We start from the raw sequence: 57,671 nt of genomic DNA, 5'->3' as shown, positions 1-57,671 counted from the left end.
GGCCCCTGAGCCTGTCGAAGGGCACCCGACCCGGTCCCTGAGCTTGTCGAAGGGCGCTCGTCCCGGTCCCTGAGCTCGCCGAAGGGCGGTCGTCCCGGTCCCTGAGCTTGTCGAAGGGCGCTCAGGCGCGGATCGCCTCGACGACCGCGGCCACCGCCGCCTCGACCGCACGCGTCCGGGCGGCGGCGTCCTCGCCCTCCGAGTCGTGAACGAAGGTCGTCACGCCGCGGCGAGCGCCGCAGAAGTCGACGATGCCGTGTTCGAGCTGCGTCCGCATCGCCTGCTCGTAGCCGTGGCGGTCGTACACCCCGGCGTCGTCACCAGCGATCGGCACGAGGTGCACGCGCAGGCGGTCGAGCTTCCGGACGATCCCGCCGTCCGCGTCGAGGCCGAACGCCCAGCCGTTGACGAACACGCGGTCGAACCAACCCTTGAGGAGTGCGGGCGCCGACCACCAGTACACCGGGAAGACGAGCACGAGGTCGGTGGCCCGGTCGAGCCGCTCCTGCTCGGCGGCCACGTCCGGGGTGAAGTCACCGCCGACGCGGTAGGTGTGACGGTCGGCGAGCGTGTACCGCGGGTCGAAGCCCTCCGCAGCGAGGTCCGCGCCTTCGACGCTGGTCGAGCCGGCGGTCGATCGCAGCTCCTGCGCGAGCCGCTGGGCGAGGTGATGGGTGAGGGAGTCGGGGTCGGGATGGGTGGTCACGATGAGCGTCGGCACACTCCATCATCGCGGGTATCCACGTTCTACACTCGTCCCATGGGGAGGATCCGAGAGCGCTGGCGACCATCCGGGATCATCACCATCGCCGTGATCTCACTGCTCGGCCTCGGGGTGATCGCCGTCGCCGTCATCGCCATGATCACGGAACTCTGGGGGCAGCCGCTGTTCGACACGACCGGTGTCGCTCGCCCCAAACCGGTGTGGATGGCATGGATCGGCGCCGTCGTCGCCATCCTCGGAGGGGCCTCACTCTTCCTCACCGGCACCGGCTACCTCATCCGGGTCGCACGAGGGCTCGTACCGCGAGTACCTCCGACCCGCGAGGACAGGGACGTCCGGAGGCTCCGTCGCAAACGGGAGTATGACGCGCGCAAGCATGCTCGACGCACGGCACGTGACCGGGTCGCGCAGGCCCCTCCGCAGGATGACCGGGGTCCGTCCGCCGACTGATGCCGACGGCGCGGCGAGCGCCCTACAGTTGTCGGAATGAGCGGATGGACATGGCAGGCGTGGGTCGGACTCGTCGGCGGCACGCTGATCTTCTTCGCCGTCCTCGGCCCGATCCTGCTCGTGCAGCTCCGTCGCTACGGCCAGATGTCGCTCCCCCGGGTGATCGGCGCTGCGGCGGTCAGTGTCTACGCGGTGGCCCTCGTGGCGTACACGCTGCTGCCGCTGCCGGACGAGCGCGCGAACTGCAGCACGGCCCACGGAGCACTCGAGCTGATCCCGGGGCACTCGATCGGGGACATCGCACGGGAGACCGCCGGGCTCTCCGTCCTGAGCACCCTGACGAGCCACGCGTTCCTCCAGGTCGTCCTGAACGTGATCCTGTTCATCCCGTTCGGCGCCATCGCGCGGCGGTACTGGAACCGCGGGCTCGGTGTCTCCATCCTGCTCGGGGCGCTCGTCTCCCTCCTGATCGAGTCGACGCAGTACACGGGCATCTGGGGCTTGTACGAATGCGCCTACCGGGTGGCCGACGTTGACGACGTGATCACGAACACGGCCGGTGCCGCGATCGGAGCACTCATCGCTCCGATCGTCCTCGGGTGGATGCCGAGCGCGCGAGCCCTTCGTGCCACTCGCGACCGGGCGCGACCCATCACCGTCTGGCGACGCTGGTTCGGCATGGTGCTCGACGCGTTCGCCGTGAACCTCTCGATCACGGTGCTGTCGCTCGTGTTCGTCGTCCCACGCGTCCTGCTCACGGGCGCGACCGGGACCGCCAACGACCCGACGCTGCCCGAGGTCCTCAGCATCGGTGCGGGCACGGTCGTCCTCGTGATCGTGCTGCCGGCGCTCATCGGGAGCGGTGCGTCGCTCGGGCAACGCCTCGTCTGGCTCGCTCCGCAGTGGCCGGACGGACGCGGATCGGCGGCGCGGCGCCTCTACCGCGGGTCCGTCGTGGCCCTGCCGTACATCGCCACGACGACCGCCGCGCAGATACCCGACGCCACGAGCGGCCTCACGCAGACGATCGTCGGGATCATCGGGATCCTCAGCTTCATCATCGTCACCACGGCCGTCGTCTCCGTATCGTTCACCCGGCACCGCCGCGGCGTCTCCTACGCCTCCGTCGGCGCGGACCTGCGCGACGCCCGCACGACCACGCCGTAGCGCGACAGCAGGAGATCAGCGCCGGAGCAGGACGCACTCACCCAGAGGCTCCCGCCACCGCGCGGATCTCCTGCTACCGCGCCGGCCGCTCGGCCGCTACAGCTCTGCGCCGAGGAGCCCCGACAGGAAGGCGTGGAGCTCGTCCGCCATGTCGACCGACTCCGGCGCGAGCAGCCACTGCACCTGCAGGCCGTCCATGAGCGCGAGGGTCATGAAGGCCGCGCTGGTGGTGGGGAAGTCAGCCCGCACCCGTCCTGCGGAGACGAGCAGCCCGAAGGTGCGCTCGAGCCGCCCGCGCGTGCCCTCGTAGCGCTCAACGAAGTAGTCGTGCGCCGGGTGGTCGGGCGAGGTCGCCTCCGCCGAGAGCGTGCAGTAGAGCGCGACCACGCCGGGCACGGAAGCGTTGTACCGGGCGAGCGCGACCAGCCCCCGGAGCGTCTCGATCGGGTCGTCGCCGTCCATCGGCACGAGCGTCGCCGAGAGGTCGTCGCGGTGCGAGAGCACGGCGGCGAGCAGCGCGCTCTTGTTCGGGAAGTGGTGCAGGAGCCCGGCCTCGCTCATCCCCACCTGCGCGGCCACCTCCCGCAGTGAACCCGCGCGATATCCCCCGTTGGCGAAGACGGCGAGCGCGGCGTCGAGGATCGCGACGCGCTTCATACCGGTTTTCGCATATGCGCCGCGGGGCTTCCCCTGCGGCTTGTTCCCGGTCTTGACCGATGTCATCGGACGACCTCCCCCTTCGGACGGCTTCACGATAGCGCGTTCCCCGTCGAACGCCGCGGCCTGGTCGTGATCCAACTGTGACATGGCCGAAAACAAAAAGCTAGTGACCACTCGGGTTTCATGCTAGCGTCCTCAATCACCAGCGATCCGATGAGGGATTGCTCACAGCGAATGGACAAAGATGTTCCGATGGAAGACGACCGCAGCCGTCGCGGTCACCGCTGCTGCACTCGTGCTCACCGGATGCTCCGGTAGCACCTCCGGCTCTGACAGCGGCTCCGGTGGCACCCTGATCCTGGGTGCGATCACTCCCCCCACCACGTTCGACCCGGCCGGCTCCGAGTGGGGCAACCGCTCGCCCTTCTACCAGGCCGTCTTCGACACCCTGCTCGTCGCCACCGCCGACGGTGAGATCGTCCCGTCGCTCGCGACCTCCTACGAGTACAACGACGACAACACCGTCCTGACGCTCAAGATCCGCGACGACGTCACCTTCACCGACAAGTCGAAGCTCACCGCCGACGTCGTCAAGCAGAACCTCGAGCGCTTCAAGACCGGCACCTCCCCCGACGCCGGCTACTTCGCGGGCGTCGCCTCCGTCGAGGCACCCGACGACACCACCGTCGTCATCACCCTGAGCGCACCCGACCCGGCCATGCTCAACTACCTCACCCGCGACCCCGGCCTGATCGCCAGCGCCGAGTCGTTCGACAGCCCCGACCTCGCCACCAACCCGGTCGGCTCCGGGCCGTACGTGCTCGACACGGCCGCGACCGTCACCGGCACGAGCTACAGCTACACCGCGAACCCCGACTACTGGAACAAGGACTGGCAGCACTACGACAAGCTGACCATCAACGTCCTGCAGGACGCGACCGCCGGCCTCAACGCCGTCAAGTCGGGCGAGGTCAACGGCATCAAGCTCGCCAACAACGACAACCTCGCCGAGGTCGAGGGCGCCGGCTGGACCGTCAACGCCAACGAGCTCGACTTCCAGGGCATGCTGCTCCTCGACCGCGCCGGCACGATGAACCCGGCGATCGCCGACGTCCGCGTCCGCCAGGCCATCAACTACGCGTTCGACCGCCCGGCCCTGCTCAAGGCACTGCAGAACGACAACGGCACGGTCACGGGTCAGGTCTTCCCGGAGAACTCCCCCGCCTACGACAAGTCGCTCGACGACCGTTACGGCTACGACCCCGAGAAGGCCAAGGAGCTGCTCGCCGAGGCGGGCTACGCCGACGGTCTGACGCTCTCGATGCCGTCCTCCACGGTGCTCGGCGCCACTACCTACACGCTGATCTCGCAGCAGCTGGCCGACGTCGGGATCACCGCCGAGTACACGGACCCGGGCAACAACTTCATCGCCGACCTCCTGGCCCCGAAGTTCCCCGTCTCCTTCATGGCGCTGGAGCAGAACCCGGACTGGCAGCTCATCCAGTTCATGATCGCCCCGAACGCCGTCTTCAACCCCTTCAAGTACGACGACCCGAAGGTCGACGAGTACATCAAACAGATCCAGTACGGCGATGAGGCGACGCAGGGCAAGGTCGCCAAGGAACTCAACGCCTACATCGTCGAGCAGGCCTGGTTCGCCCCCTTCTACCGGGTGCAGGGCAGCTTCGCAACGGACGCCAACACGACCGTCAAGATGATCCCGACGAACGCGTACCCGTCCATCTACGACATCCAGCCGAAGTAGTCCGCTGATCCCGGAGCCTGTCGAGGGGTTCGCCCGTCGACAGGCTCAGGGACCGGGACCGACTGTTCGCACGTGTCGTATCGATTCCGGCCCGCCCGAGTGCCCAGCGCTCGGACGGGCCGGCCCCAACACCCCTCACTCACCCACTTCCTGGAGTGACCCATGCTCGGATTCATCCTCAGACGCCTGGTGTCCGGCGTCGTCCTCATCTTCGTGATCTCCGTGATCGCGTACTCCCTCCTCTACCTCGGCGGCGGCGACATCGCCCGCCGGATCCTCGGCCAGAGCGCCACCACCGAGACCGTCGCGAAGAAGGCCGCCGAACTCGGCCTCGACCGCCCGCTGCCGGTGCAGTACTTCGACTGGATCACCTCCGCCTTCCAGGGCGACCTCGGCCGCTCGTGGTTCACCGGCCAGCTCGTCTCCTCCGGCGTCACCGGCCGCCTCGCCGTCACCCTCTCGATCGTGCTCGGCGCGACCATCATCGCCGCGATCGTGTCCGTCATCCTCGGTGTCCTCGCCGCCCGTCGCGGTGGATGGATCGACAACGTCGTCCAGTTCATCTCCGTCATCGGCTTCGCCATCCCCAGCTTCCTCATCGCGCTCGTGCTCGTCATCACCTTCGCGATCAACCTGCGCCTGTTCAAAGCCACCGGGTACATCCCGATCACCACGTCCTTCTCCGGCTGGGTCGCCTCGGTGACATTGCCGATCATCGCCCTCGCGATCGGCGCCATCGCGACGGTCTCGCAGCAGGTGCGCGGTTCCGTCGTCGACGCGATGTCGAAGGACTACGTCCGGACGCTCCGCAGTCGCGGGCTCGGCACGGGCCGCGTCATCTACAAGCATGTGCTGCGGAACGCCGGCGGCCCCGCCCTCGCCGTCCTCGCCGTGCAGTTCATCGGCCTCCTCGGCGGCGCCGTCATCATCGAGCAGATCTTCGCCCTCCCGGGCATCGGTCAGCTCGCCGTGCAGGCCACGACCCAGGGCGACATCCCCATCGTCATGGGGGTCGTCATCGCGACGGCCATCATCGTCGTCGTCGTCAACCTGCTCATCGACCTCGCGCAGGCTGCGCTCAACCCGAAGGTGCGACTGTCATGACCGCCATCGAAACCCCGCTCACCGTCCCGACGCCGCAGGTCCGCGTCAACCTCCTACGTCGGCTCCTCAAGCGCCCGATCGGCGCCGCGTCGCTCGTGTTCCTCGCGCTCATCGGGGTCGTCGCGATCTTCGGACCGCTCATCGCCCCGCAGGACCCGAACCTCGCGTCCCTGCAGCAGGTCCTGGCGCCTCCGAGCGCCGACCACCTCCTCGGAGCGGACAGCGCCGGGCGCGACGTGTTCTCCCGCCTGCTCGCCGCCACCCAGATCAGCGTCGCCGCGGCGCTCCTCGCCCTCGTCGTCGCCATCGTCATCGGGGTCGTCGCCGGGCTGATCGCCGGGTACTACCAGGGCTGGTTCGACTCCGTGTCGTCCTGGTTCACGGGCCTCATCATGGCGCTGCCCGGGATCGTCGTCCTGCTCGCCGCCCGCGCCGTCCTCGGCCCGTCGGTCTGGATCTCGATGGCGATCTTCGGCATCCTGCTCTCGCCCTCCTACTTCCGCCTCGTCTATGCGGCGGTCACGGCCGTCCGCTCGGAGCTCTACGTGGACGCCGCCCGGGTCTCGGGCCTCAGCGACCCGCGCATCATCGGCAAGCACATCCTCTCCGTCGTCCGCGCACCGATCATCATCCAGTCGGCGATCATCGCGGGCATCGCCATCGCGATCCAGTCCGGCCTCGAGTTCCTCGGTCTCGGCGACCTGTCGGTGCCGACCTGGGGGTCGATGCTCAACGACGGCTTCACGAACATCTACAAGGCACCGATCCTCATGGTCTGGCCGTCGCTCGCGATCGCGCTCACCTGCATCGCGCTCACCCTGCTCGCCAACGCGATGCGCGACGAGCTCGAGCGCACCGTGTCCGTCCGTCGGCGCCGTCGCAAGATCGTGACGACGTCGAAGACGGGCTCCAACACGATCGTCACGCAGTCGATCAGCACCTCCGGGATCAGCGAGGACGAGATCGTCGGCGTCCCACCCATCCGCCACGACGACGACGCCCGCGCCTCCGCTCGCGCCGAGGAGCTCGTCCTCAGCGTCCGCGACCTCCGCGTCGGCTACGACCAGGAGGGCGGCCGGGTCACCGAGGTCGTCCACGGCGTCGACCTCGACATCCGCAAGGGCGAGGTCCACGGCCTCATCGGTGAATCCGGCTCGGGCAAGACCCAGACGGCGTGGGGCGTCCTCGGACTCCTGCCCCGCGGCGGCCGGGTCACCGACGGCACGATCCGCTACGAGGGCACCCGACTCGACACCCTCGGGGAGCGCGAGTACACGGCCATCCGCGGCAAGCGCATCGGCTACATCCCGCAGGAGCCGATGTCGAACCTCGACCCGGCGTTCACGATCGGCAGCCAGCTCGTCGAACCCCTGCGCGTCACCCTCGGCCTGAGCAAGAAGGAGGCGACGGACAAGGCACTCGCCCTGCTCGAGCGGGTCGGCATCCCGAACCCCAAGCGCACCTTCGCCGCGTTCCCGCACGAGGTCTCGGGCGGTATGGCGCAGCGTGTGCTCATCGCCGGCGCCGTCTCCACGGACCCGGACATCATCATCGCCGACGAGCCCACCACCGCCCTCGATGTGACCGTGCAGGCGGAGGTCCTCGACCTGCTGCGCGACCTCCAGGCGGAGCGCCACATGGCGATGCTCCTCGTGACGCACAACTTCGGTGTGGTCGCCGACCTCTGCGACCGGGTCTCGGTCATGCAGAACGGCCTCATCGTGGAGACCGGGCCGGTGCGCTCGATCTTCAACCACGCACAGCACCCGTACACGCAGTCGCTGCTCGGCGCGATCCTCGACGAGGGTCCCGCCCGACCGGCACTCGCGACGAACCTGACAGGAGAGACCCGATGACGTCGTCACTGCTCGAGGTGAAGGACCTCGAAGTCGAGTACCCGGGCAAGGGGTTCCGTGCCCAGTCGTTCAAGGCGCTGAAGGGCGTGTCGATCGACATCAAGCCCGGTGAGACCGTCGGCCTCGTCGGCGAGTCCGGCTCCGGCAAGACCACACTCGGTCGCGCCGTGCTGGGCCTCGCCCCGGTCACCGGCGGCAGCATCCGCTACCGCGACCAGGAGATCGGGCACCTGAAGCGCAAGGAGCGCCGGGCGCTGAGCTCGGAGATCCAGGTCGTGTTCCAGGACCCGTACTCCTCGCTCAACCCCTCGCTCACGATCGAGCAGATCCTCACCGAGCCGCTCACCGTCCGCGGCGTCTCCGGCGCCGACGCCCGCAAGCGCGTCGGATCCCTGCTCGACCAGGTGCAGCTGCCGACCGGCGCGGCCTCACGGCTCCCCCGGGAGTTCTCGGGCGGCCAGCGGCAGCGCATCGCGATCGCCCGGGCGCTCGCCCTCGATCCGAAGCTCATCGTGTGCGACGAGCCCGTGTCGGCCCTCGACCTGTCGACGCAGGCGCGGGTCCTCGACCTCTTCATCGACATCCAGGAACAGACGGGCGTCGCCTACCTGTTCATCTCGCACGACCTCGCGGTCGTCCGGCACATCAGCCACCGCGTGGCGGTCATGTACCACGGCGAGATCGTCGAGTCCGGTGACGGCGACCAGGTGACGGCGCACCCGGCCCACCCCTACACGCAGCGCCTGTTCATGGCGGCACCGATTCCCGACCCGGACCGCCAGGAGGACCGCCGGGTGGAGCGACGCCGCCTCATCGACGAGCAGCGTGCGGCGGATTCCGCCGCCTGACCGTCGCTTCGACCGCCCGGTCGGCCGGGGCCAGGAACCTGGCCGGCCGGGCGCACCACCCACACCATCCGGTCCCTGAGACCCACATCCGGTCCCTGAGACCCCCATCCGGTCCCTGAGCTTGTCGAAGGGCCCACATCCGGTCCCTGAGACCCACCATCCGGTCCCCGAGACCCACCATCCGGTCCCTGAGCTTGTCGAAGGGCCACCCCAGAACGGACTCACATCGCATGACCATCACCACCCCCCGGCACGCCGCCGCCACGAAGCCCGTCGACACCGCGGCGATCGACGCCCTCGTCGCCCGGCTCGACCTCGAGGAGAAGGTCGCGCTCGTCTCCGGCGCCGACTTCTGGACCACGGTCCCGCTCGAGAAGATCGGCCTCCGCGCCATGGTCCTGTCCGACGGCCCGGCCGGCGTCCGCGGTCCGCTGTGGGACGAGCGCTCGCCGTCCATCAACCTCCCGTCAGCGACCGCGCTGGCCTCCTCGTGGGATCCGTCGCTCGCCTACCGATACGGCGCCGTCGCCGCGGCCGAGGCCCGCCGGAAGGGCGTCGACGTCGTCCTCGGCCCGACCATCAACCTCCACCGTTCCCCGCTCGGCGGGCGGCACTTCGAGGCGTTCAGCGAGGATCCGGAACTGACCGGATCGCTCGCGGCCGCCTACGTCAGCGGCCTGCAGGACAACGGCGTCGCCGCGACCCCGAAGCACTACGTCGCCAACGATTCCGAGACCGACCGCTTCACGGTCGACGTGCACGCGAGCGAGCGCGCCCTCCGCGAGCTCTACCTCGCGCCGTTCGAGCGCACGGTGACCGAGGCCGGCACCTGGGCGATCATGAGCGCCTACAACTCCGTCGACGGCGTCACGATGAGCGAGAACGACCTCCTGGAGACGCCGCTCAACTCGGAGTGGGGCTTCGACGGCGTCGTCGTCAGCGACTGGACCGGCGTCCGCAGCCTCGGCTCGGCACCGGCGTCGCAGGACCTCGCCATGCCCGGCCCCGCTCCCGCATGGAGCGCGGCCCTCGTCGAGGCCGTCCGCGACGGCCGCGTCGCCGAAGCCGACGTCGACCGCAAGGTCGCCCGACTCCTCGCCCTCGCGGTCCGTGTCGGTGCCCTCGGCGAGGAAGCGCTGGCGCCGGCCCCGGTCGACGGGGTCGCCTTCTCCCGCGAGGCCGAGACCGAGGGCGTCGTGCTGCTCGACAACGACGGCACGCTCCCCCTCGACGCCGCCGCGCTCACCCGCGTCGCCGTCATCGGGCACAACGCCCGCGACTCGCGCACCCAGGGCGGTGGCAGCGCGACGGTCCTCCCCGAGCACACCGTCAGCCCGCTGGAGGGACTCCGACTCGCGCTCCCCGAGGCGACGATCGACTACGCCGTCGGCGCGATCGTGCAGGAGGGCGTCGCCGAACTCCCGCTTGAGCGCCTCACCAATCCGCGCACGGGTGACCCCGGTCTCGTCGCCACGTTCCTCGACGCCGACGGTGTGGAACTCTTCACCGAGGACCGCCGGTCCACCGCGCTCGTCTGGTTCGGTGGCGACGCCCCGGTCACCACGGCGTCGCAGCTCGTGCTCACCACCACGTACACGCCGGAGGCCACCGAGCAGCTGCGACTCGGCTTCGCCACGGGGCTCCACGGCCGGCTCTTCGTCGACGGCGTCCTCCTCGTCGACGAGCAGCCCGTGGTCGTCGGGAACGACCTCGGCGCCGCGCTGCTCGCCCCGCCGTCGGCGACGGGGGCGTTCGCCGCCCAGGCCGACGTCGCCGTCGAACTCCGCGCGGAGTTCGACCTCTCCCCGAGCGAGAACGGTCTCGGCGCGATCAGCGTCACCGTCGGTCGCGCTCCCGACGACTCCGACCCCGACGCCCTCATCGCCCAGGCGGTCGAGGCGGCCCGCGCGGCCGATGTCGCCGTCGTGGTCGTCGGCACGAACTCGAAGGTCGAATCGGAGGGCTGGGACCGCAGCGATCTCACCCTCCCCGGCCGTCAGGACGAGCTCGTCCGGGCCGTCGCCGCTGTGAACCCGCGCACCGTCGTGATCGTCAACTCCGGTGCCCCGGTCCTGCTCCCCTGGAGCGACGAGGTCGCCGCCGTGCTCCTCGGTTGGTTCGGCGGGCAGGAGATGGGCAACGCCCTGACCGACGTGCTCCTCGGTGTCGCCGAACCCGGTGGTCGCCTCAGCACCACCTGGGCTGCAGCGCTCGACGACGTCCCGGTGCTCGACGTCACCCCGGTGGACGGCGTGCTCCGCTACGAGGAGGGCATCCACATCGGCTACCGCGCGTGGCTCCGCTCGGGTGCCACGCCCGCCTACTGGTTCGGCCACGGGCTCGGGTACACGAGCTGGTCCATCGACGGTGGCGAGGTCTCGGGTGACGTCGCGTCAGGTGACGCCCGCGTCTCCGGGACCGCGACGAACACCGGCGACCGCGCCGGCAAGCACGTCGTGCAGGTGTACGCGGAGCGACCGGACTCCTCGGTCGACCGCCCCGTGCGCTGGCTCGTCGGATCGGCCGTCGTCCGCGCGGGCGCCGGCGAATCGGTCGCCTGGGAGGTCGCGCTGCCGGCCCGGGTCTTCGCCCACTGGGCGGACGGCTGGCAGGTCGAGCCAGGCGACGTCACGCTCCGGATCGGATCGTCCGTCGTCGACCTCGTGGACGAGCACGTCGTGACCATCGCGGCAGGGACCTCCCGATGACCGCGCACGTCGCGCGGATCGGCCGGCTGCGTGCGGGGACCCGGGACGACAGCCCCGCGGTCGCGACGCCGACGCCTCGGTTGAGCTGGACCGTCGAGACCTCGGGTTCCGACTGGGTGCAGGCCTGGGCCGAGCTCCGGGACGGCAGTGGTGCCACGGCGCGTGTCGAGGGCCGCGACTCCGTCCTCGTCTCCTGGCCGTTCCCACCACTCGCGCCGGACGAGGTGCGCACCGTCGAGGTCCGTGCCGCGTCGACCGCGGGTGAGGAGACCCCCTGGAGCGAGCCGACCGTCGTCGAGGCCGCGTTCCTCGCCGACGGAGCCTGGACCGCCCACTTCATCGGTCTCGCGGCGCCCGAGCGTCCGGCGCAGCCGATCCGGGTGCGCCGCACCTTCACGGTCGGCGGGCCCGTCCGTCGCGCCCGGCTGTTCTGGACCGCGCTCGGTGCCGCCGAACCGCAGCTCAACGGGGTTTCTACCTCGGAGGACGTCCTCTCTCCCGGCTGGACCGCTTACGGCGACCGCCTCGTGCACGAGACCGTCGACGTCACCGCGCTCGTCGAGCCGGGCGAGAACGTCCTCGCCGCGACCGTCGCCGGCGCCTGGTACACCGAGCGCTACGGGTTCTTCCAGTTCGCCGAGCGGATCTACGGCGACCAGCCACGCTTCGCCGCCCAGCTGCAGCTCGACTACCTCGACGGGACGACGGAGACGCTCGTCACCGATGCGAGCTGGTCGGCGGCCGACGGTGCCGAGCTCGTCGACAGCGGCATCTACGCCGGCGAAGCGATCGACACCACCCTGGCCGAACCCGGCTGGTCGACGACGGCGTTCGACGCGTCCACCTGGGCCCCTGCCCTCGTCGACGACGCTGCGCACCCGGTGCCGGAGGCCCGCATCGCCGCGCCTGTCCGTCGCATCGAGGAGCGCGCGGTGGCGGAGGTGCTCACCTCGCCGTCGGGCGCGACCATCCTCGACTTCGGCCAGAACCTCGTCGGCCGCCTCCGGCTCACCGTCGCCGGCCCGCGGGGCACGACGCTCACGCTCCGGCACGCCGAGGTCCTCGACGAGGGCGAACTCGCCCTGCGTCCCCTCCGCAACGCCGCGGCCACCGACCACGTCACGCTCTCGGGCGACGGCGAGCAGACGATCGAGCCGCGCTTCACCTTCCACGGCTTCCGCTACGCGCAGATCGACGGCTGGCCGGGCGCATTCGACCCGGCGTCGGTCACCGCCGTCGTCCTCCACAGCGACCTCACGCGCACGGGATGGTTCTCCTCCTCGCACGAGCTGCTCGACCGCCTCCACGAGAACGTCGTCTGGGGCATGCGCGGCAACTTCCTGAGCATCCCGACCGACTGCCCGCAGCGCGACGAACGGCTCGGCTGGACGGGTGACCTGCAGGTCTTCGCCCCGACCGCGAGCTTCCTCTACGACAGCTCCGCCTTCCTCGACTCCTGGCTGCGCGACCTCGCACTCGAGCAGGGACACCAGGACGGTGTCGTCCCCATGGTGGTCCCGGCCGCGCTGTCCGGATTCGCCGGTGGCGGGCCGACCGCAGCCTGGGGCGACGCCGCGACCGTCGTGCCGTGGGTGCTCCACGAGCGCTACGGCGACCTCGGGATCCTGCGCGAGCAGTACCCGTCGATGCGCTCCTGGGTGGAGGCCGTCCTCCGGGTGAGCACCGACGGTCTCTGGTCGAACACCTTCCAGCTCGGCGACTGGCTCGACCCGAGCGCGCCGCCGGACCAGCCAGCGAAGGCCAGGGTCGACTCGGACATCGTCGCGAGCGCCTATCACGCGCGATCCCTCCGGATCCTCACCGACACCGCCCGGCTCCTCGGTGAGACGGCGGACGCCGAGCGGTACGGCGAACTGGCCGAGCGGAGTCGGGCGGCCTTCACCGCCGAGTACGTGACGCCCGCCGGCCGGATGATGTCCGATGCACCGACCGCGTACGCCCTGGCCCTACGGTTCGGCCTTGTCGACGACCCCGCCCTGCGGCAACGCCTCGCGGACCGCCTCGCCGACCTCGTCCGCGCCGACGGCTACCGCATCGGTACCGGTTTCGTGGGGACGCCGCTCATCACCGACGCGCTCGCCGACGGCGGACACCTCCGCGCGGCCGGCCGCCTCATGCTCCAGACCGAGAACCCATCCTGGCTCTCGCCCGTCACCAAGGGCGCGACCACGATCTGGGAGCGCTGGGACAGCCTGCTCGAGGACGGCTCGGTCAACCCGGGTGAGATGACCTCGTTCAACCACTACGCGCTCGGCGCCGTCGCCGACTGGCTGCACCGCACCGTGGCCGGCCTCGCTCCCGCGGCTCCCGGCTACCGCGAACTCCGGATCGCACCGCGGCCGATCGACGGACTCGACCACGCCGAGGCCCGACACCTCACCCCCTACGGCGAGGCATCGGTGGCGTGGCGACGCGAAGGGTCGTCCCTCCGGGTGTCGGCGGTCGTGCCGCCGAACACGACGGCGACGGTCGCGTTGCCGGGTGCCCCCGAGGAGACCGTCGGGTCCGGTCGCCACGACTGGACGATCGAGGTCACGGACGCCGGCTCGAGTGCCGATGACGACATCACGCTCGGCCTCGACTCGCCGCTCTCCGAGATCATCGACCGACCTGCCGCGTACGACGCCCTCCTCAGCTCGGTGGGTGCCCACGATCAGGCCAAAGCCGACGACATCCGCCGCGGCACCCAGTGGAGTCGGGGTCGGACCGTCCGTCAGCTCCTCATGTTCACGCCGCCGTCGATGCTCGACGAGGTGGACGCGGCGCTGGCCGCAGCCACTCCGGCACCAGGAGTTGCGCGATAACCCCCGCTCGACTGTTCCACGTGCAACACTCGCACCGCCTGCACCACTAGCACCCGCCGCCGACCCGCTCGGCTGATCACAGGAGATCCATGTTCGACCGCAGTTCCGCCTTCGGAGACGTCATCGAGAGCCCCGCGGGTCGCACCGTCCTCGAGCAGTTCCTGCCCGGCATCGCCGCGTCGCCGATGGCCAAACAGTTCCGCAGCATCCGGCTCGGGCAGCTGTCGGCGATCGTGCCGGAGCTGCAGGACGACGCGGCGAAGGATCGTCTCTGGGCGGCGCTCGCACAGGTCGACGACGGTCCCGACGCCCGCGCCCCCTACGGCGCCGCGATCGAGCCCGCTCCCGACTACGAGGGCCAGGACGTCCCGCGCGGCTCGGCGACCCTGACGGTCCCCGGCGACGTCCCGCAGTACGGCGTCGTGGAGATCCGGCTGGACGGGCCGTCGCACGGCAACCCGTTCGTCGACGTGGAACTCGGCGCGACGTTCACGAACGGCGCACGCGAGCTCACCGTCGGCGGGTTCTACGACGGCGACGGTCGGTACCTGGTGCGCCTCCTCGCCGAGGAGCAGGGCGAGTGGTCGTTCACCACGAGCTCGACCGCCCGATCACTCGACGGCGTCGCGGGCGCGTTCACCGTGTCGGCCGCGGCGGCGGGCAGTCACGGACCGGTGCGCGTCGACGGCTTCCACTTCGCCCACGCCGACGGCACCCGCCATCGCCCGCTCGGCACGACCGCCTACGCCTGGACGCACCAGCCCGAGGAGCTGCAGGAGGAGACGCTCCGCGCCCTCGAAGCCGCGCCGTTCACGAAGATCCGCATGTGCGTGTTCCCGAAGTCGTACCTCTACAACGCGAACGAGCCGGAGACGTTCCCCTTCGTCGGCTCGCTCGCCGACGGGTTCGACCACGAGCGCTTCGACCCGGCGTACTGGGCGAACCTCGAGCGGCGCATCACCCAGCTCGGCGCGCTCGGCATCGAAGCGGACCTGATCCTCTTCCACGCCTACGACCGCTGGGGCTTCGCTGACCTCGGTCCGGCCGTCGACGAACGGTACCTCCGCTACGCCGTCCGTCGGCTCGCCGCGTTCGCGAACGTGTGGTGGTCGATGGCGAACGAGTACGACCTGCTCTGGGCGAAGACGAACGACGACTGGGAGCGACTCGCGGCGGTCGTCGGCGCGGAGGACCCGCACGGCCACCTCAACTCCATCCACAACTGCCAGGGGTTCTACGACTACGCGAAGCCCTGGATCACGCACTGCAGCGTGCAGCGCGTCGACGTCTACCGGACCGCGGAGAACACCGACGCCTGGCGCGAGCAGTGGGGCAAGCCGATCGTCATCGACGAGTGCGCCTACGAGGGCGACATCGACCAGGGCTGGGGCAACATCACCGGCGAGGAGATGGTGCGACGGTTCTGGGAGGGTGCGATCCGCGGCGGCTACGTCGGCCACGGCGAGACCTACCTCAACGACCGGGAGGAGCTGTTCTGGTCGAAGGGCGGGCCGCTCATCGGTTCGAGTCCCGACCGCATCGCGTTCCTGGAGCGCATCTCGGCGGAGTCCCCGACGGGCGTCCTCGACCCGCTGCCCGGCGACTGGGACGTGCCGTGGGGCGGAGTCTCCGGCCGCTACGTCATCGGCTACTTCGGCTTCAACCGGCCGCGGTTCCGCAACGTCTTCCTCCCCGAGGGCGAGTTCCACGTCGACGTGCTCGACACCTGGAACATGACGGTCGAGACCCTTCCCGGCACCCACACCGGTACGGTCCGGGTCGACCTGCCCGGTCGCCAGTTCATGGCGGTCCGCCTCCGCCTCGTGGAGTAGCCGCCCCCGGCCGCCGGGCCCGGCTTGTCCGGTCACTGAGCCGGACTGGTCCGGTCACCGAGCCGCCTCCCCCGGTCACTGAGCCTGTCGAAGTGCCGAGCAACCCTCCCCGCTCGCTGGCCCACCGGCCACCGGCCACTGGGCCCACCCTCCCCCGGTCACTGAGCCTGTCGAAGTGCCGAGCAACCCTCCCCGCTGACTGGGCCCATCCGCCACCGGTCACTGGGCCCACCGCCACCGGTCACTGGGCCACCCTCCCCGGTCACTGAGCCACCATCCCCGGTCACTGAGCCTGTCGAAGTGCCGAGCAACCCTCTCCGCGACCCCGCCTCCACACCGTTGACACGTTTGTTCGGACCCTTTACAGTTGTCGGGCATTGACGCAACCCCCGTTGCAACATGCGCAATCGCCCGACGACTGGAGAGCGGCCCATGGATCACGGCACCGGCACCATCCTCCCGGGCGGCGTCCTCCGCGGAACCGCCCTCACCGCCCTGCTGCCCACCTGGGTGACGGGCGGCGGTGGCGACGCCGTCATCGACCGCCTCCGTGACGACGCCGTCGTCGACGAACTCGAACGGGCCTTCGCCGAGCCGCCGGTCGACGAGCGCGTCGACTGGTCCGCCGTGCGCATCGCGCAGGTGTCGCACCCCGACCTCCGCGAGCTCGTCGGCCGCAGCATCGCCGAGCTCGCCGCCGAGGCCGGCCAGTCGCCGCTCACCGTCGTCTCGGATACGCTGATCGCCGACCGCCTCACCACCCTCGTCGACCGCCCGTCCTGACCTCCACCATCCGGGACCGTTCTCAGGAGTCCTCCGGCGTGTCACCGGGTTCCCGGCCAGCCGCGCCGCAGATGTCCTGAGAACGGCCCATCAGCACTCGAGGAGAGAACCACCGATGCTTCCACTGCCCGTGTCCATCCAGCAGCACGACGGCGCCTTCACGCTGAGCGAGACGACCGGGCTCGGCGGTGACCGCCGCTTCACGGCCGCGACCCGCTGGTTGCGCGGGGTGCTGCAGACGTCGACCGGGTTCGACCTCGACGCACGGATCGACCTGCGGACCGACAGCATCGCGTTCATCCACGACGACACCGTCGCGGCCGGCGGCTACCGGCTCGTGGTGGACGCGGACGGTGTGCGCATCGTCGCCGCCGACGCCTCCGGCGCGTTCTCCGGTGCGGTGACCCTGACCCAGCTCCTCCCCCCGGCGGTCAACCGCCGTGCGCTCGTCCCCGGCGTCGACTGGACCGTCCCGGCGACGACCATCGACGACGCCCCGCGCTTCGGGTGGCGCGGCGTCATGCTCGACGTGGCACGGCACTTCCTCCCCACGTCCGACGTGCTGCGGTTCATCGACCTCGCCGCGCGCCACAAGCTCAACGTCCTCCACTTCCACCTCACCGACGACCAGGGCTGGCGCATCCAGATCGACGCCTTCCCGAAGCTGACCGAGGTCGGCGGGTGGCGGACCGAGAGCCAGCACGGCGCAGCGCGGCACGCGCCCGGCGACGGCCGCCCGCACGGCGGCTTCTACACGAAGGACGACCTGCGCGAGATCGTCGCCTACGCCGCTGAGCGGTCCATCACGGTCGTCCCCGAGATCGACCTGCCCGGTCATGCGCGAGCCATCATCGCCGCGTACCCCGAGCTGGGTGTGCCGGATGTGGCGCAGGACGCGGACGAGCCGTCGGTGTGGACGCGGTGGGGGATCAACGAGGCGATCCTCGACATGGGCGAGGAGACGGTCGCGTTCTTCCGCACCGTGTTCGACGAGGTCATGGAGCTCTTCCCGTCGACCTTCATCGGCGTCGGTGGCGACGAGGCGAAGAAGACCCGCTGGGCGGCGAGCGCCCGGACCCAGGCGCTCATGGCCGAGCGTGGGCTCGACTCCGTCGAAGCGCTGCAGGCGTGGTTCATCCGCCAGCTCGAGGCGCACCTGTCCGCCGCCGGCCGACGCCTGTACGGCTGGGACGAGATCCTCGAGGGCGGCGGATTGCCGAAGGACGCGACCGTCGCCTCATGGCGCGGCGAGTTCGGTGCGGTCGCCGCCGCACGCCAGGGGTACGACGTCATCGCCTGCCCGGACGACCGCGTCTACCTCGATTACCGCGAGTCGGAGCTGCCGGGTGAGCCGATCCCGGTCGGACCACCGCTGACCGTCGCGGAGGTGTACACCTTCGAGCCGGTGCCGGCTGAGCTGACGGAGGCGCAGGCCGAGCACATCATCGGGGTGCAGGCGAACATCTGGACCGAGCACATGGACTCCGCCCGCGTCATCGACTACCAGGCATACCCGCGGCTGTGCGCCCTCGCCGAGGTCGCCTGGGTCGGCCGCGAGCGCGACCTCGCGGGCTTCGAGGCGCGGCTGCAGCAGCACCTCGCCCGCCTCGACGCCCTCGGGGTCGAGTACCGCCGCGCTTCGGGACCGTTCCCGTGGCAGGAGCGTCCCGACGCCGAGGGTCGGCCGTCCACCCGCGAGCAGCGGGCCGCCCTCGTGGAGGAGCTCACGAAGGACATCCGCGCCTGACGCCGCCGGCGGGCGTTGAGCCTCCCGCCCGGTCCCGAAGCCTCCCGTCGGTCCCTAAGCCTCCCGCCTGGTCCCCGAGCCCCAACTCGGTCCCTGAGCCTGTCGAAGGGCCCCGCAAGCCCACGCACGCACTTCGACAAGCTCAGTGACCGGAAGAGGCCCAGCCTCGCGCGCACTGGTCCCTGAGCCTGTCGAAGGGCGGCCTCCTCAGGTGACGAGCGCGTACTCGGTCCCCGAGCGCGTGCGTTCGACGAGCTGCGCGTCGACGAGGTACCGCCGGAGCACCGCGACGTCGTCGTGGAACGCGGACAACCGCTCGTTGATCTCGGCTTCGTCGACCACCTCGCCCGGCTGGAGCGCTGATGCCGCGACGCGCTGCAACAGCGCCTGCCGCTCGTCCGGATTCGACGGGTACTGCACGATCCGACCGTCGACCAGGAAGCGGTCGACCCCTTCGCGCTTCGGCGGTGCGGCGGCCGCGAGGAGGTCCCGGAACACCCCGCCCGAGACGCGCCCGCCGTCGTCCAGCAGGCCCGCCCGAGACAACGTCTGGACGCTCTGCTCGGCCCGCCGCACAGCACGCTGGGTGGCGCCGAGGTCGGGCTCCTGCCCGAGGACGAGTTGCGCGTACACCGTCCGGGCGTCGTCGTTCGCGAGGGCGGCGGCCAGTGCACGCCAGTCCGTCGTCGTCCGTTCCTCGTCCGACATGGCCCCTCCTCCTGCGGTCTACGACATCGTCCTCAACGGTACCCGCGTCGACCGGATCAGCCGATCACCCGTCCTGTCGCCGCGAGGCCGGGACGATGACGACGCTGCAGAGGTGGGTGCCCACCACCGACCATCGGCCGGCGAAGGTGCGCGGCGCGGTCGAACGTGCGGTCGGGCCGGCCGGCGGGACGACCCGCGCATCGAACGACCCACGATCCGGGTGGATCACCACCTCACACGCCGTGTAGTCGACCCATCGGCCGGTGAGCGGGTACCACGTCTTGAAGACGCTCTCCTTGACGCTCCACAACACGGCGCTCCACGCGACGGCCGGATGGCTCGAGGCGAGTCGCGTGAGCATGGACGCCTCATCCCCGCAGACGATCGTCGCCGCGACGGCTGGACGGACGGGCCGGTGCACCTCGACGTCGATCCCGATGGCGCTCACGACACCGACGTGACCGACGGCTGCGACCGTGAAACCCGGGCAGTGCGAGAGACTCCCGACGAAGCCGGTCGGCCAGACCGGTTGCCCGCCCTCCCCCGTGGGGATGTCCGTGGAGCGCTGGCCGAGCATTGCGAGTGCCGCCCCGGCGCAGTCGCGCGCCGAGCGGGATTCGGCGCTGCGACCAGCCGAGGTCGGACGGGCCCGGAACGGCCCGGGTGCGGTGCCGACGGACGCCGAGACGACGACCCCCGGCGGAACCTGCATCCGGAGCGCATCGACCACAGCGGCTGCGGATTCAGCCACCCGACCGACGCGGGGACGCCACGCGCGCCGCGGGGTCGGAGGCGGGGATGCCGACCCGGAACCAGGCGACGAGCTGCTCGTCCGGAGCGACCTGCCAGCGTTCGTCGAGCATGGCCCGGGTCTCCGGACAGTCGAGCGGCGCGCTCTGGGGATGCACGTACAGGCCGTGACGTTGAAAGCCGAGCCAGAGCCGGGTGAGCAGTCGCCCAGCGGCGAGTTCCTGCCGGGCCCCGGTGGGTCCGACGACACCGAGGACAGTGCCGGAGCCCTGGGTCGCGGAGGCCGACATCCTCGCCAACAACCCGGGCAGCCCGACGCCGCGAAGCGCGCGGAACACCCGCGGGCTGATCAGCGTCCGCAGGCCGGCTCGTTCGACCTTCGACAGCACGAGCATCGCGTCGTTGAGGCCGTCCTCGTCGTACCGCGGATGTCTTGGTGAAAGCCTGGTCCACTGATCGAGCTCGGCGACGATCGCCTGCTCGCCGAAGAACCACCGGTTGGCTCGCACGAGGATCGGGCGCGCGGCCCGTGTCGGCATGGAGACGAGCCGGAAGCCCATGCGCTCCGTCTCAACCGCGGCTTCCTGGAGGAGGTCGGGTCCGGGAGCGCCGTCCCGCCATCGCCCTCGCCAGACACGTCGCCCACGGACGTCCGCCGAGGAGAACCGCGTCTGGTAGCCCTCCGGGTGGCGCGAGAACCGGCCGACCTCCTCGGTCTCCGCGTCAGCGCCGGTCGAGGCCTCGAAGCCCAGTCCGACACCGGCCGACGCCGCGCAGATGAGGAGCGACTCGACGAACGCCCCGAACGACAGCATCGTGTCGCGTCCTCGCGGATCGCTCGCGCCGAGGGTGCGAGTGCGATCCCGGCGGAGGACGAGTTCGTCGCCCTGACGGTCCACGCCCCACGGCTGCGTGTTGTGGGCGTTCGCCGCGCGAGCCGCCTCGGACACGAGCGCCGAGAGGTCGTGATCGGCCGAGAGGTCGTGATCGGCCGACAGGCCGCTGAACCGCGCGTCCATTCAGCCCTCCGTGATCCCGATGCGGCGGTGGATCGCCGCGAGCCACCGCGGCGCCCACCAGTTGTATCGTCCGGCGACGCGCATGAAGACCGGGACGAGCACGCCGCGGATCAGGATGGCGTCGATGAGGATCGCGATGCCGGTACCGATGCCGAGCATCTTGATGATCGACACCCCGGAGGTCGCCATGGCGAAGAACGACACCGCGAGGATCGCCGCAGCGGCCGTGATGATCGGGCCGCTAGCACCGAGCCCGCTCCGCACCGCCTCCGCGAGATCGCCCGTGGCACGGAACCGTTCCTGGATCCGCGCGAGGAGGAACACCTCGTAGTCCATCGAGAGTCCGAACGCGATGCAGAACAGCAGGATCGGGATCGAGATGGCGATGGGCGACGGGGTGAAGCCGAGCACGTCCGACAGGTTGCCGTCCTGGAAGAGGAACACGATGACGCCCAGGATGCCGACCAGCCCGACCACGTTCAGCACCAGCGCCTTGATCGGGAGCAGCACGCTCCCCGTGAACAGGAAGAGGATGATCAGGGTCATGAGCGCGATGGCCGCGGCGGCGAACGGCAGACGCGCCGAGATGGAGTCACCGATGTCGATCATCTGCGCCGCGAGGCCACCGACCAGGACGGTCGAGCCGGCTCCAGGGTCCACCGCGCGGACGTCGCGGACGAGCTCCGAGCCCTCGGGCGAGTACGGGACGACGTCGGTCGCGACCTGCAGCCAGAGCGCCGAACCGTCGCGGAAGTGCTGCTCCGTCCGAGCATCGGCCGGGACGACGAGGCGTCCGTCGACGAAGCTGCCGAGGGACGTCGTGACGGCCTCGACGCCCATGATCGAGGAGAGCTCGGTGGCGTACTCCTCGAGCTCGCGGTCCGTCCCCGCCCAGTCCTCGGTGACGACGGAGACGGCGTCCGCCTCGGCGACGTCGAAGTCGGACCACATGATGTCCGCCACGACACGACTCTCGGCGTCGGCGGGGAGCACTCGTTCGTCGGGTACCCCGAACTCCGCGTGCGCGAACGGCGCGGCCATGGCGATGAGCAGCGCGATCACGGGCACCGCCAACCACGGACGGCGATACGCGTGGTCGCCCACCCGGTACCAGAACCGACCCTCGGCCCCGGCCGGGCGCCGCGAGCGCAGACGGCCCCAGTCGATCCGGCGACCCAGGAGGGTGAGGGCTGCGGGCAGCAGGACGACCGCGCCCACCACGGAGCAGGCCACGATGACGAGTCCCGCGATGGCGAACGAGCGCAGGAAGTACTGGTCGAACAGCATCAGCGTGGCGAGCGCCGCGGCGACGACGACGCCGCTGAACACGATGGTCCGGCCGGTCGTCCGCCGAGCGATCCGCAACGCCTCCTCGTCGGTGGCTCCGCCCGAGCGTTCGTCCCGATAGCGGGTGAGGAACAGCAGGCAGTAGTCGATGGCGAGTCCGAGGCCCAACGCGGTGACGAGGTTGACTGCGAACAGGGAGACCGAGGTGAGCTGCGCGACCACGTTCAGCAGGCCGAGGGAACCGAGGATCGTGACGCCCGCGACGCCGACGGGCAGCAGCGCGGCCACCACACCGCGGAACGCGAAGAACAGCAGCACGAGGGTGATCGGGATGGCGATCGTCTCCGCGACGATGATGTCCGTCTTGACCTGCGCGTTCAGGTCGTCGTTGATCCCCGCGATGCCGCCGAACCGGACCGTGGCCGACGTCACCTCCTCGGTGATCGTCCCGCGGAGCGCGGTGGTCGCGCGTTGCACGGTGTCCTCGTCTCCGGCGAGCGCCACGAGCACGACGCCGCGGTCGGTGTCGCTCCGCAGCTGCTCCGCGTCGGCGTAGGAGCCGGTGACGCTGGCGCCGTCCACATCGTCAACAGCGCCGACGATGTCGTCGAGCGCCTCCCTGCCGGCGGCGCTGTCGAGTCCGTCGGAGACGTCCACGACGAGGACGAGTTTCGGGTCGCTGCCGGGGAACCGGTCGGCGAGCACGTCCGCTGCAGCCACGGAGTCGGACTGCGGGTCGTCGAACCCGCCCGTCTTGAGGTTGTCGAGGACGTCGGCCCCCGCGATGCCCGCCACGATCGCGAACACCAGGCCGATCAGGAGCGTGATCACCGCCCGTCGTCTGGGAGTCGTTCTGGAGTGGTTCGTCATGCGGATACCTCGATGTCGTGGGTGATGCGGTTGAGTTCGGATGCCGTGATGTCCACGACCCGCTGGATCTGCTCGGCGGTGTGCTCCGCGGTGATGAAGAAGCGGAGCCGCGCCTGGTCGTCCGGTACGGCCGGGTACAGGATCGGGTTGACGCTGAAGCCGTGGTCGAAGAGCGCCGTCGCCAGGGCGAGCGCCCGTTCCGAGCTGCCGACGATGCACGGCACGACGGGCGAGTCGGCGCTGTCGCCGATGTCGATGCCGGCGGCCCGGGCCGTCTCGCGGAAGCGGTCGGCGTTCTGCCGCAGGCGGCTGAGGCGCTCGGGCTCGTCGCGCATGAGCCGGAGGGCGGCGAGCGACGCGGCCGCGTTCGCCGGGGTGATGCCGACGCTGTACACGAACCCGGGCACGGAGTACTTGAGGTAATCGATCGCCGCGGCGGTGCCGCCGACGTAGCCGCCGCATCCGGCGAGCGACTTCGACATCGTCCCGCACCAGAGGTCGATGTCCGAGCGGTCGACGCCGAAGTGTTCGCCGACCCCGCCCCCGTTCGCGCCGACCGTTCCGATGCTGTGCGCTTCGTCGACGAGCACCAGTGCGCCGTGCCGCCGCTTCAGCTCGATGAGCTGCGGGAGCGGCACGAGGTCGCCGTCCATGCTGTAGACGCCCTCCACGACGATGAGGACTCGGCGGAACCCGCCGCGGATCGCGCCGAGGAGGTCGTCGAGCGCGTTCAGGTCGTTGTGGGGGAAGGACCGCCGGGTGGCTCCGGAGAGTTTCGCCCCCTGGATGATGCTGTCGTGCGCGAGGCTGTCGTGGACGATGAGGTCGCCCGGCTCCACCAGGTGCCCGATGACACTCACGTTCGTCGCGTGGCCGCTCACCAAGGTGAGCGCGGACTCCACCTGGAGGAGGTCGGCGAGCTCCTGCTCGAGCTCGGCATGGATCGGGCGCTCCCCGGACAGGAACCGACTGGCGGACACCGAGCTGCCGTATCGGGCCACGGCGTCGGCGATCGTCTCGGCGACCACGGGGTGGCCGGTGACACCGAGGTAGTTGTAGCTCGAGAAGCTCACGAGCTGGGCGTCGCCGATCGTCGTCGTCGCGTCGATGATCCCCTCATGGAGCAGGAAGTAGGGGTTGCGGTCGGTCTGCTGCCGGCGTTCCCGCATGGCGACCGCCTCCGGGAAGCACTCGATGCGGGCGTCGGCCTCGGTCCATCGGGTCGGGCGGTCGACCGGCGCAGGGCACGCGGCTGCCACTGGTTTCGTCTCGACCCGCGGGAGCCGGTGCTGCGGCTCCTCGGCGAACGGGTGCAGCAAGGAGCCGACACCGTCCAGCACCTGCTCCACCGTGGGCCGCCCGGCGAAGCGCTCGCCGAGCTGGGCGGGGGTCGGCAGCGATGGCCACTCCGTGTGCAGCTGGGTGATCAGCTCACGCATCATCAGCGAATCGAATCCGAGCTGCTCGACGAGGTGCATGTCCGGCCGGATCAGGTCCAGCGGGAACCCGCTGATGCGCGACACCATGCCGAGGATGACCGCGTCGGACTCCGCACGATGCGACCGGGAGGCTGCGAGGCCCATCCGTGCGACCACCTCCGCCTGCGGAGAGCCGGGTTCCGCTGACCAACCGAACGGATCCGTCGACGCGGGCGCACGTCCGGCCTGCCCGGAACCCTCGATGAGGCTCAGCTGGCGGTTCATGAGGGCGAGCAGTCCGGGCAGGTGGTCGGCCTGGGCGTCGGCGGCTCGCGGCTGGATCGACGGTCCTGCCGACGGTCGTCCGGCGAGGGGGGAGGACGGCAGATCGCGGGGGTCGTGGTGCATGGAGTGGGGATCCTGTTCGACGGGGGAGGGTGGTCGGTGCGGTTCGGATGTGGGTTCTCGGGGTGTGGTCGTCGGGGCGGTTGCGTCCGGTCGGACGACCCAGTACGGCTCGGTCGGCAGCGGTGCGATCGGCAGCGCCACACCCGCGGTGTCTGGTGGCACGAGCGATGCCAGGTCGAGGTCGGCCCCCAGTACCGTCAGCCGACCGAGGAGTCGGAGGAAGGTCGACGCGTCGTCCGGCGCCGACGCGCTGCTCGGGATGACGTGCACGTCGGGCGCATCGCCCAGGGAGCGTCGGATGGACCCGAGCAGTGCCGAACCTCCACCGATCTGGACGTAGACATTGACGTCGGATGCGGACGCCGACTCGATCGCCTCGCGGAACCGCACCGTGGAGAAGACGTTCTCCTCGAGCTGACGGCCCAGCTCCTCGCTCGTCTCCACCGTGCGGCCCGTCACGGTGGAGACGAGCTGGACCTGCGGCGCGCGAGGTCGGAATCGCGACAGGTCCGCCACGAGGGCCGGCCGGATCGGCTCGAGCAGGGGCGAGTGGAACCCGGTGGCGACGCGCAGCGATTGGGTCGACACCCCGTGCTCGACGCACCGTTCCGCGACGGTGCGCAGGGCCTCGCCGGTTCCACTCACCACCGTCTGCCGGGGGTCGTTGGCGGCTGCGATCCACGCGTCGTCGATACCACTGAGGAGCGCTGCGGCCCGCTCGGCGTCGCAGCCGAGGGCCGTCATGCCGTCGCCGGGTCGCGTCGCAGCCGACCGCATGTGGTGTCCGCGGACCGCGGCGAGCCGTACGGCGTCGGGCGCATCGAGCGCGCCCGCCGTCGCCATGGCGGGCAGCTCGCCGACACTGTGCCCGATGACGAGGTCGGGCTCCACGCCGATCTCGCGCAACAGCGCCACGGTGGCGATCGCCGTCACCGCGAGCGCGGGTTGGCAGACCTCGGTGGACGTGAGACGGTCGATTCCGGAGGGGGTGTCGGCATCGGCCGCGACGAGCGCCGCGAGCACATCGACCCCGGTCTCGTCGAGCACCTGCTCGTTCAAGGTCTCGGCCGCTGTGCGGAAGGCGGGGAACCGATCGAGGAGGTCCGACTGCATCCGCGGTGTCTGGCTGCCCTGCCCGGGGAAGACGAAGGCGATCCGCCGGGCGGCCTCGTCGACACGGACCCCGGTGCAGACGTCCGCGGAGATCGCCCCGGTGGCTCCGCTAGCGAGCTGCTCCACGGCGGCCGACAGCCCGGAGATCAGCTCGGCGGCGGTGCGGCACACCACCGCCAGACGGGTGCTCGCGAGCGACCGGGAGCTCAGGGTCCGTGCGAAGCCGGCGATGGACGGTGCGTCGGCGGCCTCGAGGACGGCGAGGACCGCACGGAGGTGCTCGCCGAGCAGCGTGGGGTCGGCGGCCGAGAACACGAGCAGGTGCGGGAGCGTTTCGTCGGCCGGTCCCCCGGCGGCACGCCGACGGACTCGACCTGCTCGCGCCGGCGGTGATTCGAGCACGACGTGAGCGTTGGTGCCGCCGAACCCGAACGAGCTGACGCCGATCAGGCCCAGAGCGTCGTCGCCCGGATCGATGGTGCCGGAGGCGAGCGCCAGGCGGCCGTCTCGGAGGGCCTCGGTGTGCGCCTCCGAACGCAGGCGGGGCTGCCCGGGGACGACCCGATGCCTCGCCATGAGTGCCGCTTTGACGATGCTGGCGATCCCGGCCGCCGCCATCGTGTGCCCCACGAGCGCCTTCACCGCCGTGACCGTGGCGGTCCGGCGCGGCGATGCCCCGAGACGACGCAGCGCCGCCAGCGATTCCAGCTCGGTGCGGTCACCCACCGGGGTGGCCGTGCCGTGCGCCTCGACGACGCCCAGGTCGGCGGGGTCGGCAGCGGCGTCCTCGTAGGCCCGGCGGAGTGCTGCCAGCTGTCCGTCCGTCGTCGGCGTCATCGGTCCTTCGGCCCGGCCGTCGTTGGACACCCCGGAGCCGCGGATGACCGCGTAGACGTCGTCATGGTCGTCGATGGCGGCCTCAAGCGGTTTGATGACGATCATGCCGACACCCTCGCCCAGGAGGAATCCATCGGCATCGCCGTCGAACGGCCGGCACACCCCGCTCCGTGACAGCGCGCCGATCCGCGAGAAGGCGACCATCGCGTCCGGGACGAGGCTGAGGTTGACACCGCCGACGAGCGCCGCCGAGCACTGCCCGGACCGGATAGCGGCGATCGCCTGGTGGAGCGCGACGAGGCTGCTGGAGCACGCGGCGTCGACCGCGAAGCTCGGGCCGCCGAGGTCGAGCGTGCTGCTCACCAGCGCCGGCCCCATGTTGGGCAGGCATCCCGGCATCGAGAACGCGTGGAACGGGCGCACACCGGCGACGCGCGCGCCCATCGCCGCCGTGAGGTCGGGGCCGGCGCGTTCCGCGTGGACCGAGTCGTCGCCGAGGAGCTGCGCCCGGATGCGGAGCGAGGAGAGTTCGCGGTAGTCGTTCGCCGCCATCCCGACGAAGACGCCGATCGACGACCGGTCGATGCGACGACGTTCGAACCCGGCGTCGATCCACGCGGCTCGCGCTGCCTCGAGGAGCAGGCGATGTTGCGGGTCCATCGCGTGCGCCCGGCTGGGTGGGATGCGGAAGTGCCTTGCCGCGAACTGCTCGACGTCGTCGATGAAGGAGCCCTGGTCGGAGTAGGCGTGATGCACCGCTCGTGGGTCGTGGGGCGCGAAGAAGGTGGCGTGATCCCATCTCGAGCGGGGGACGGCGGAGCCGGTGCGTCGGGCCGCCAGGATGTTGCGCCAGTACTGGTGGGCGTCTGCCGCGCCACCGAAGCGGGCGGACAGGCCGACGATGGCGAGTGGTCGAACGGGCACGACGAGAGAACCTCCGAGGGTGTTGATCGCGGATGGAACGAGGGGGCAGGTCGGCATGTCGACGACTCCGAGCGGAGTGGGTCGAGGTCCAGGGGCCGCCTCGCGGTGAGGAGAGCCGGCCCGTGGGCACGCCACAGCTCGACTGTAGTCATCTGAAACATCAGTTTGGATGCTCGTTCAGAATCTGTGGATAACTCGCGAGACAGCGCAACCCCCAGCCGGTGCGGAGGGTCGGCTGGAACACTGGCGATATGACGACCATCACGCTGACCAAGGGCCTGACCGCCTACCGCGCCGACCCGCCGAAGGGCGTCGAGCTCCGCGGCGGGCTCGTGCTCATCCACGAGATCTGGGGCCTCGTCCCGCACATCACCGACGTCGCCGACCGGTTCGCCGCGGAGGGCTTTCTCGTCATCGCGCCCGACATCCTGAGTGGCGCCGGCGTCACGCCCGAGATCGGTGCGGAGCTGGAGAGCCTCGTCTTCAACAGCGACGAGGCGACGAGGACCGCGGCACAGCCGAAGCTGCGCGAGAAGCTCTCGGCCTCGAAGTCGCCCGAGTACGCCGAGGAGGCGCTCGGGTACCTGGGGAAGGCCGTCGACGCCCTGTTCGACGAGGAGGGGATCGACGGCCGGGTCGCCGTCGTCGGCTTCTGCTTCGGTGGCGGCTACAGCTTCGCGCTCGCCGCGGCCGACCGCCGCATCCGCGCCGCTGTCCCGTTCTACGGCTACCCGCCGGAGCCCGAGGCCGTGACGAGCATCGCCTGCCCGGTCCTCGCCTTCTACGGCGACCAGGACGAGGGCCTCATGCAGAGCCTGCCCGAGCTGACCACGACGATGGAGGACGCGAGGGTCGAGTTCACCGCGACCGTCTACCCCGACGCCGGTCACGCCTTCTTCAACGACACCAACACGATCACCTACCGCGAGGACGCGGCCGCCGACGCCTGGGTGAAGACGCTCGCGTTCCTCGACACCTCACTCGGCAACGCCTAGCCCGAGCGATCCGCATCCGTTCGCCCGTTTCTGGGCGAAGAAACGCCCGCTCGCCCAAGCATGGGCGAGCGGGCGTTCGTGTGAAGCGGCGGAGGCCTACGCGCCCTTGAGGCGGGTGGCGAGGTAGGCGTACAGCTCGTCGATGGCGACACGCTCCTGCTGCATGCTGTCGCGGTCGCGGACCGTCACGGCGTTGTCCTCGAGCGAGTCGAAGTCGACGGTCACGCAGTACGGGGTGCCGATCTCGTCCTGACGACGGTAGCGGCGGCCGATCGCACCCGAGTCGTCGAAGTCGATGTTCCACGAGCCGCGCAGCTCGTCGCCGATCTGGCGGGCGAGCGGCGACAGCGCCTCGTTGCGGGACAGCGGCAGCACGGCGACCTTGACGGGCGCGAGACGCGGGTCGAGGTGCAGCACGGTGCGCTTCTCGATCTTGCCCTTGGCGTTCGGCGGCAGCTCCTGCTCCTCGTACGCGTCGACGAGGAAGGCCATGAGCGCACGGGTCAGACCGAACGACGGCTCGATGACGTACGGCATGTACCGCTCGTTCTTGGCCTGATCGAAGTAGCTGAGGTCCTTGCCGGACTGCTCGGCGTGCACCTTGAGGTCGTAGTCGGTGCGGTTCGCGACGCCCATGAGCTCGCCCCACTCGCTGCCGGCGAAGCCGAACTTGTACTCGATGTCGACGGTGCGCTTCGAGTAGTGCGCCAGCTTCTCCTGCGGGTGCTCGAACCAACGGATGTTGTCGGGCGTCATGCCGAGGTCGATGAACCAGGCCCAGCAGAGGTCCATCCAGGTCTGCTGCCACTCGTCGTCCGTGCCGGGCTCGACGAAGAACTCGATCTCCATCTGCTCGAACTCGCGGGTGCGGAAGATGAAGTTACCGGGCGTGATCTCGTTGCGGAACGCCTTGCCGATCTGGCCGATGCCGAACGGCGGCTTCTTGCGGGCCGTCTGCAGCACGTTCGCGAAGTTCGTGAAGATGCCCTGAGCGGTCTCTGGACGCAGGTAGTGGAGACCAGACTCGTCGTCGACGACGCCGAGGAAGGTCTTCAGGAGGCCGGACATCTGACGGATCTCGGTCCACTGGCCGATCTTCGAGGGGTGCTCGGGGTCGGGGATGTCGGCGAGGCCGTTCTCCGGCGGGTGGCCGTGCTCGGCCTCGTACGCCTCGAAGAGGTGGTCGGCCCGGTACCGCTTGTGGGTGATGAGCGATTCGGTCAGCGGGTCGCTGAAGACCTTGACGTGACCGGACGCCTCCCAGACCGGGGTGGGCAGGATGACGGCGGAGTCGAGACCGACCATGTCGCCGCGGCCACGCACGAACGCGTTCCACCACTGGCGCTTGATGTTCTCCTTGAGCTCGACGCCCAGGGGCCCGTAATCCCACGCGGACCGCGTGCCGCCGTAGATGTCTCCCGACGGGAAGACGAAGCCGCGGTGCTGGGCCAGGGTGATGACGGACTCGAGATGGGACTGCTCTGCCATGGGTGTGGATCCTCCGTGCCGCTTGCCACGCGGCGGTACCTTCCGGTGCTGACGCCTGGCTGGCGCCCGCTCCCGGAACCCCTCAATCCTATGGGCGAGCCCGTGAGGACGCCCAACGGCCCTTGTCCCACTCAGGGCGGCCGCTTAGCCTGACAACCATCGCGGTACGCAGGATGGAGCATCGATGGACTGGCTGTGGAACCTCGACGTCATCGACGGTCCACTCGTCTGGGTGCTCGACGGGCTCAGCATCGCCGGCCTGCTGTACCTCGTCATCCGTCGGTCCGGGTTGCTGTGGTACCTGAGCGCCGCCATCGCCCTCCTGGCCGGCGCGCTCCTCGCCCTGGGGACGGTGTGGCTCGTCTTCGACGTGCTCAACCTCTTCGGCGGGCCGTTGATCCGCTCCGCGGAGCCCTGGTTGATCGGCGTCTTCGCCGGCATCGCGCTCGCCGTCCTCACCATCTGCTGGCGCGTCTCGTGGCAGCGGCGCGTCATCGCCGTCGCGTGCATCCTCGTCTTCGGCGCGACCGCGGCGCTGGGCGTCAACGGCGCGTACGGCGTCCAGACCACCCTCGGGTCGATGTTCCACGTCCAGAACCGCAAGCCGATCACCCTCGTGACGCCGACGAGCACGCCCACCGGCGATCCGGCCCGTCCACTGTACGAGACGTGGAAGCCGCCGGCCGATCTGCCGAAGACAGGCAGGTTCGGCCCGCTTCCCACAGGCGACCGGATCCCGAACACGAACTCCGGGTTCAACGCCCGCCCGGCGCAGGTCTACTACCCACCCGCCGCGCTCGTGAAGGATCCCCCGGCGCTCCCGTTCGTCCTCATGATGATGGGACAACCGGGTGACCCCGACGCGAAGTGGATCGGCGAGGCGCTCGACGCGATCGCCGCCGACCACCAGGGGCTCGCCCCCATCGCGCTCGTCGTGGATCAGCTCGGCGACCCTTCCGTGGATCCGCTGTGCATCGACGGGCGGTACGGGAAGGTGGAGACGTACGTCACGCAGGACGTCCTCCCGTGGGCGAAGGCGAACCTGCACATCCTCCAGTCGCCGAAGGATTGGACGGTCGCCGGGTACTCGGCCGGCGGCAGCTGTGCGATCTACTACGGAGCCAAGTACCCGCAGACCTTCGGCAACGTCGTCAGTGTCTCGGGTGAGGAGTATCCCGGAGCCGGCCTCCCGGCGGACAACCTGCGCGTGATGTTCAACGGCGACCAGAACGCGTACGACGCGATCAAACCGGCGACCATCATGGCGAAGACGAACTACGCCGACACGGAGGCGTTCTTCTCCGCTGGGACGGCCGACGCGGTCTACACCGACATGATGCGGCGCGCCGCAGCCACCGCGACATCCGCCGGCTGGAAGGTCCAGACCTTCGCGATACCGGGCGGCGACCACGGGGTCAGCTCGCTCACGGGCGGGCTGGACCAGACGCTCCGTGCGCTCTACCCGCGGATCGGCCTCCAACGACCGTGACGGGGACTGGGACGGGGACCCGGCTTCCACTCCATCGTGGGCTGTGGAGAACTTCGGCGGCGATCTGAACCGATTGGTTATGGTCGATGCCCATGACCACCCAGCTCCCGCCGATGCCACAGCCCCTCCTCGTCCAGATCGGCAACATCAGGGTCACTGAGGACGTGATCATGACCCCCGCCGGCACGTGGCCACTCGCGGACGTCAACGTGACGTCGAGCGATCAGACCTCGACGACCACCCACACCCCGGCGTGGGCCATCGTGCTGGTCATCGTGTTGATCTGGTTCTTCTTCCTCAGCCTGCTGTTCCTGTTCGCGAAGGAGAGGCGCGTCTCGGGGTTCGTCTCCGTGAACGTCCAGGCCGGCCCGTACACCTACACCGAGCAGGTCCCGATCTCGACCGACTTCGCCCGGCACGACACCATGAACCGCGTCGCTTACACCCAATCGCTGATCGGGCAGGCACGGCACCGGGCGATCGCGAACCGAGCGGCGGAGTCCTCCCGGCGCCCTGAGGTGCGGTGACCGGTCGCTCGAGGGCCGCTCACGCGACGAGATGACTCAATCGGGCGGCGGCGCGAGGGACGCGCCCTCGAGGAAGGCGCCCATGACGAGTTCGTGACGCAGTTCACCGAGGGTGCCGTCGAGACGGCCGATGAGGGTCTCGACGCCCATCCTGCCGAGTTGGGCGGCGGGCAGCAACGTGACAGCGAGTGCCGGGTCGGCCGCTTCCGACACCTCTCGTGTGGAGGCGACGAGGACGACGGACAGGTCGTCGGGGACCGAGACGCCGCGCCTGCCGAGCTCGCTCACGAAACCGAGGGCCGCCCGATCGTTGAGCACGAGGACGGCGGTGACCTCGGGCGCCTCCTCCTGGAGGGCCGCCGCGATCTCGCGACCACCGGCCGGATCGGGAGTGCACTGGAGCGTCCGAGCGCGGAGTCCACGGGCCGCGCACACGGCGTGGAAGGTCTCCTGCACGCGGACCACCGGGCCGTAACCGTCGAGATCGGCCCGCTCGACCTCCTCGAGCAGGGCGAACTCCCGATGACCGAGGGCCTGCAACCGGTCGATGGACAACTCGACCATCCCCTCGAAGTCGACGTCGACGTAGTCGAGACCGGAGGGGTCGCGCGTCCGACCGATGAGCGTCAGTGGCGTCCCGGCCGCGAGCAGACGGTCGACCCGATGGTCGTCGAGCCGCACCTCCATGAGGATGACGCCGTCGATGAGGCCATCGGAGGTGAACTCGCGAAGCGCCTCGGGGTCGCTCGGCTCCGGCCAGAGGACGACGGTGTACCCGAGCTCGGCCGCAGCCTCCGCAGCACCGGTGAAGAAGCGGGCCGCGTTGTCGGACAGTCGATGCTGGAGCACCGGGAACAGCAGTGCGATGATCCGGGTCCGACGGCTCGCGAGCGCGCGGGCGACCGCGTTCCGGCGGAAGTCCAGTTCGACCATCGCCGACTCCACCCGCAGTCGGGTGGCCGGGGACACCGGCTTCGAATCGTTGACGACGAACGACACCGTGGCGACCGAGACCCCTGCGAGTCGCGCGACGTCACGCATCGTTGCCATGGATCCCCGTTCAGGTGCGGTGCTGTCCGGTCAGTCTCTCACGGATCACGATTCGGTAAACCGGTTAAATTGCTTCTTGACGACTCCGGCGACGCGGTGCATGCTGGTTCCCGAAGCGCGCAGTAAACCGGTTAACTTTTCGGCCTGCGCGATCCGACCTCGACCGGCGAAGGAGCCGTGCTGATGCCTGTACCGACCACGGACGACAACCGGTCCGAGCAGCCACTGCGCGTCGCGATCGTCGGGTACAGCTTCATGGGCACCATCCACGCGCAGGCCTGGACCACCGCTCCCCGCTTCTTCGACCTCGGCCGCCGGGTCGACCTCGTCGCAGTCAGCGGTCGCGATGCCGACGCCGCCCGCGCGTTCGCCGACCGGTTCGGGATCGCCGACGTCGAGACCGACTGGCGAGCGCTCCTCACCCGTGGCGACATCGACGTGATCGACATCTGCACCCCGGGCCACCTCCACGCCGAGATCGCGATCGCCGCGCTCGACGCCGGTATCCACGTCCTGTGCGAGAAGCCGCTCGCGAACACGCTCGAGGAGGCCGAGCGGATGAACGCCGCGGCCGAGCGGGCGGCGGCGCGCGGCGTGCACGCGATGGTCGGCTTCAGCTACCGACGCACCCCCGCGCTCGCCTATGCACGACGGCTCGTCACCGACGGCCGCCTCGGGACGATCCGACACATCCGGGCCCAGTACCTGCAGGACTGGATCGCGGATCCCACCTTCCCGCTCGTCTGGCGACTCGACGCCGACCAGGCCGGCTCCGGTGCGCTCGGCGACCTCGGCGCCCACATCATCGATCTCGCACGGTTCGTCACCGGGCAGGAGCTGACGGGCGTGAGTGCCCTGACCTCGACCTTCGTCACCGAGCGGCCGCTCCCCACCTCGTCGAGCGGCCTCAGTGCCACCGCGGGCGACGATCCTGAGGATGGCGACGCGGCGGAATCCCTCACCGGCCGGGTGACCGTCGACGACGCGGTCGTGTTCATCGCCCGCACCGACGGCGGCGCCCTGGCGACCTTCGAGGCCACCCGCTTCGCCACCGGCCGCAAGAACGCGATGCGGCTCGAGGTCGACGGATCCGACGGATCGCTCGTCTTCGACTTCGAGCGCATGAACGAGCTGCAGTTCCACGACCACACGCTCCCGGCCGAGGAAGCGGGCTTCCGGCGCATCCTCGTCACCGAACCCGGTCACCCGTACGCGGACGCCTGGTGGCCGGCCGGGCACGGCCTCGGCTACGAGCACACCTTCGTCCACGAGGTCGCCGACCTCGCCCGTGACCTCGCCGCCGGCCGGGCGCCCGAACCGGGCTTCGCCGACGGCCTGATGGTGCAGCGCGTGCTCACCGCGGTCTCGGCGAGCGCCGACGCAGGCGCCACCTGGATCCCCCTCGACCACTGACCGAACCACCCACCGCACCACGATCACCACCGCATCACGAACACCACTCACCAGGCAAAGGAGCCATGACATGAGATCCACGACCACCCGCGACACCCGGCCTCGCATCATCCGTCGGCCGCACGTGCTCGGATCGCTCGCGATCCTCGCGATCACCCCGTTCGCCCTCACCGCGTGCAGCGGTGGCGGTGGCGCGGCGGCCGGAGGCGACGCCGGCACCCTCACGATCCTCGACTACTACAACAACGAACCCGACAAGACCCTCGTGGGCGACGCCCTGGACCGGTGCGCGGACGACGTCGGCGTGAAGATCAAGCGCGAGACCGTCCCCGGCAAGGACCTCATCCAGAAGGTGCTCCAGCAGTCGTCGTCCAAGACGCTGCCCGACGTCCTCATGCTCGACAACCCGGACGTCCAGGAGATCGCCGCGACGGGTGGCCTCTCGCCACTCAGCGACTACGGCGTCGACACCTCGGGCTTCGCGAAGGGCATCCTCGACGCGGCGAGCTACGAGGGCGAGGTCTACGGCCTGGCGCCGACGGTCAACACCCTCGGCCTCTTCTACAACGAGGACCTCCTCGCGGCGAAGGGCATCACCCCGCCGACCACGTGGGACGAACTCAAGACGGCCGCCGCTGCACTGACCGAGGGCGACACCTACGGGCTGGCCTTCAGCTCCATCGCCACCTACGAGGGCAGCTGGCAGTTCCTGCCGTTCATGTGGACCAACGGCGGCGACGAGGCCGACCTCACGACGCCCGCCGTCGCCGAGGCGCTCCAGCTGCAGGTCGACCTCGTGAACTCGGGGTCGGCGTCGAAGAGCGTCATCAATTGGTCGCAGGCCGACGTGAACGACCAGTTCATGGCCGGCAAGGCCGCGATGATGATCAACGGCCCGTGGCAGATCCCGGCCCTCAGCGCCGACACGAACCTCAAGTACGGCAGCGTCCAGGTTCCGGTCAACAAGGCCGGCCAGACGCCCGTCGCCCCGCTCGGCGGCGAGGTCTGGACCGTCCCCGTGACCGGCGACAAGGACAAGCAGGCGAAGGCGGCGAAGTTCGTCGAGTGCATCTCGAGCGACGAGAACCAGCTCGCCCTCGCCGAGGCCCGCTTCACCGTCCCGACGAAGACGGCCCTGGCCGAGCAGTACGTCGCGAAGGTCCCCGAGATGGCCGCGTTCACGGAGCAGGTCGCCAACGCCCGCTCGCGCACCGGCGAGCTCGGCGAGGAGTGGCCCGAGGCCGCGACCGAGATCTACACCGCCATCCAGCTCGCCCTGACCGGGCAGGCGACGCCTGAAGAGGCGTTCAAGCAGGCGGCCGCGGGCTGATCCCGATGAGCAGCGGCATCGCCGGAGCATCGCTCCAGGACCGGAAGACCGACCAGCGGTCCAGCGGCACCGGCGGGGGCGCGCCGACCAAGCGCACCCCCGCCGGGGCCGGCCGCCGGTCCCGACGCTTCCGCCGGGAAGACCTGATCAAGCTCGGCTTCGTCCTCCCCGCAGCGCTCTACATCGTCCTCTTCTTCGGCTACCCGGTCGTCAAGAACGTCACGATGAGCTTCCAGGAGTACACGACGAAGACGTTCTTCACGGGCGAGGCTCCGTGGGTCGGGTTCGCGAACTACGTGACCGTGTTCAGTTCCCAGCTGTTCACGCCGGCACTGCTCAACACGGCGCTGTTCACGGTGGGGTCGATCGCCGGGCAGTTCGTGATCGGGCTCGCGCTCGCCGTCTTCTTCAAGCGACGCTTCCCCCTGAGCTCGTTCCTCCGCGCGATGCTGCTGCTCCCCTGGCTCCTCCCCCTGATCGTGTCGAGCGCCACCTGGCGGTCGATCCTCGACCAGGACAGCGGCGTCCTGAACGCCGCCCTCGGATCCATCGGCCTGTCGGGCGTCCCCTGGCTGACAAGCCCGTCGGTGGCCCTGTTCGCGGTCGTCCTCGTCAACATCTGGATCGGCATCCCGTTCAACGTCACGATCCTCTATGGCGGCCTCCAGGACATCCCCGACGAGCTCTACGAGGCGGGAGCGCTCGACGGCGCGACCGGCTGGAAGGCGTTCCGCCACATCACCTGGCCGAACCTCAGGCCCGTGGTCAGCGTCGTGCTCGTGCTCGGCGTCGTCTACACGATCAAGGTGCTCGACATCATCCTCGGCCTCACGAACGGCGGGCCGGCGAACGCCACCCAGACCCTCGCGGTGCGGTCGTATCAGGAGTCGTTCGTCAACTTCGAGTTCGGTGTCGGTGCGGCCTTCAGCAACATCCTCATCGTCATCTCGCTCCTCTTCGCCATCGTCTACCTGCGCGTGAACCGACGCGCGGTCGACGAGTAAGGACACGGACCCTCATGACCACGACCAGCATCGTGACCGGCGGCCGGCAGACGCGCCGCTTCGCACCGGTCGGCCCGCGTCGACACCGCGGCGACCGACGCCACCTCGGCTCCACCGTCCTCGGCATCCTCATCCTCGCGATCATGCTCTTCCCCGTCTACTGGATGGTGAACGCGTCCCTGCAACCCTCCGGAAACACGCTCACGGGGGACTTCTTCCCGGTGAACCCGAGCTTCGCCGGGTACGAGAAGGCGATCGCCGACCAGGGCGGGCACCTCGTCACGAGCCTCGTCATCTCGCTCGGCACCGTCGTCCTGACCCTCGCGATCGCGGCCCCAGCGGCCTACGCCCTCGCGCAGTTCAGGTTCCGGTGGATCAGCATCGCCCTCCTCGTGATCCTGATCGCCCAGATGATCCCGGGCATCGTGATCGCGAACGCCCTCTATTCGGCCTACAACGACCTCGGCCTGCTCAACTCGATCCCCGGGCTGATCCTCGCCGACGCCTCGCACGCCATCCCGTTCGCGATCCTCATCCTGCGGGCGTCGATGCAGACCATCCCGCCGTCGATCGTGGAGGCGGCACGGGTCGACGGCGCGGGGCACGTGCGGGCCTTCGTCTCGATCGTCCTCCCGGTGAGCCGCAACGTGCTCATCACCGCCGGCCTGTTCGCCTTCCTCTTCTCCTGGAGCGACTTCCTGTTCGCCCTGACGCTGACGACGACGGAGGACGTCCGGCCAGTGACGCTCGGCATCTACCAGTACCTCGGCTCGCAGGTCTCGAACTGGAGCGCGGTGATGGCGACCGCCGTCCTGTCGTCCCTGCCCGCGATCCTGCTGCTCGTCATCGCCCAGCGGTTCATCGCCGCGGGCGCCACGGGCGGTGCCGTGAAATGACCGACGACCACTCCGACACCCTCTCCGACCACGCAACGCATCCTCGAAGGAGCACCACCATGTCCGACAGCAGCACCCCCATCCGCGTCCTCGTCTGGGGCGAGAACCGCCACGAGCAGATCGAGGAGAAGGTCCGCGCCATCTACCCGGACGGCATGCACACGACCATCAAGGAGGGCATCGAGGAGCACCTCGGCGTCGACGCCGTGGTCACCACGACCACGCTCGACGAACCGGAGCACGGGCTCACCGAGGAGGTGCTCGCCGCGACCGACGTGCTCGTCTGGTGGGGCCACGCGGCTCACGGCGAGGTCGCCGACGAGGTCGTCGAGCGCGTGCACCAGCACGTACTCGCCGGTATGGGCCTGCTCGTGCTGCACTCCGGCCACTGGTCGAAGATCTTCGGCAAGCTCATGGGCACCTCGTGCACGCTCCGGTGGCGGTCGGAGGAGGACCGCGAGATCGTCTGGACCGTCGACCCCACCCACCCGATCGCCCAGGGGATCCCGCACCCGTTCATCATCCCGGCGCAGGAGATGTACGGTGAGTTCTTCGACGTCCCCGCGCCCGACGAGCTCGTCTTCCTGTCGACCTTCACCGGTGGCGAGGTCTTCCGTTCCGGCATGACCTACAAGCGCGGCTTCGGCAAGATCTTCTTCTTCTCCCCCGGCGACCAGGATTACCCGGTCTACCACCACGAGCACGTCCGTCGCGTCCTCGCGAACGGCGTCCGGTGGGCGCAGACGCTGCGTCCGGAACGCGCGGTGCCGGTCCTGCTGCGGTACGAGACCGAGGACTTCTACAACGGCCGCGGATACGAAGGGGCGCTCGCGCGATGAGTGCTCCTGTCGACGGTGGCTTCGCGACGCTCGCGGACGCCACCAGGCCGGTCCGGCTCGTGCTCGTCGGTGCGGGCGGGATGGGACGGGCGTGGTTGCGGACGATCCTCGCGAACCCGGACACGGAACTCGTCGGCGTCGTCGACCTCGACACGGCCCTCGCGGAGTCGGCGGTGACCGAGGCGGGGCTCGGCGTGGGCCCCGAGGGTGTCGTCGTCGGCACCAGCGTGTCGGTCGTCGCCGAGGCGACGGGGGCGGACGCTGTCGTCAACGTCACCGTGCCCGCCGCGCACCACCCGGTGAACACCGAGGCGCTCTTCGCCGGGTTGCCGGTGCTTTGCGAGAAGCCGATCGCGCCGACCGTGGCGCAGGCGCTCTCATTGGCGGCGACGGCCGAGGCCAGCGGGCAACTGCTCATGACGAGCCAGTCGCGTCGCTACTACGCGTCGATCGCCGCCTTCCGGGAGCAGGTCGCGTCACTCGGTCGGCTCGGGTCCGCGACCACGGAGTTCTTCAAGGCGCCGCACTTCGGCGGCTTCCGCGAGGAGATGCCGCACGTGCTGCTCGTCGACATGGCGATCCATGCCTTCGACGCCGCCCGCTACGTCCTCGGCAGCGACCCGATCGCCGTGTACTGCGAGGAGTACAACCCCGGGTGGAGCTGGTTCTCCGCCGACGCCGCCGCGACCGCGATCTTCGAGTTCGCCGGAGGAGTCCGCTACACCTACAGCGGCAGCTGGTGTGCGGACGGCGTGGAGACCTCGTGGAACGGCAGCTGGCGGGTGAACGGCGAGCGCGGCACGGCCGTCTGGGACGGCGACTCCGCTCCGCAGCGGCAGCTCGCGCCGCAGGGCGGATCACCGTCGGCGGTCGAGACCGCCGAGCTCGAGCCGGACGTGCCGGAGGAGATCGCCGGGTCGCTCGTCGAGTTCGTGGATGCCCTGCGCACGGGGCGTGTCCCGTCGGGCGAGGTGCACGCCAACGTGCTGAGCCTCGCGATGGTGGAGGCCGCCGTGCGGTCCGCCGAGTCCGGCGAGCGCGTGGTCATCGCGGACGTGCTCGCCCAGGCGCACACGCAGGCGATCGGGGCCGAGCCGCGCGACGACGTCCGGGGCGCGCTCGTCGCCTCCCGCTGAGGTGAGGCGGATCGTCGCCCGCGCACCCCGCGAGCGACGATCCGCCTCACCTCACATGCCGGTCGAGGCTGCCGTACGGTCAGCTCAGACGCGACCAAGCGTCTCGGACGGTCGTGAGCGCAGTTTCCGGGTCCACGTCGATACGGCCCTGGTGAGCCAGCGCGCGCTGCCACTCGACGCCGTCCGGTGCCGTGTCAAAGGTCCGTGCGTTGGGTCGCCCACCCGGCCCGATGGTTGCGAACAGGCGTGCCGCCTCGACGTCGAACGCGCCGTGCGCTTGGAGCGCCCACAGGTCGTACAGATCACGCGGCGCCCTGCGATCGGCCCAGGCGGAGACCTTCGCCGCCACGAACGCCGAACGGGTCGGCACCGTGAGCCACGCGGGCGGCGCGTCACTGTACCGCTGCACCAGTTCGAGGCGTTCCGTCGGCCACTTCGGGTAGCCGACCTGGTCGAGGAGCTGCACCTGGATGCTGCTGGCATCGACGCTGAGGACGACCGGTTCGGAACCGCGAGTCGCGTCGAATCCTGGAAGGAACTGCACCTCACCGAAGGTCCGCTGCAGTGAGCCTCGGACCGCTTGTTCGATTCGGCGGCCGACCTGCGCCCGCGACCCGACGGCGATGAGGTCGATGTCTTCACTCAGCCGGAGGAACGGGAGATGGGTCCGCGCGAGAGCCGTGCCCCCGAAGAAGATCACTTCGTCGGCGACGGTCTCCGAAAGCGCTGCCAGCACATGGGAGATCAGATGGTCTCGGACCACCTGCGCGGTCTCGACGCCGAACTGGTCCTCGATTCGCCTGCGCTCGGCTGCACTGAGGACGCCGGGGGTCGGAGTCCGTTCAGCTGCCATCCTCGGCCTCCTCCCGCCTCGAGATGAGCGCTCGCACGGCATCGTTCATCCGCCCGTGGCGTGACGCGATCCGTTGGAGTTCACCCGCATCGACTCGAGGGGCGAGGTTGGTCACCGCCTCTGTAGCTTCTGCGGGCATGCCTCCTAGCCCAGGCCGCATGAGGAGGTCGAACGCGGTCTGCTCCACCGTCGTGACGAGCCCGCTCCCGAGATCCAACCGTTCGAGGCGAGCCTCCAATCGGTCCACGTCACGCGCGACGAACACGACCTCGCCACCAGCGGACAACCGGATGGGATTCCGCTTCGACGGCACCGCGATCGTGGTCACCGCGACCGCACGAGGGATGGCTCGATGAAAGCGAGCAGCGCCGAGGCCCATGAGGACCGGCACCCGATCGCCCTGCATGGCCGTGGCGATCGCCAGACCGGCACTCTCGAGCGTGGGCCTCCAGTCCGTGCCGATGCGGTCATCGGGCACCGCGATGTAGAACCCATACGCAAGCCGAACCACCTTGCCGGACTGCTCGAGCCGCGACAGCTCCTTCGAGGGATTGCGATAGACGTCAGCGAGATCCGCCGGACGCGCCACCCTCAGAGGACGTCGCGCGAGAGCTGCTGCGCCGGCCACTTCATCTCGATGCGTCTTCACTGCACTGAGTATACCCAAAATGGGTATAGATGGCGCACTGAAAGGAATCGTCGCGCATGGCACAAACGGTGTGCTTCCGACGCACGCGGTGGCGAGGTGCACGCGATCCGCCTCACCTCACCAGGTGCCGTCGAGGAGGTCGCGGGTCACGACCAGGTTGAGCACCCGCCAGAGGCCGGAGTGGCCCGGGGTCTGGCCCGGCCGGTTCGGCCACCCCTCGAGGCGTGCGACACGGACGAAGCCGACCTCGTGCCACTGCGGGTCCGTCTTGCGGAAGCGGTGAGGCTGCCAGACGACCGGACGCTCCGGCAGATTGCCCGAGGCCGGCTCGCGCTTCGCTCGCAGCGTCGCCAGGGTCTCCGGCCCGGGGATCTGCTCGCCCACCCAGTCGAGCACGTCGAGCTCGGGTGAGTCGCCGTGTCGGGACCGATGGATGCCGGCGACCCGGAACAGGGCGATCCGTCCGTTCGGCGCCGTGAACGCGAGGACATCGCCCGGCGTCAGGTCGTCCTCCACGTGGCGCCACGATTGGCGGAGGCGCTTCGCTGCGGGCTGCGGGCCGAGGAGCTTCTCGCGGAGGCGGTCGAGGGCCGCGGCCCGCCTGGCGACCTCCCCCGGGCCTGATTCAGCCCACAGCTCGAGGTCGGCACCGCGATCGATCGCCGCGAGCGCCCGCGTCCGCACGTCGGGATCGAGTCGGCCGACCTCGCTCTGCGCGGCCGCGAGCGGGATCCACAGCTCGCCGTCCTCGCGCTCCACCAGGTGGGCGAAGGACGCGATGGTCCGTCGCGTCGCCTCGTCGTCCGGCACCCGGTCCTGCACGTACTCGCGGTACTCGGTACGGATGTCCGACGCTGTGTCGTTCGAGAAGATCGCCGTTCCCCATGCACCCATCCCGGCATCCTGCCAGACCCCTCGCGTCAGCGGCCAGGTGAGGCCCATACGATGGATCCAGCCCGACACCGAGACGAAGGACGCTGCATGCCATCCCGCCCCACCAAGCTGATCCCGCCGACCTTCTCCCGCACCCCCTCACTCGACGCCGAGGCGGTCGAGCTGAGCGTCGCGATCGAACTCCCCGAGGGCGTCGAGGCGATCGGCCTCGCCGTCGCCCCCGCAGCCGACGGCGCCGGCGCCGGCGACGACATCCCCGCCGCGCTCGGACTGGACCGCGCGGCCCTGACCCGCGCCGGGTTCACCGGCGAGATCGGCCAGACGCTCGTCATCCCCAGCCAGGACGCCCCGACGTACATCGCGGTCGGCGCCGGTGCCCCAGAGAAGCGCACCCCGGCAGCCCTCCGCGACATCGCTGCGGCCTTCGCCCGTGCGGCATCCTCGTTCGCGAGCATCGGCCTCGACGTGGCGCGCTCGTTCGACCTCGACCCGGCCTCCGCCGGCCAGCTCGTCGTCGAGGGCGCGCTCCTCGCCCGGTACCGCTACACCGAGCTGAAGCGTGAGACGAAGCGCACCCCGCTCGTCGCGCTCCACCTCGTCGCCGGTGCTGAAGACCTGCCCGAGACCGCGACCGGCGCACACCGCGGTGAGGTCCTCGCCCGCGCGGCGAACCTCGCCCGCGACCTCGCGAACACGCCTCCCGGACACCTCACGGCGACCGACCTCGCCGAGGTGGCCGAGACGCTCGGTGCCGCCAACGGGCTCGACGTCGAGGTCTTCGACAAGGACGCGCTCATCGAGCTCGGTCTCGGCGGCCTGCTCGGCGTCAACGCCGGCAGCGTCGAGGAACCGCGCATGATCAAGCTCCGGTACACCCCGAAGGACGACGACGGCTCGCCGATCGAAGCCGCAGGACACCTCGCGCTCGTCGGCAAGGGCATCATGTACGACTCGGGCGGCATCTCGCTCAAGCCGTCCGACCCGTCCCACGCGGCGATGAAGATGGACATGACGGGTGCCGGAGCGATCCTGTCCGCCATGACGGCGCTGGAGGAGTTGCGCTGCACGAGCAGCGTCACGGCGTTCCTCATGTGCACGGACAACATGCCCTCGGGCTCGGCCACGATGCTCGGCGACGTGCTGACGTTCCGAAACGGCACCACCGTGGAGATCAAGAACACCGACGCCGAGGGCCGCCTCGTCCTCGCCGACGGCCTGAGCCTCGCCGTCGAGGAGGAGCCCGACGCGATCGTCGACATCGCGACCCTGACCGGTGCCGCGATCATGGCGCTCGGCACGAAGACGGCGGCCGTGCACGGCACCGACCAGGGCATCGTCGACCAGACGCTCGCGTCGTCGAAGGCCACCGACGAGCAGCTGTGGCAGCTGCCACTCGAACGCAGCTACCGCAAGCAGCTCGACTCGGACGTCGCGGACCTCGCCAACATCGGCGGCCGGTTCGCCGGTTCGACGCTCGCCGCGCTGTTCCTCGCGGAGTTCGTCGGCGACATCCCGTGGGCGCACCTCGACATCGCCGGCACCATGCTCGTGGAGTCGGACGAGTCCTGGCGGTCGAAGGGTGCGACCGGGTACGGCACGCGCCTCCTGATCGACCTGGCGCTCAACTTCCGCGCCTGACCCCGGACGCGGCGCACCTCGGCTATGCCCGAGTTGCGCCGCGTCGGGCCCGCGTCGATGCGTCCGGCCCGGCGTCGATGCGCCCGGCCCCCTGAGCCGTGACCCGGCTCCTGAGCAGCGCCCCTGTCCCTGAGCCGCAACCCGGTCTCTGAGCCTGTCGAAAAGCGGCGACCGGACCCGTTCCGAACCCGTGCCTGACCTGCCGGCATGTCGAGGGCTGCCGCGTGGGCACTTCGACAGGCTCAGTGACCGGATCAGCCCATCCGTGACCCGGTCACTGAGCCTGTCGAAGTGTCGAAGGCCGCCCAGTGACAACCTCCGTTGCCGTTCCGGCAAGAAACGGCCGTTCGCAGCCGGTGTCACGGCAGGCTGATGCCATGACCTCCGAGCACGAGCCCGCCATCACCGATCCCGCCGCCTTCTGGGAGCACCGCTACAGCAGCCGCGGCCAGGTGTGGAGCGGCAAACCGAACGCCGCCCTCGAGCGAGAGGTGGGCGGATTGGTGCCCGGGAACGCGCTCGAACTCGGCAGTGGAGAGGGCGCCGACGCCGTCTGGCTCGCCCGGCAGGGCTGGTCCGTGACCGCGGTCGACATTTCCCCGAGCGCGCTCGCCCTCGGAGCATCGACCGCGGCAGAGGCGGGGGTCGCCGATCGCATCACCTGGGTGCAGGCCGACCTCGTCGAGTGGGAACCGTCGGCATCGTTCGATCTCGTCACCGCGACCTTCCTGCACTCCCCCGTCGAGTTCCCCCGGGAGGCCGTGCTGCGCCGTGCAGCGTCCGCGGTCGCTCCCGGCGGCACGCTCCTCGTCGTCGGCCACGCCGGTCCGCCGCCCTGGGCGACCGAGCACATCGCGCACGCGCACTTCCCGACGCCCGACGAGGTCCACGCCTCGCTGGAGCTGGAGGCGACCGAGTGGGAGGTCGTCACCGCAGGACTCGTCGCGCGCGCCGCGATCGGGCCCGACGGCGAGCCAGCCGAGCTCGACGACAGCGTCCTCGTCCTCCGCCGCCGTCCCTGACTCAGGAGCGTCTCAGCGTGTCGCGCCGCCCGGCCGGCGTGTCACACCCGACACGCCGCAGCAGTCCTGAGTGAGGGACACAACAACACCTGGTCGACACGCGGAGTCACCCGTCCCCGCGTAGCCCTGGCCGGTTCACAACTCAGGACGGCCCCGGCGGGTCACATCGGCCACCCGGCGGGTCCGGCGGGACGCGCCGCACCGGTCCTGAGTTGTGAACCCCTGCCATCCCTAACTCAGGAGTCGGCCGGTGTGTCGGCGGGGTTACAGGTCGACACGCCGCGTCCTTCCTGAGTTGGGGCAGGCAGCGCCGAAGCGAAACGCCCGCCGCACTCCTTGAGTGCGGCGGGCGTTCGGCGTTACGTGGTGCGACTAGTCGGTGCCGGAGTCGAACGCGGCGCCCTCGGAAGCGAGGTCGGTCGCGCGCTCGAGGGCGTCTGCGGTCGGGTCGAGGAGTTCGCCGCCGAGGATCTCCTGCGCCTCACCCTGCTCGAGCTTGCCGACGAGGTCCGCGGTCGCGCCGCCGACGATGCCGGCCGCTGCGTACTGCTCGAGCCGCGAGCGCGAGTCCGCGATGTCGAGGTTGCGCATGGTGAGCTGGCCGATGCGGTCGTCGGGACCGAACGCTGCGTCACCGACGCGCTCCATCGAGAGCTTGTCGGGGTGGTAGCTGAGGCCCGGGCCCGAGGTGTCGAGGATCGTGTAGTCGTCGCCGCGGCGCAGACGGATGGAGACCTCGCCGGAGACGGCGGAGCCGACCCAGCGCTGGATGGACTCGCGCAGCATGAGCGACTGCGGGTCGAGCCAGCGGCCCTCGTACATGAGGCGGCCGAGTCGGCGACCCTCGTTGTGGTAGTTGGCGACCGTGTCCTCGTTGTGGATCGCGTTGAGCAGACGCTCGTAGGCGATGTGGAGGAGCGCCATGCCGGGGGCCTCGTAGATGCCGCGGCTCTTCGCCTCGATGATGCGGTTCTCGATCTGGTCGCTCATGCCAAGGCCGTGACGACCACCGATGGCGTTGGCCTCGAGGACCAGCGCGACCGCGTCGGCGTACTCGACGCCGTTGAGCGCGACCGGGCGACCGGCCTCGAAGGTGACGGTGACGACCTCGGAGGCGATCGCGACGTCTTCACGCCAGAACGGCACGCCCATGATCGGCTCGACGAGTTCCATGCCGGAGCTGAGCTCCTCGAGGCGCTTCGCCTCGTGGGTTGCGCCCCAGATGTTGGCGTCGGTGCTGTACGCCTTCTCGGTGGAGTCGCGGTACGGGAAGTCGCGGGCGACGAGCCACTCACTCATCTCCTTGCGGCCACCGAGCTCGTTGACGAAGTCGACGTCGAGCCACGGCTTGTAGATGCGCAGGCGCGGGTTGGCGAGCAGACCGTAGCGGTAGAACCGCTCGATGTCGTTGCCCTTGTAGGTGGAACCGTCGCCCCAGATGTCGACGCCGTCCTCCTTCATCGCGCGGACGAGCATCGTGCCCGTCACGGCGCGGCCGAGCGGCGTCGTGTTGAAGTAGGTCTTACCGGCGTTGCGGATGTGGAACGCACCGCACTGAAGGGCGACGAGGCCCTCCTCGACGAGCGCCGACTTCGCGTCGACGAGGCGCGCGATCTCGGCGCCGTACTCCTTGGCGCGGTCGGGGACGGCGCCGATGTTGGGCTCGTCCGCCTGGCCGATGTCGGCGGTGTAGGTGCACGGGATGGCACCCTTCTCGCGCATCCAGGCGACGGCGACGGAGGTGTCGAGACCTCCGGAGAAGGCGATGCCGACGCGCTCGCCGACGGGGAGGCTGCTCAAGACTTTAGACACGCCTGCGATTCTACGGGTTCGCGGGGAGTGGAGCACGTCGCCGCCGGTACCGCCTCGCCCAGGCCGGGGGACGGCTGGGGCTGTGGCGATATCGACGGCGACGCTGCTGTGAACCGGACGGATCGGACCAGGTCCGCTCAGGCGCTGTTCGGGTCTCGCGCCATGAGCTTCACGAGTGCATCGGGATGACGATTCGTCGACTCCAGAGTGATTCTCGCAGCGTCTGTCGGTCTCCCGCATGTCCCACTACTGGGGTCATCGGCAGGGGGCGACAGGCTCCGCGAGACGCGGCGCTACCAGATGGTGACGCGCTCCTCGGGGGCGAGCCATGCTGCGTCGGACTCGGTGACGCCGAACGCCTCGTAGAAGGCGTCGATGTTCCGGACGATCTGGTTGCATCGGAACTCGTTCGGCGAGTGCGGGTCGATCGACAGCAGACGGATGACCTCCGCGTCGCGTCCCTTCTGCTGCCAGGCCTGCGCCCAGGAGAGGAAGAACCGCTCCGCGCCGGTGAGGCCGTCGATGACCGGCGGCTCAGCGCCCTCGAGCGACAGCAGGTACGCCTTCCAGGCGATGCCGAGCCCGCCGAGGTCGCCGATGTTCTCGCCGATCGTCAGGGCGCCGTTCACGTGGTGGTCGGGCACCTGGGCGGGAGCCAGCGCGTTGTACTGCTCGATGAGCGACGCGGTGCGCTCCTCGAACGCCGCGCGGTCGGCCTCGGTCCACCAGTCGGTGAGTCGGCCGTCGCCGTCGAACTTCGACCCCTGGTCGTCGAAGCCGTGCCCGATCTCGTGACCGATGACCGCGCCGATCGCCCCGTAGTTCGCGGCGGCGTCGCGACCGGCGTCGAAGAACGGGTACTGGAGGATGGCGGCGGGGAACACGATCTCGTTGAAGCCGGGGTTGTAGTAGGCGTTGATCGTCTGCGGCGTCATGAACCACTCGTCGCGGTCGAGCGGCTTGCCGATCTTGCCCAGTTCTCGGTCCATCTCGAACCGGCTGGCACGACGGACGTTGCCGAGCAGGTCGTCGGCCTCGAGCTCCAGCGCCGAGTAGTCGCGCCACTTCACGGGGAAACCGATCTTCGGCGTGAACTTGTCGAGCTTCTCCAGCGCGCGCGTGCGGGTCTCGGGGCTCATCCACTCGAGGTTCTCGATGCTGTCGCGGTACGCCTCGACGAGGAAGCCGACGAGGACGTCCATCTCGTCCTTCGACGTGGCGCCGAAGTGCCGGTCGACGTAGATGCGGCCGACGGCCTCGCCGAGCATGCCCTCGACGAGCGAGACGCCGCGCTTCCAGCGCTCGCGCTGCTGCGGCGTGCCGGTGAGGGTCTTGCCGTAGAAGTCGAAGTTGGCGCGACCGAACTCCTCGGAGAGGTACGGAGCGGCACCGTGGACGACTTTCCAGGCCAGCCAGTCCTTCCAGGACTCGAGCTGCTCGGCGACGAGGAGCTCACCGAGGCCCTCGAGGAAGCTCGGCTCGCGGACGACGATCTCGGCGAACACGTCGTCGGCGGCGCCGATCGCGTCGCGCCAGACGGCGAGGTTCGGGCCGTCGAGGTCGGCGCCTGCGGCGAGCGCCGCCGCTTCGTCCCACGAGTACAGGTTGTACGTCTTCTCGCTGTCGCGGGTGGCGACGTTGTCCCAGTGCTTGGACGCGATCGCCGTCTCGAGGGCGAATACGCGGTCGGCGCGTGCGGCAGCGTCGTCGATGCCGGCGAGCTCGAACATCGTCTGGAGGTGTGCGCGGTAGGCGTCGCGGATCTCGGCGAAGGTGTCTTCACGGAAGTAGGACTCGTCGGGCAGCGTGATACCGCCCTGTTCGGCGAAGACGAGGTAGCGCTCGGGGTTGCCCGGGTCGTTGTCGACGAAGAGCTGCAGGAAGCCGCCGACGCCTTCCGCCTCGAACTCGCCGGACAGGCGGAGGAAGGACTCGATGGAGTCGACCGCTGCGACGCGGGCGAGCTGGTCGGCGAGCGGGGTCGCTCCGAGGGCGTTGGCCCGGTCGACGTCCATGAAGCTGGCGTACAGGGCGCCGATCTTCACGCCCTCCTCGCCGTCGGGGTTCGTCTGCGACTCCTCGATGATGTCGCGGACGGCGTTCTCGGCGTCTTCCGCCAGCTGGTGGAACGATCCCCAGCGGGCCTTGTCGTCGGGGATCTCGGTGCGGTCCATCCACTTGCCGTTCACGTGGCGGAAGAGGTCGTCCTGCGGCCGCACGGCCGGGTCGAGTTCGGAGCGGTCGATGCCGGAGGCGAGCTGCGCGTCAGTCATGCGGATCAGCCTAGCGACGGCACCTGACCACGGCTCGGGTGTTCTCTCAGAGCGGGCGTGCCGCTCTGGACCGAGTCCTGTGGAGGAGCGTCGCGAGCGCTTCGGGGAACGAGGGACTACCGTTGACCCACCCGGCCGGAAGGAGCCCGCGTGGACTGGTTGGCCGACTTCCCGCCCGGCGTCCTGCTCCTCGTCGTCTTCCTGGTCGTCGCGGTCGAAAGCCTCGGCGTGCCGTTGCCGGGAGAGACCGTGCTCATCGGGGCGACCCTCCTCGCCGCGTCGAGCGGCCTGAGCCCGGTGTTCGTCGCCGCCGCGGCCGCCGGTGGTGCGATCCTCGGCGACTCGATCGGGTACTGGATCGGCAAGCGATACGGCCGGCGGCTCCTGTCGGTGCTGAACCGCAGGTTCCCGAAGCACGTGGGGCCGAAGCGGCTGGGCGCCGCGGTGCACCTCATGCGGCGGTGGGGGCCGTGGGCGGTGTTCGTCGGACGGTTCATCGCCGTCCTCCGCATCTTCTCCGGGCCGCTCGCGGGCATGTTCCGCATGACGTACCCGCACTTCCTCGTCGCCAACGCGGCGGGTGGCATCGCCTGGGCCTCGCTCGTGGTGACGGTCGTCACCGTGCTGGGGAGTGCCGCGACGGAGTTCCTGCACCGCTTCTCCTGGGCGGCGCTCGCGTTGGCCGGTGCCGCGGCCGTCGTGATCGCGGTGGTCGTCGTGTTCCGGATTCGTCGTCGGGCTGCCCAGCCGGCCGCTGACCGCGCGCCGGTGTCGATGACCGAGGCTGAGCTCGACGAACTGTTGTCGCCATCCGGGTCGGTCCCGGCCACGACCGACGCCGACGCCCGAATGGACACGCCGACCACCCGGACCGCCAGCTCGGCCCCCGTCCGCACCGATCTGCGCGCCGCGATCTCCGTCGTCCTGACGCCGCTGCGCTGGGCCCTGCGGACGACCCCCGCGACCACCGCCTTCGTCACCGTCTTCGTCGCACTCGGCGTCGTGACCGGCGGCCTGTGGCGCCCGATCGACCAGGCCGCCTGGTACCCGGCGTTCGCCTACGGGGTGCCGAGCCTCGAAGCCGGGCGCTGGTGGACGGTCCTGACGGGCATGTTCATCACCGCCGACCCGCTCGCCTACCTCGTCGCGATCGTCGGCGCGGCCGTGTTCGGCGGGTGGGTCGAGGTCCGATTCGGCACGCTGCGGGCGTCGGTGATCTTCGTGACCGGCCATCTCGTCGGTATCCTCGGGGCCCTCGGTGCGGCCTTGGCGCTGGCTCGGCTCGACTGGCCGTGGGCGCAGTCCCTCGTGACGACGCTAGACGTCGGTCCGAGCTGCGGCATCCTCGCCTGCGTCGCGACCGCGACCGCGTTCATGCGTTCCCCCTACCGGCTGCGCTGGCGGCTGCTGCTCCTGTCGTGGGTGTCGATCGCGCTCCTCTACGTCGGGAAGATCGACGACCTCGAGCACTTCATCACGACCGTCGTCTTCGTGATCGCGGCCCGCCTCCTCCTCGGCGAGCACCGGTCGACCCCACGACCGACCATGCGCGACTGGCGACTCTTCGCGGTCTCCGGGCTGCTCGTCATCGGTGCGGTGCAGCTGCTCGTCACCCTCGTGCCGCTCGACGGGCCACTCGGTTCGACCACCCTGACGCAGGGCTCCATCCTCGACGTCGGGGTCGACACCGTCGCGATCCTGGTGATCGCGAACTGGCTCCGTCGTGGTCATCGCTGGGCCTGGTGGGCGGCGATGGTGCTCACCGTTGGCAACCTGCTGGTCACGCTCGCCCTCATCGCCCTCGCCTGGCTGGCCCAGGTGCCGCTCGTGGCGTCGACCATCTGGATCTCCGCGAGCGTCCTGTGGGTGGGACAGGCGGTGGTCCTCGTACTGTCGCGACACGCGTTCCGGGTCGCGGCGAACCAGACCAGGCGACGCCTGCCCGGGGCGATCGGTCCCGGTGCGCGGCGAGCACGCGCCAGGGCGGCCCAGCTGCTGCGCGAACACGGCGGCGGACCGCTGGCGGCCTCGGCAATCCGGCCCGAGAACCGGGTGTTCGTCACGGCCGATGGTGGACACGCGGTCGCCTACCAGCAACATGCCGGCGTCGCGCTGGCCCTCGGCGAGCCGATCGGCGACCCCGGCGGTGCAGTCGCCGCGGTGTCGGCGTTCGCGACGGCGGCCGAGCAGGAGGGGCTCACACCGGCGGTCTTCGCCACCCGCGACGCGCGCATCATGCCCGAGGGGTGGCGGGTGTCGCCGCTCGGTCGAGACCTCGTGCTCGACCTCAGCGGGGCGGATGCGTCAGAACCCGCTGGTCCGGACGACGCGACGGGAGCCGCCGGCGCGGATCCGACGACCTCGATCCTGCTGCCCGCTCGCGAACTGCCGTGGGAGCTCCGCAGCCAGATCCGCGCGCTGTCCTCGGTGTGGGTGTCCGACCGGCACGTGCCCGAGCTCGGTCTCACGGTGGGTTCGAGCATCGACGCCCCCGACGGCGACGACCAGGAGCCGACCGCCGCGGTCCGGGTCTCCGTCGTGACGGACGCCGCAGGTGCCGTGCTCGCGGCGGTGTCCTGGTTGCCGATCCCCGGGGCCGGCGGCACCGTGCACGGGTGGGCGCTCGATGCGGTCCGGCGCGCACTGCCGAAGGACGACGCCGGAAGGACGGCGGGTGCGGGTACAGCGTCGGGGGAACAGACCAGCCGAGCCGTCGAGCGGGCCCTGACCGACGCCTGCCGACGATTCTCGTCCGAAGGTGCGTCCTTGGTCTCGTTCGCTGCTTCCGGGCTGGCACAGGACGGCACCGAGCCCGACGGCGTCGCCGTGCGCACGATGGCCGGCATCGCCCACCGGGTCGACCCGCTCATCGGCTTCGCGGAGATCGCCGACGTCGCCGAGCGCCTGGGCGCCACCGCCGTGCCGCTGTTCCTCGCCTGCCGCGAGGACGCCGACCAACCGCGGGTCGCCTACGCCGCCGCGGCCGGCTTCCTCACGGGCATCCGCCTGCGCGATCTCCCTGGCCTGAGCGGGTCGCTGCTCGCGCGGTAGGCCGTCGACTCGTCCCGTCTCGGACGGCGACGCGGCGTGTCACCACCCGCGGCTAGGCTCGGCGGGTGACCACGGGACAGGACAGGCGACGGCTGCGGCCTGTCGACCGCGACATCCTCCGGCTCGCGGTCCCGGCGCTCGGGGCGCTGATGGCGGAGCCGCTGTTCCTGCTCGCCGACTCCGCGATGATCGGCCACCTCGGCGTCGTGCCGCTCGCCGGCCTCGGGGTCGCGAGCGCGGTCCTGCAGACGGTCATCGGTCTCATGGTGTTCCTCGCCTACGCGACGACGCCCGCGGTCGCCCGGCGCCTCGGACACGGCGACGAACGCGGCGCGGTGTCGCTCGGGGTGGACGGGCTCTGGTTGTCGCTCGGGCTCGGTGTCGTGATCGGTGCGGCCGGATGGTTCCTCTCCCCCACGCTCGTCGGGCTGTTCGGCGCGACGGACGCCGTCGCCCAGCAGGCCGACACCTACCTCGGCATCTCGATGCTCGGCATCCCCGCCATGCTGCTCGTCTTCGGTGCGACCGGGCTCCTCCGCGGCCTGCAGGACACCACCACGCCCCTCGTGGTCGCCGGCGCCGGGTTCGCCGCGAACATCGGCCTCAACTTCCTCTTCATCTACGGCCTCGGACTCGGCATCGCGGGATCCGCCATCGGCACCGTCATCGCGCAGTGGGGCATGGTCGTCGCCTACCTCGTCGTCGTCCTGCGCCACGTGCGTCGGACGGGAGCGAGTCTCCGCCCGCACCGCGCCGGCCTCGGTGGCGCGGCCCTTTCCGGCGGATGGTTGTTCCTCCGCACCGTCAGCCTCCGCGCCGCGATGCTCATCGCCGTGTTCGTCGCGACCGACCTCGGCACCGACGAACTCGCCGGGTTCCAGCTCGTCATGACCCTCTTCGCCACCCTCGCCTTCGCGCTCGACGCCCTCGCGATCGCCGCGCAGGCGCTCGTCGGCAAGGGGCTCGGGGCCGGCGACGTCGCAGGGGTGCGTGCCGTCCTCGTCCGCTGCCTCCAGTGGGGCGTCGGCTCGGGGATCGTGCTCGGCCTGGTCATCGCCCTCGCGAGCCCGGTCATCGGCCTGCTCTTCACGAGCGACCCCGACCTCGCGGCGCTCATCGTGCCCGCGATCATCGTGCTCGCCGTCACCACCCCGCTCGGCGGTGTCGTCTTCGTCCTCGACGGCGTCCTCATCGGCGCCGGCGACGCGAGGTACCTCGCGATCACCGGGCTGCTCAACACGCTCGTCTTCCTGCCGTTCGCGCTCGCGGTCCTCGCCTGGGCACCCGGCGGGCAGACCGGGCTCACCTGGTTGGCGCTCACCTTCTTCGTCGGCTACCTCGGTGCGCGTGCGACCACCCTCGGGCTTCGAGCCCGCACGACGGCGTGGATGCGCACCGGGGCCTGACCGACAACTGGGGAGTTGTCCCCATTGAGGCTGCCGCCTCGGTCCACCATCCTGGACCTGAGCATCCGTCAACGCTCACGATTCCAGGGGGAACCACCATGTCACTTCGCTCCGCTCACCACCGTCTCCGCGTCTCCGCGGTGGCCGCCGTCGCCGTCATCGGGCTCTTCGGGCTCGCCGCCTGCAGTAGCGGCGACGCACCGGCCGACTCCGACCCCTCGACGAGCGCCACGACCGCGCCCGAGGCCACGGAGGACGCTGCCCAGGAAGAGCCGTCATCGGGCGCGACGAAGTGCACCGAAGAGCAGGTCAACACGCTCAGCGCAGCCAGCGGCGTCGCGGTCCCGGCAGCCGCTGTCGCCGCTGCGAAGGCCACCTTCGCTCCGGCCGCGGTCCTCGGCGACCTGCCGACGGTGTGCATCCTCAGCTACGAAGCGGGTGCCGCCTCGGGCAGCTACGCCGTCCTCTCCGGCGGCGCCGCCTCCCTCACCGCAGCGGCCGCGAACGCGACGGCCGGTGGCGCGAGCGTGACCGAAGCCGCCGGTACGTTCACCGGATCGCTCGACGGGCTGACGATCATCGGCATCCCGTTCACCCAGCTCACCCAGGAGACCGCCGGGTTCGAGAACGTCGAGGACCTCGTCGTCGTCGTCTCCACCGCGGCACTCGGCTAGGCCGCCGCAGCGTCACGCCAGCGCCCATCCGCCCTCGTCGGGCGGGTGGGCGTTCGTGCGCGTCGACCGACCGAGCAGACGCGCCCGTGCGCCAGGCGGCTCGCGCATCAACCGATCGGTGGATACGAGGATCAGCCCCTCCACCGCTACCGGTGCGCGCCGCAGCGGACGAGCATGGACACCATGAGCACACGACCGATCATCGAGGTCCGCGGGCTGCGCAAGCAGTACGGCGATTTCACCGCCGTCGACGGGGTCTCCTTCGACATCCACCCGGGCGAGACCTTCGCCCTCCTCGGCCCGAACGGTGCCGGGAAGAGCACCACGATCGAGATCCTCGAGGGCTACCGGCACCGGACGGGCGGCGAGGCGAGCGTCCTCGGTGTCGACCCGGCGAAGGCCGGTCTCGACTGGAAGGCCCGCCTCGGCATCGTCCTCCAGTCGAGTGCCGAGGCCGCCAACGTCACGGTCCGGGAGCAGCTCACACAGTTCGCCCGGTACTACGCGGACCCGCGGGATGTGGACGAGGTCATCGAGGCGGTCGGGCTCACGAGCAAGGCGGGCACGCGCATCGGCAAGCTCTCGGGCGGCCAGCGTCGTCGGGTGGACGTCGCGCTCGGGGTGGTCGGCCGCCCGGCCCTCCTCTTCCTCGACGAGCCGACGACCGGGTTCGACCCTGAGGCACGTCGGCAGTTCTGGGAGCTCATCCGCTCGCTGAAACGCGACGGCACGACCATCCTCCTCACCACCCACTACCTCGACGAAGCCGCCCAGCTCGCCGACCGCGTCGCCGTCATCGCGGCGGGTCGGCTCGTGGAGATCGGCGCGGTCGACGAGATCGGCGGCGCCGAGGCCCGGATCCCCGTGGTGCGCTGGCGCGACGAGCACGGCCTCCACGAGGAACGGACCGAGGCACCGGCTGCACGGGTCGCCGATCTCACGGCGACACTGGGCGGAGAGCCGCGCGACCTGGAGGTCATCCGTCCGAGCCTCGAGGACATCTACCTCGGGCTCGTCCACGCGGCCGACGCCGCTGCGGCACCAGCCACCCCATCCGAAGCACCGTCACCGGCCACGCAGGTCACCACGACAGGAGTCGGCGCATGACCACCATCGACCGCACCACCAACACGCTCGTCCCGACACTCCCCCGCGGACGCACCCTCCGACTCGGAGCGAGCCGGATCGGCTACGAGACGCGCATCTACTTCCGCTCCGGCGACCAGGTGTTCTTCACCTTCCTCTTCCCCGTCGTAATGCTCGCGATCTTCTCGACCGCGTTCAGCGCGATGGGGAACGTGGGCGAGGCACCCGACGGCACCGGCGGGGTCAGCCAGGCCGCCTTCTACCTCCCCGGCATGATCGCCGCGGGCATCCTCCTCTCGGGCGTCCAGAACCTCGCGACCGACATCGCGACGGAGAAGAGCGACGGCACGCTCAAGCGCCTCGGCGGCAGCCCGCTCCCGGTGATCTCCTACTTCCTCGGGAAGATGGGGCAGGTCCTCGTCACCTCGGTGCTCCAGATCGCGCTGCTGCTCCTCGTCGCGCGGTTCCTGTTCGACGTCACCCTGCCGACCGAGCCCGAGCGGTGGCTCACCTTCGCCTGGATCTACCTGCTCGGCATCGCCACGTCGGCGGTCCTCGGTATCGCCCTGTCGGCGCTCCCCCGCACGGGCAAGAGCGCGACGGCCGTCATCATCCCGATCGTGCTCGTGCTGCAGTTCATCTCCGGCGTCTACCTCTCGTTCACGATGCTCCCCGAGTGGCTGCAGAGCGTCGCGAGTGTCTTCCCGCTCAAGTGGATCGCGCAGGGCATGCGCTCCGTCTTCCTGCCGGAGGGGTTCGCCTCGCAGGAGCCGTCCGGTGGCTGGGACCTCCCGATGGTCGCGCTCGTCCTCGTCGTCTGGGCGATCGTCGGCCTCGTCCTCACCCGCCTCACCTTCCGCTGGGTCCGCCGCTCCTAGCCCGCGAACTGTCAGTTCCGGTGGGTGTATGCCGCCGGAACTGGCAGGAAGTGACAGTTCGCGAGTAGGGATGGGAGGGTTGGGACATGGACGGACGACGGTGGTGGGATGTCGCGTTCGGCGCGGGGTGCGTGATCGTCGGTGCGCTCGTGAGCGTCAGCGCGGCCGGGGCACCGGAGCGGGCCGTCGGCGTCTGGATCGTGCTGGCGGCGCTCTGCCTCGTCTACTACACGGCCGGGCGACGCACCCTCGAGCGTCCGCAGGGCGGGCTTTGGTTCGCGATCACCCTCATCGCCCTCACCGCCGTCGGGACGGCGTTCTCCCCGAACGTCCTGACCCTCCAGTGCCTCGTGTTCCCGCTGCTGTGGGTGCTGACGCCGAAGACGCGGAACGCGATCGTCCTCAACATCGCGAGCGCCGCGACCCTCGCCGTCGGCTTCATCGTCGGACAAGGCGCCACCCCGGAGGCGATCCTGCAGGGGCTCGCGATCCAGAGCGTCTCGCTCGTCTTCGCGCTGTCCCTCGGTCTGTGGATCACCCGGATCGCCGAGCTCGGCGACGAGAAGGCGCGACTCCTCGTGAGTCTGCAGACCGCTCAGGCTGAATCGGAGCGGGCGAGCCGGGAGGCCGGGGCTGCCGCCGAACGCGAACGCATGGCTCGCGACATCCACGACACCATCGCGCAGAGCCTCACGAGTGTGGTGCTGCTCGCGCAACGCGCCCGCTCCGAGGTCGGCGAGACCGTCGCCGGCACGCCGGACGCCTCCCCGCTGGACGGTCGACCGATCGCCGCCCTCGACAGCATCGACCTCATCGAGAGCACGGCACGCGACGCCCTCCGCGAGGCGAGATCCCTCGTGGCCACGACGGCGGCGATGCCGGCCGCCGACACGACGCTCGGTGACAGCCTCCGCCGCTTGGGCGAGCGGTTCGCCCGCGAGACAGGTATGGCCGTCCACGTCGACGCTCCCTCCGAACGGTTCCAGCGGGCGCCCGAGGTCGTGCTGCTCCGGAGTGCGCAGGAGGGTCTCGCGAACATCCGGAAACACGCCGCCGCCGCCCGCGTCGAGCTGGTGCTCACCGTCGACGACGGCTGGGCCGAACTGCGGATCTCCGACGACGGGGTCGGGATCGCGGACCCGGACGGCGCGCTGCTCGGGACCAGTCCGGGCGCGGGCTTCGGGCTGCACGGCATGCACGACCGGGTGACGCTGCTCGGCGGAACGGTGGAACTCACGAGTGCCGCGGGAGCTGGGACGACCGTGCGGGTGCGAGTGCCGGTGACGATCGAGGCGGGCCCTTCGACAGGCTCAGGGACCACGGACGGTGTCTCGGCCGACGGCTCTTCGACAAGCTCAAGGACCGTGGAGGAGGGACGATGACACGGATCAGGATCGTCGTCGCGGACGACCACCCCATCGTTCGGTCGGGCATCGTCGCGCTGCTCGGGCGCGCGGACGACCTC

Annotated in this window: 43 protein-coding genes (1 of these 43 only partly in view); 29 read left to right on the top strand and 14 right to left on the bottom strand. The window is 70.3% G+C overall.

Translation table 11 applies throughout. The annotated features are described in order from the left end of the window. Positions 1–121: 121 nt before the first annotated feature. Positions 122–721 (bottom strand): NAD(P)H-dependent oxidoreductase, encoded by a 600-nt coding sequence (locus tag IFR14_RS02080; RefSeq protein WP_191940057.1) that lies wholly within the window; start codon positions 719–721, stop codon positions 122–124. A gap of 39 nt (positions 722–760) precedes the next feature. On the opposite strand from IFR14_RS02080, the gene IFR14_RS02075 reads away from it, so the two are divergent. Next, positions 761–1,174, top strand: coding sequence for a hypothetical protein (locus IFR14_RS02075; RefSeq protein WP_191940056.1), 414 nt, complete (start codon positions 761–763; stop codon positions 1,172–1,174). A 36-nt stretch (positions 1,175–1,210) separates the two neighbouring features. Continuing rightward, positions 1,211–2,341 carry a VanZ family protein gene (locus IFR14_RS02070; RefSeq protein ID WP_191940055.1) on the top strand — a complete coding sequence of 377 codons (1,131 nt, stop codon included), beginning with the start codon at positions 1,211–1,213 and terminating at the stop codon, positions 2,339–2,341. A gap of 96 nt (positions 2,342–2,437) precedes the next feature. Here IFR14_RS02070 and IFR14_RS02065 read toward each other — a convergent pair whose 3' ends face one another. Continuing rightward, positions 2,438–2,998, bottom strand: a complete 561-nt coding sequence (locus tag IFR14_RS02065) for a TetR/AcrR family transcriptional regulator (protein WP_240043986.1) — start codon at positions 2,996–2,998, stop codon at positions 2,438–2,440. A 247-nt stretch (positions 2,999–3,245) separates the two neighbouring features. Here IFR14_RS02065 and IFR14_RS02060 point away from each other — a divergent pair, with 247 nt between their 5' ends. From IFR14_RS02060 to IFR14_RS02020, 9 genes are all read left to right on the top strand, one after another. Continuing rightward, positions 3,246–4,766, top strand: coding sequence for an ABC transporter substrate-binding protein (locus IFR14_RS02060; RefSeq protein WP_085511321.1), 1,521 nt, complete (start codon positions 3,246–3,248; stop codon positions 4,764–4,766). Positions 4,767–4,928: 162 nt separating this feature from the next. Beyond that, on the top strand, positions 4,929–5,870 hold the full coding sequence (locus tag IFR14_RS02055) for an ABC transporter permease (RefSeq protein WP_079704501.1): 942 nt from the start codon (positions 4,929–4,931) through the stop codon (positions 5,868–5,870). Then, positions 5,867–7,726, top strand: coding sequence for a dipeptide/oligopeptide/nickel ABC transporter permease/ATP-binding protein (locus tag IFR14_RS02050; RefSeq protein WP_124768000.1), 1,860 nt, complete (start codon positions 5,867–5,869; stop codon positions 7,724–7,726). The genes IFR14_RS02055 and IFR14_RS02050 overlap by 4 nt, the downstream gene beginning before the upstream one ends. Next, positions 7,723–8,574: an ATP-binding cassette domain-containing protein gene (locus tag IFR14_RS02045; protein WP_086472652.1), complete on the top strand. Its 852-nt coding sequence runs from the start codon at positions 7,723–7,725 to the stop codon at positions 8,572–8,574. Before IFR14_RS02050 ends, IFR14_RS02045 begins: the two co-directional genes overlap by 4 nt. A 230-nt stretch (positions 8,575–8,804) precedes the next feature. Continuing rightward, positions 8,805–11,282: a beta-glucosidase family protein gene (locus IFR14_RS02040; protein WP_191940054.1), complete on the top strand. Its 2,478-nt coding sequence runs from the start codon at positions 8,805–8,807 to the stop codon at positions 11,280–11,282. Beyond that, entirely contained in the window at positions 11,279–14,107 is a 2,829-nt protein-coding gene (locus tag IFR14_RS02035; protein WP_191940053.1) for a family 78 glycoside hydrolase catalytic domain, read from the top strand. Before IFR14_RS02040 ends, IFR14_RS02035 begins: the two co-directional genes overlap by 4 nt. A gap of 89 nt (positions 14,108–14,196) precedes the next feature. Continuing rightward, complete coding sequence (locus IFR14_RS02030) at positions 14,197–15,939, top strand: DUF5605 domain-containing protein (protein ID WP_137242782.1); 1,743 nt, start codon at positions 14,197–14,199, stop codon at positions 15,937–15,939. Positions 15,940–16,371: 432 nt separating this feature from the next. Then, a complete protein-coding gene (locus tag IFR14_RS02025; RefSeq protein WP_191940052.1) occupies positions 16,372–16,722 on the top strand; it encodes a hypothetical protein in 351 nt (116 codons plus the stop codon). 115 nt (positions 16,723–16,837) lie between these two features. Continuing rightward, complete coding sequence (locus tag IFR14_RS02020) at positions 16,838–18,469, top strand: beta-N-acetylhexosaminidase (protein ID WP_191940051.1); 1,632 nt, start codon at positions 16,838–16,840, stop codon at positions 18,467–18,469. Between the two features lie 207 nt (positions 18,470–18,676). On the opposite strand, the gene IFR14_RS02015 is transcribed toward IFR14_RS02020, so the two are convergent. The 5 genes from IFR14_RS02015 to IFR14_RS01995 all read right to left on the bottom strand — a co-directional run bounded on the left by IFR14_RS02015 (position 18,677) and on the right by IFR14_RS01995 (position 27,803). Beyond that, a complete protein-coding gene (locus IFR14_RS02015; protein ID WP_191940050.1) occupies positions 18,677–19,177 on the bottom strand; it encodes a DUF2087 domain-containing protein in 501 nt (166 codons plus the stop codon). A gap of 64 nt (positions 19,178–19,241) precedes the next feature. Beyond that, on the bottom strand, positions 19,242–19,928 hold the full coding sequence (locus IFR14_RS02010; RefSeq protein ID WP_191940049.1) for a 4'-phosphopantetheinyl transferase superfamily protein: 687 nt from the start codon (positions 19,926–19,928) through the stop codon (positions 19,242–19,244). Continuing rightward, a complete protein-coding gene (locus tag IFR14_RS02005) occupies positions 19,921–20,946 on the bottom strand; it encodes a hypothetical protein (protein ID WP_191940048.1) in 1,026 nt (341 codons plus the stop codon). The genes IFR14_RS02010 and IFR14_RS02005 overlap by 8 nt, the downstream gene beginning before the upstream one ends. Then, complete coding sequence (locus IFR14_RS02000) at positions 20,947–23,064, bottom strand: MMPL family transporter (RefSeq protein WP_191940047.1); 2,118 nt, start codon at positions 23,062–23,064, stop codon at positions 20,947–20,949. Positions 23,065–23,099: 35 nt separating this feature from the next. Continuing rightward, the gene (locus IFR14_RS01995; protein ID WP_191940046.1) at positions 23,100–27,803 is read right to left on the bottom strand and encodes a type I polyketide synthase; all 4,704 of its coding nucleotides are present in this window, start codon (positions 27,801–27,803) and stop codon (positions 23,100–23,102) included. 251 nt (positions 27,804–28,054) lie between these two features. On the opposite strand from IFR14_RS01995, the gene IFR14_RS01990 reads away from it, so the two are divergent. Next, positions 28,055–28,798 (top strand): dienelactone hydrolase family protein, encoded by a 744-nt coding sequence (locus IFR14_RS01990; protein ID WP_191940045.1) that lies wholly within the window; start codon positions 28,055–28,057, stop codon positions 28,796–28,798. Between the two features lie 96 nt (positions 28,799–28,894). Here IFR14_RS01990 and IFR14_RS01985 read toward each other — a convergent pair whose 3' ends face one another. Next, positions 28,895–30,286, bottom strand: a complete 1,392-nt coding sequence (locus IFR14_RS01985) for a glycine--tRNA ligase (protein WP_137242790.1) — start codon at positions 30,284–30,286, stop codon at positions 28,895–28,897. Positions 30,287–30,470: 184 nt separating this feature from the next. Between IFR14_RS01985 and IFR14_RS01980 the strand changes: the two genes are divergently transcribed. Further along, positions 30,471–31,775 carry an alpha/beta hydrolase gene (locus IFR14_RS01980; protein ID WP_191940044.1) on the top strand — a complete coding sequence of 435 codons (1,305 nt, stop codon included), beginning with the start codon at positions 30,471–30,473 and terminating at the stop codon, positions 31,773–31,775. Positions 31,776–31,867: 92 nt separating this feature from the next. Further along, positions 31,868–32,302: a hypothetical protein gene (locus IFR14_RS01975; RefSeq protein ID WP_137242792.1), complete on the top strand. Its 435-nt coding sequence runs from the start codon at positions 31,868–31,870 to the stop codon at positions 32,300–32,302. A 36-nt stretch (positions 32,303–32,338) separates the two neighbouring features. Here IFR14_RS01975 and IFR14_RS01970 read toward each other — a convergent pair whose 3' ends face one another. Next, a complete protein-coding gene (locus tag IFR14_RS01970; protein ID WP_228501431.1) occupies positions 32,339–33,352 on the bottom strand; it encodes a LacI family DNA-binding transcriptional regulator in 1,014 nt (337 codons plus the stop codon). Positions 33,353–33,535: 183 nt separating this feature from the next. Between IFR14_RS01970 and IFR14_RS01965 the strand changes: the two genes are divergently transcribed. The 6 genes from IFR14_RS01965 to IFR14_RS01940 all read left to right on the top strand — a co-directional run bounded on the left by IFR14_RS01965 (position 33,536) and on the right by IFR14_RS01940 (position 39,970). Further along, positions 33,536–34,765, top strand: coding sequence for a Gfo/Idh/MocA family protein (locus IFR14_RS01965; protein WP_191940043.1), 1,230 nt, complete (start codon positions 33,536–33,538; stop codon positions 34,763–34,765). Between the two features lie 70 nt (positions 34,766–34,835). After that, on the top strand, positions 34,836–36,095 hold the full coding sequence (locus IFR14_RS01960) for a sugar ABC transporter substrate-binding protein (RefSeq protein ID WP_082916064.1): 1,260 nt from the start codon (positions 34,836–34,838) through the stop codon (positions 36,093–36,095). 5 nt (positions 36,096–36,100) lie between these two features. Continuing rightward, positions 36,101–37,099, top strand: coding sequence for a carbohydrate ABC transporter permease (locus IFR14_RS01955; RefSeq protein WP_191940042.1), 999 nt, complete (start codon positions 36,101–36,103; stop codon positions 37,097–37,099). A 14-nt stretch (positions 37,100–37,113) separates the two neighbouring features. After that, positions 37,114–37,995 (top strand): carbohydrate ABC transporter permease, encoded by an 882-nt coding sequence (locus tag IFR14_RS01950; protein WP_137242794.1) that lies wholly within the window; start codon positions 37,114–37,116, stop codon positions 37,993–37,995. A gap of 59 nt (positions 37,996–38,054) precedes the next feature. Further along, positions 38,055–38,834 (top strand): ThuA domain-containing protein, encoded by a 780-nt coding sequence (locus IFR14_RS01945; RefSeq protein ID WP_191940041.1) that lies wholly within the window; start codon positions 38,055–38,057, stop codon positions 38,832–38,834. Next, on the top strand, positions 38,831–39,970 hold the full coding sequence (locus IFR14_RS01940; protein ID WP_191940040.1) for a Gfo/Idh/MocA family protein: 1,140 nt from the start codon (positions 38,831–38,833) through the stop codon (positions 39,968–39,970). The genes IFR14_RS01945 and IFR14_RS01940 overlap by 4 nt, the downstream gene beginning before the upstream one ends. 79 nt (positions 39,971–40,049) lie before the next feature. Here the strand turns inward: IFR14_RS01940 and IFR14_RS01935 are convergent, their stop codons facing one another. Genes IFR14_RS01935 through IFR14_RS01925 form a run of 3 tightly spaced genes read right to left on the bottom strand, consistent with a single transcriptional unit; the run spans position 40,050 to position 42,366 of the window. Next, entirely contained in the window at positions 40,050–40,823 is a 774-nt protein-coding gene (locus tag IFR14_RS01935; RefSeq protein ID WP_137242797.1) for a nucleotidyl transferase AbiEii/AbiGii toxin family protein, read from the bottom strand. Further along, positions 40,813–41,574 (bottom strand): type IV toxin-antitoxin system AbiEi family antitoxin domain-containing protein, encoded by a 762-nt coding sequence (locus tag IFR14_RS01930; protein WP_191940039.1) that lies wholly within the window; start codon positions 41,572–41,574, stop codon positions 40,813–40,815. Before IFR14_RS01930 ends, IFR14_RS01935 begins: the two co-directional genes overlap by 11 nt. 15 nt (positions 41,575–41,589) lie before the next feature. Beyond that, the gene (locus IFR14_RS01925; protein WP_191940038.1) at positions 41,590–42,366 is read right to left on the bottom strand and encodes a hypothetical protein; all 777 of its coding nucleotides are present in this window, start codon (positions 42,364–42,366) and stop codon (positions 41,590–41,592) included. A gap of 87 nt (positions 42,367–42,453) precedes the next feature. Between IFR14_RS01925 and IFR14_RS01920 the strand changes: the two genes are divergently transcribed. Together IFR14_RS01920 and IFR14_RS01915 are read left to right on the top strand one after the other, a co-directional pair. Continuing rightward, a complete protein-coding gene (locus IFR14_RS01920; RefSeq protein WP_191940037.1) occupies positions 42,454–44,004 on the top strand; it encodes a leucyl aminopeptidase in 1,551 nt (516 codons plus the stop codon). A 377-nt stretch (positions 44,005–44,381) separates the two neighbouring features. Further along, positions 44,382–45,026, top strand: coding sequence for an SAM-dependent methyltransferase (locus IFR14_RS01915; RefSeq protein WP_191940036.1), 645 nt, complete (start codon positions 44,382–44,384; stop codon positions 45,024–45,026). A gap of 372 nt (positions 45,027–45,398) precedes the next feature. Here the strand turns inward: IFR14_RS01915 and argG are convergent, their stop codons facing one another. Together argG and IFR14_RS01905 are read right to left on the bottom strand one after the other, a co-directional pair. Then, entirely contained in the window at positions 45,399–46,838 is a 1,440-nt protein-coding gene (argG, locus tag IFR14_RS01910; protein WP_079704472.1) for an argininosuccinate synthase, read from the bottom strand. Between the two features lie 293 nt (positions 46,839–47,131). Next, entirely contained in the window at positions 47,132–49,111 is a 1,980-nt protein-coding gene (locus IFR14_RS01905) for a M13 family metallopeptidase (protein ID WP_191940035.1), read from the bottom strand. 150 nt (positions 49,112–49,261) lie between these two features. Here IFR14_RS01905 and IFR14_RS01900 point away from each other — a divergent pair, with 150 nt between their 5' ends. The 7 genes from IFR14_RS01900 to IFR14_RS01870 form a co-directional block, all read left to right on the top strand. Continuing rightward, on the top strand, positions 49,262–52,162 hold the full coding sequence (locus IFR14_RS01900) for a VTT domain-containing protein (RefSeq protein WP_191940034.1): 2,901 nt from the start codon (positions 49,262–49,264) through the stop codon (positions 52,160–52,162). A 65-nt stretch (positions 52,163–52,227) separates the two neighbouring features. Further along, on the top strand, positions 52,228–53,568 hold the full coding sequence (locus tag IFR14_RS01895) for an MATE family efflux transporter (RefSeq protein WP_342365622.1): 1,341 nt from the start codon (positions 52,228–52,230) through the stop codon (positions 53,566–53,568). 98 nt (positions 53,569–53,666) lie between these two features. Then, positions 53,667–54,242 (top strand): hypothetical protein, encoded by a 576-nt coding sequence (locus tag IFR14_RS01890; RefSeq protein WP_191940033.1) that lies wholly within the window; start codon positions 53,667–53,669, stop codon positions 54,240–54,242. Positions 54,243–54,425: 183 nt separating this feature from the next. Beyond that, the gene (locus IFR14_RS01885; protein WP_191940032.1) at positions 54,426–55,349 is read left to right on the top strand and encodes an ABC transporter ATP-binding protein; all 924 of its coding nucleotides are present in this window, start codon (positions 54,426–54,428) and stop codon (positions 55,347–55,349) included. Further along, positions 55,346–56,206 carry an ABC transporter permease gene (locus IFR14_RS01880; RefSeq protein ID WP_191940031.1) on the top strand — a complete coding sequence of 287 codons (861 nt, stop codon included), beginning with the start codon at positions 55,346–55,348 and terminating at the stop codon, positions 56,204–56,206. The genes IFR14_RS01885 and IFR14_RS01880 overlap by 4 nt, the downstream gene beginning before the upstream one ends. Positions 56,207–56,292: 86 nt before the next feature. Further along, the gene (locus IFR14_RS01875) at positions 56,293–57,588 is read left to right on the top strand and encodes a sensor histidine kinase (RefSeq protein WP_191940030.1); all 1,296 of its coding nucleotides are present in this window, start codon (positions 56,293–56,295) and stop codon (positions 57,586–57,588) included. Beyond that, a protein-coding gene (locus IFR14_RS01870) for a response regulator (protein WP_191940029.1) crosses the window boundary here: on the top strand, positions 57,585–57,671 show its start. It continues 543 nt past the right edge of the window; the window shows 87 of its 630 coding nt (coding positions 1–87); it begins with the start codon at positions 57,585–57,587; the stop codon falls past the right edge of the window. The genes IFR14_RS01875 and IFR14_RS01870 overlap by 4 nt, the downstream gene beginning before the upstream one ends.

The organism is Plantibacter sp. CFBP 8775, from assembly GCF_014839505.1.
Lineage (GTDB): Bacteria > Actinomycetota > Actinomycetes > Actinomycetales > Microbacteriaceae > Plantibacter > Plantibacter auratus.
The sequence above is the reverse complement of the archived record's forward strand: the minus strand, read 5'-3'. Positions and strand labels throughout refer to the sequence as shown.

Excerpts from the sequence above, each read along its gene's own strand:
- IFR14_RS02045 (WP_086472652.1), top strand. The coding sequence starts at position 7,723 with ATGACGTCGTCACTGCTCGAGGTGAAGGACCTCGAAGTCGAGTACCCG.
- IFR14_RS01905 (WP_191940035.1), bottom strand. The coding sequence starts at position 49,111 with ATGACTGACGCGCAGCTCGCCTCCGGCATCGACCGCTCCGAACTCGAC.
- IFR14_RS02040 (WP_191940054.1), top strand. The coding sequence starts at position 8,805 with ATGACCATCACCACCCCCCGGCACGCCGCCGCCACGAAGCCCGTCGAC.
- IFR14_RS02070 (WP_191940055.1), top strand. The coding sequence starts at position 1,211 with ATGAGCGGATGGACATGGCAGGCGTGGGTCGGACTCGTCGGCGGCACG.
- IFR14_RS01955 (WP_191940042.1), top strand. The coding sequence starts at position 36,101 with ATGAGCAGCGGCATCGCCGGAGCATCGCTCCAGGACCGGAAGACCGAC.
- IFR14_RS01965 (WP_191940043.1), top strand. The coding sequence starts at position 33,536 with ATGCCTGTACCGACCACGGACGACAACCGGTCCGAGCAGCCACTGCGC.
- IFR14_RS02075 (WP_191940056.1), top strand. The coding sequence starts at position 761 with ATGGGGAGGATCCGAGAGCGCTGGCGACCATCCGGGATCATCACCATC.
- IFR14_RS02055 (WP_079704501.1), top strand. The coding sequence starts at position 4,929 with ATGCTCGGATTCATCCTCAGACGCCTGGTGTCCGGCGTCGTCCTCATC.
- IFR14_RS01935 (WP_137242797.1), bottom strand. The coding sequence starts at position 40,823 with ATGGCAGCTGAACGGACTCCGACCCCCGGCGTCCTCAGTGCAGCCGAG.
- IFR14_RS02015 (WP_191940050.1), bottom strand. The coding sequence starts at position 19,177 with ATGTCGGACGAGGAACGGACGACGACGGACTGGCGTGCACTGGCCGCC.
- IFR14_RS01945 (WP_191940041.1), top strand. The coding sequence starts at position 38,055 with ATGTCCGACAGCAGCACCCCCATCCGCGTCCTCGTCTGGGGCGAGAAC.
- IFR14_RS01880 (WP_191940031.1), top strand. The coding sequence starts at position 55,346 with ATGACCACCATCGACCGCACCACCAACACGCTCGTCCCGACACTCCCC.
- IFR14_RS02030 (WP_137242782.1), top strand. The coding sequence starts at position 14,197 with ATGTTCGACCGCAGTTCCGCCTTCGGAGACGTCATCGAGAGCCCCGCG.
- IFR14_RS01940 (WP_191940040.1), top strand. The coding sequence starts at position 38,831 with ATGAGTGCTCCTGTCGACGGTGGCTTCGCGACGCTCGCGGACGCCACC.
- IFR14_RS02005 (WP_191940048.1), bottom strand. The coding sequence starts at position 20,946 with ATGGACGCGCGGTTCAGCGGCCTGTCGGCCGATCACGACCTCTCGGCC.
- IFR14_RS02065 (WP_240043986.1), bottom strand. The coding sequence starts at position 2,998 with ATGAAGCGCGTCGCGATCCTCGACGCCGCGCTCGCCGTCTTCGCCAAC.
- IFR14_RS01920 (WP_191940037.1), top strand. The coding sequence starts at position 42,454 with ATGCCATCCCGCCCCACCAAGCTGATCCCGCCGACCTTCTCCCGCACC.
- IFR14_RS01985 (WP_137242790.1), bottom strand. The coding sequence starts at position 30,286 with ATGGCAGAGCAGTCCCATCTCGAGTCCGTCATCACCCTGGCCCAGCAC.
- IFR14_RS01885 (WP_191940032.1), top strand. The coding sequence starts at position 54,426 with ATGAGCACACGACCGATCATCGAGGTCCGCGGGCTGCGCAAGCAGTAC.
- IFR14_RS02025 (WP_191940052.1), top strand. The coding sequence starts at position 16,372 with ATGGATCACGGCACCGGCACCATCCTCCCGGGCGGCGTCCTCCGCGGA.
- IFR14_RS02020 (WP_191940051.1), top strand. The coding sequence starts at position 16,838 with ATGCTTCCACTGCCCGTGTCCATCCAGCAGCACGACGGCGCCTTCACG.
- IFR14_RS01925 (WP_191940038.1), bottom strand. The coding sequence starts at position 42,366 with ATGGGTGCATGGGGAACGGCGATCTTCTCGAACGACACAGCGTCGGAC.
- IFR14_RS01890 (WP_191940033.1), top strand. The coding sequence starts at position 53,667 with ATGTCACTTCGCTCCGCTCACCACCGTCTCCGCGTCTCCGCGGTGGCC.
- IFR14_RS01950 (WP_137242794.1), top strand. The coding sequence starts at position 37,114 with ATGACCACGACCAGCATCGTGACCGGCGGCCGGCAGACGCGCCGCTTC.
- IFR14_RS02060 (WP_085511321.1), top strand. The coding sequence starts at position 3,246 with ATGTTCCGATGGAAGACGACCGCAGCCGTCGCGGTCACCGCTGCTGCA.
- IFR14_RS01990 (WP_191940045.1), top strand. The coding sequence starts at position 28,055 with ATGACGACCATCACGCTGACCAAGGGCCTGACCGCCTACCGCGCCGAC.
- IFR14_RS01915 (WP_191940036.1), top strand. The coding sequence starts at position 44,382 with ATGACCTCCGAGCACGAGCCCGCCATCACCGATCCCGCCGCCTTCTGG.
- IFR14_RS01875 (WP_191940030.1), top strand. The coding sequence starts at position 56,293 with ATGGACGGACGACGGTGGTGGGATGTCGCGTTCGGCGCGGGGTGCGTG.
- IFR14_RS01960 (WP_082916064.1), top strand. The coding sequence starts at position 34,836 with ATGAGATCCACGACCACCCGCGACACCCGGCCTCGCATCATCCGTCGG.
- IFR14_RS02035 (WP_191940053.1), top strand. The coding sequence starts at position 11,279 with ATGACCGCGCACGTCGCGCGGATCGGCCGGCTGCGTGCGGGGACCCGG.
- IFR14_RS02050 (WP_124768000.1), top strand. The coding sequence starts at position 5,867 with ATGACCGCCATCGAAACCCCGCTCACCGTCCCGACGCCGCAGGTCCGC.
- IFR14_RS01980 (WP_191940044.1), top strand. The coding sequence starts at position 30,471 with ATGGACTGGCTGTGGAACCTCGACGTCATCGACGGTCCACTCGTCTGG.
- IFR14_RS01970 (WP_228501431.1), bottom strand. The coding sequence starts at position 33,352 with ATGGCAACGATGCGTGACGTCGCGCGACTCGCAGGGGTCTCGGTCGCC.
- IFR14_RS01975 (WP_137242792.1), top strand. The coding sequence starts at position 31,868 with ATGACCACCCAGCTCCCGCCGATGCCACAGCCCCTCCTCGTCCAGATC.